Origin of the sequence: Streptomyces sp. HNM0574, assembly GCF_012726235.1 — a bacterium.
Classification (GTDB): Bacteria; Actinomycetota; Actinomycetes; order Streptomycetales; family Streptomycetaceae; genus Streptomyces.
Genome location: NZ_JAASAH010000017.1, coordinates 1 through 56,550, shown reverse-complemented (window position 1 = coordinate 56,550; position 56,550 = coordinate 1). Strand labels below are relative to the sequence as shown.

53 protein-coding genes and 1 rRNA gene (1 of these 54 only partly in view) are annotated in these 56,550 nt (G+C 71.8%); 18 read left to right on the top strand and 36 right to left on the bottom strand.

The window, feature by feature from the left end; translation table 11 throughout:
- Positions 1–1,075, bottom strand: partial view of an acetyl-CoA C-acetyltransferase gene (locus HCC30_RS23935; RefSeq protein WP_169444832.1) — the 5' portion only. The gene continues 329 nt to the left of window position 1, outside the view; 1,075 of the gene's 1,404 nt are visible here — the first part of the coding sequence; the start codon lies at positions 1,073–1,075; its stop codon lies beyond the left edge, outside the window.
- Between the two features lie 72 nt (positions 1,076–1,147).
- Here HCC30_RS23935 and HCC30_RS23930 point away from each other — a divergent pair, with 72 nt between their 5' ends.
- Positions 1,148–2,536: a 3-oxoacyl-ACP reductase gene (locus HCC30_RS23930; RefSeq protein WP_169444831.1), complete on the top strand. Its 1,389-nt coding sequence runs from the start codon at positions 1,148–1,150 to the stop codon at positions 2,534–2,536.
- Positions 2,537–2,553: 17 nt separating this feature from the next.
- Positions 2,554–3,441, top strand: coding sequence for a MaoC/PaaZ C-terminal domain-containing protein (locus HCC30_RS23925; protein WP_169444830.1), 888 nt, complete (start codon positions 2,554–2,556; stop codon positions 3,439–3,441).
- A gap of 31 nt (positions 3,442–3,472) precedes the next feature.
- Here the strand turns inward: HCC30_RS23925 and HCC30_RS23920 are convergent, their stop codons facing one another.
- The 8 genes from HCC30_RS23920 to HCC30_RS23885 form a co-directional block, all read right to left on the bottom strand.
- Complete coding sequence (locus HCC30_RS23920; protein WP_169444899.1) at positions 3,473–4,123, bottom strand: TetR/AcrR family transcriptional regulator; 651 nt, start codon at positions 4,121–4,123, stop codon at positions 3,473–3,475.
- A gap of 238 nt (positions 4,124–4,361) precedes the next feature.
- Positions 4,362–4,721, bottom strand: coding sequence for a hypothetical protein (locus HCC30_RS23915; RefSeq protein WP_169444829.1), 360 nt, complete (start codon positions 4,719–4,721; stop codon positions 4,362–4,364).
- 273 nt (positions 4,722–4,994) lie between these two features.
- Positions 4,995–6,278: an MFS transporter gene (locus HCC30_RS23910; RefSeq protein ID WP_169444828.1), complete on the bottom strand. Its 1,284-nt coding sequence runs from the start codon at positions 6,276–6,278 to the stop codon at positions 4,995–4,997.
- A gap of 206 nt (positions 6,279–6,484) precedes the next feature.
- On the bottom strand, positions 6,485–7,801 hold the full coding sequence (locus HCC30_RS23905; protein ID WP_346776783.1) for a dicarboxylate/amino acid:cation symporter: 1,317 nt from the start codon (positions 7,799–7,801) through the stop codon (positions 6,485–6,487).
- Between the two features lie 456 nt (positions 7,802–8,257).
- On the bottom strand, positions 8,258–8,512 hold the full coding sequence (locus tag HCC30_RS23900; protein WP_169444898.1) for a DUF4229 domain-containing protein: 255 nt from the start codon (positions 8,510–8,512) through the stop codon (positions 8,258–8,260).
- A 41-nt stretch (positions 8,513–8,553) separates the two neighbouring features.
- Entirely contained in the window at positions 8,554–9,141 is a 588-nt protein-coding gene (locus tag HCC30_RS23895; RefSeq protein WP_346776779.1) for a GNAT family N-acetyltransferase, read from the bottom strand.
- Between the two features lie 2 nt (positions 9,142–9,143).
- Complete coding sequence (gene mqnE, locus HCC30_RS23890; protein ID WP_169444826.1) at positions 9,144–10,310, bottom strand: aminofutalosine synthase MqnE; 1,167 nt, start codon at positions 10,308–10,310, stop codon at positions 9,144–9,146.
- A gap of 150 nt (positions 10,311–10,460) precedes the next feature.
- Positions 10,461–10,919, bottom strand: coding sequence for an Lrp/AsnC family transcriptional regulator (locus HCC30_RS23885; RefSeq protein ID WP_169444825.1), 459 nt, complete (start codon positions 10,917–10,919; stop codon positions 10,461–10,463).
- A gap of 182 nt (positions 10,920–11,101) precedes the next feature.
- On the opposite strand from HCC30_RS23885, the gene HCC30_RS23880 reads away from it, so the two are divergent.
- The 3 genes from HCC30_RS23880 (at position 11,102) to HCC30_RS23870 (ending at position 13,967) form a co-directional block, all read left to right on the top strand.
- The gene (locus HCC30_RS23880; protein ID WP_169444824.1) at positions 11,102–11,779 is read left to right on the top strand and encodes a flavoprotein; all 678 of its coding nucleotides are present in this window, start codon (positions 11,102–11,104) and stop codon (positions 11,777–11,779) included.
- 175 nt (positions 11,780–11,954) lie between these two features.
- The gene (locus tag HCC30_RS23875; protein WP_240979844.1) at positions 11,955–13,202 is read left to right on the top strand and encodes a hypothetical protein; all 1,248 of its coding nucleotides are present in this window, start codon (positions 11,955–11,957) and stop codon (positions 13,200–13,202) included.
- A gap of 147 nt (positions 13,203–13,349) precedes the next feature.
- Positions 13,350–13,967, top strand: coding sequence for a rhomboid family intramembrane serine protease (locus tag HCC30_RS23870; RefSeq protein ID WP_169444823.1), 618 nt, complete (start codon positions 13,350–13,352; stop codon positions 13,965–13,967).
- Between the two features lie 150 nt (positions 13,968–14,117).
- On the opposite strand, the gene mqnP is transcribed toward HCC30_RS23870, so the two are convergent.
- Both mqnP and HCC30_RS23860 read right to left on the bottom strand, forming a co-directional pair.
- A complete protein-coding gene (gene mqnP / locus HCC30_RS23865; RefSeq protein WP_346776778.1) occupies positions 14,118–15,035 on the bottom strand; it encodes a menaquinone biosynthesis prenyltransferase MqnP in 918 nt (305 codons plus the stop codon).
- Positions 15,032–16,483, bottom strand: coding sequence for a menaquinone biosynthesis decarboxylase (locus HCC30_RS23860; RefSeq protein ID WP_169444822.1), 1,452 nt, complete (start codon positions 16,481–16,483; stop codon positions 15,032–15,034). Before HCC30_RS23860 ends, mqnP begins: the two co-directional genes overlap by 4 nt.
- Before the next feature lie 146 nt (positions 16,484–16,629).
- Here HCC30_RS23860 and HCC30_RS23855 point away from each other — a divergent pair, with 146 nt between their 5' ends.
- On the top strand, positions 16,630–17,082 hold the full coding sequence (locus HCC30_RS23855; protein ID WP_169444821.1) for a PLD nuclease N-terminal domain-containing protein: 453 nt from the start codon (positions 16,630–16,632) through the stop codon (positions 17,080–17,082).
- A 104-nt stretch (positions 17,083–17,186) separates the two neighbouring features.
- On the opposite strand, the gene ccsB is transcribed toward HCC30_RS23855, so the two are convergent.
- The 6 genes from ccsB to hemL form a co-directional block, all read right to left on the bottom strand.
- Positions 17,187–18,290, bottom strand: a complete 1,104-nt coding sequence (ccsB, locus tag HCC30_RS23850; RefSeq protein WP_169444820.1) for a c-type cytochrome biogenesis protein CcsB — start codon at positions 18,288–18,290, stop codon at positions 17,187–17,189.
- Positions 18,287–20,152: a cytochrome c biogenesis protein ResB gene (locus tag HCC30_RS23845; protein WP_169444819.1), complete on the bottom strand. Its 1,866-nt coding sequence runs from the start codon at positions 20,150–20,152 to the stop codon at positions 18,287–18,289. Before HCC30_RS23845 ends, ccsB begins: the two co-directional genes overlap by 4 nt.
- A 5-nt stretch (positions 20,153–20,157) precedes the next feature.
- The gene (locus tag HCC30_RS23840) at positions 20,158–20,928 is read right to left on the bottom strand and encodes a cytochrome c biogenesis protein CcdA (protein ID WP_169444818.1); all 771 of its coding nucleotides are present in this window, start codon (positions 20,926–20,928) and stop codon (positions 20,158–20,160) included.
- Between the two features lie 7 nt (positions 20,929–20,935).
- Complete coding sequence (locus HCC30_RS23835) at positions 20,936–21,538, bottom strand: TlpA disulfide reductase family protein (protein WP_169444817.1); 603 nt, start codon at positions 21,536–21,538, stop codon at positions 20,936–20,938.
- Positions 21,539–21,619: 81 nt separating this feature from the next.
- A complete protein-coding gene (locus tag HCC30_RS23830) occupies positions 21,620–22,306 on the bottom strand; it encodes a histidine phosphatase family protein (RefSeq protein WP_169444894.1) in 687 nt (228 codons plus the stop codon).
- Between the two features lie 26 nt (positions 22,307–22,332).
- Positions 22,333–23,664 carry a glutamate-1-semialdehyde 2,1-aminomutase gene (gene hemL, locus HCC30_RS23825; protein WP_169444816.1) on the bottom strand — a complete coding sequence of 444 codons (1,332 nt, stop codon included), beginning with the start codon at positions 23,662–23,664 and terminating at the stop codon, positions 22,333–22,335.
- A gap of 120 nt (positions 23,665–23,784) precedes the next feature.
- Here hemL and HCC30_RS23820 point away from each other — a divergent pair, with 120 nt between their 5' ends.
- Entirely contained in the window at positions 23,785–24,342 is a 558-nt protein-coding gene (locus HCC30_RS23820; protein ID WP_169444815.1) for a hypothetical protein, read from the top strand.
- A 49-nt stretch (positions 24,343–24,391) separates the two neighbouring features.
- Here HCC30_RS23820 and HCC30_RS23815 read toward each other — a convergent pair whose 3' ends face one another.
- The gene (locus tag HCC30_RS23815; RefSeq protein WP_169444814.1) at positions 24,392–25,156 is read right to left on the bottom strand and encodes a TetR family transcriptional regulator; all 765 of its coding nucleotides are present in this window, start codon (positions 25,154–25,156) and stop codon (positions 24,392–24,394) included.
- Positions 25,157–25,343: 187 nt separating this feature from the next.
- On the opposite strand from HCC30_RS23815, the gene HCC30_RS23810 reads away from it, so the two are divergent.
- Positions 25,344–26,966, top strand: a complete 1,623-nt coding sequence (locus HCC30_RS23810; protein WP_169444813.1) for an FAD-dependent monooxygenase — start codon at positions 25,344–25,346, stop codon at positions 26,964–26,966.
- 329 nt (positions 26,967–27,295) lie between these two features.
- On the opposite strand, the gene HCC30_RS23805 is transcribed toward HCC30_RS23810, so the two are convergent.
- Positions 27,296–28,489: an RtcB family protein gene (locus tag HCC30_RS23805; protein WP_169444812.1), complete on the bottom strand. Its 1,194-nt coding sequence runs from the start codon at positions 28,487–28,489 to the stop codon at positions 27,296–27,298.
- 254 nt (positions 28,490–28,743) lie between these two features.
- On the opposite strand from HCC30_RS23805, the gene HCC30_RS23800 reads away from it, so the two are divergent.
- From HCC30_RS23800 to HCC30_RS23790, 3 genes are all read left to right on the top strand, one after another.
- The gene (locus tag HCC30_RS23800) at positions 28,744–29,799 is read left to right on the top strand and encodes a hypothetical protein (protein WP_169444811.1); all 1,056 of its coding nucleotides are present in this window, start codon (positions 28,744–28,746) and stop codon (positions 29,797–29,799) included.
- Positions 29,800–29,997: 198 nt separating this feature from the next.
- A complete protein-coding gene (locus HCC30_RS23795; RefSeq protein WP_240979843.1) occupies positions 29,998–30,648 on the top strand; it encodes a DUF3558 domain-containing protein in 651 nt (216 codons plus the stop codon).
- Between the two features lie 230 nt (positions 30,649–30,878).
- Positions 30,879–32,279: a DUF2637 domain-containing protein gene (locus HCC30_RS23790; protein WP_169444893.1), complete on the top strand. Its 1,401-nt coding sequence runs from the start codon at positions 30,879–30,881 to the stop codon at positions 32,277–32,279.
- A 68-nt stretch (positions 32,280–32,347) separates the two neighbouring features.
- Here the strand turns inward: HCC30_RS23790 and lysS are convergent, their stop codons facing one another.
- Complete coding sequence (gene lysS, locus HCC30_RS23785) at positions 32,348–34,087, bottom strand: lysine--tRNA ligase (protein WP_169444809.1); 1,740 nt, start codon at positions 34,085–34,087, stop codon at positions 32,348–32,350.
- A 284-nt stretch (positions 34,088–34,371) separates the two neighbouring features.
- Between lysS and argS the strand changes: the two genes are divergently transcribed.
- Positions 34,372–36,168: an arginine--tRNA ligase gene (argS, locus tag HCC30_RS23780; RefSeq protein ID WP_169444808.1), complete on the top strand. Its 1,797-nt coding sequence runs from the start codon at positions 34,372–34,374 to the stop codon at positions 36,166–36,168.
- Between the two features lie 54 nt (positions 36,169–36,222).
- On the opposite strand, the gene HCC30_RS23775 is transcribed toward argS, so the two are convergent.
- Positions 36,223–37,110 carry a MerR family transcriptional regulator gene (locus HCC30_RS23775; RefSeq protein WP_346776777.1) on the bottom strand — a complete coding sequence of 296 codons (888 nt, stop codon included), beginning with the start codon at positions 37,108–37,110 and terminating at the stop codon, positions 36,223–36,225.
- 195 nt (positions 37,111–37,305) lie between these two features.
- On the opposite strand from HCC30_RS23775, the gene HCC30_RS23770 reads away from it, so the two are divergent.
- Positions 37,306–38,127, top strand: a complete 822-nt coding sequence (locus tag HCC30_RS23770; RefSeq protein ID WP_169444806.1) for an alpha/beta fold hydrolase — start codon at positions 37,306–37,308, stop codon at positions 38,125–38,127.
- Positions 38,128–38,144: 17 nt separating this feature from the next.
- On the opposite strand, the gene HCC30_RS23765 is transcribed toward HCC30_RS23770, so the two are convergent.
- Positions 38,145–38,456 (bottom strand): hypothetical protein, encoded by a 312-nt coding sequence (locus tag HCC30_RS23765; protein ID WP_169444805.1) that lies wholly within the window; start codon positions 38,454–38,456, stop codon positions 38,145–38,147.
- A gap of 345 nt (positions 38,457–38,801) precedes the next feature.
- Between HCC30_RS23765 and HCC30_RS23760 the strand changes: the two genes are divergently transcribed.
- Both HCC30_RS23760 and HCC30_RS23755 read left to right on the top strand, forming a co-directional pair.
- Complete coding sequence (locus HCC30_RS23760; protein ID WP_169444804.1) at positions 38,802–39,263, top strand: pyridoxamine 5'-phosphate oxidase family protein; 462 nt, start codon at positions 38,802–38,804, stop codon at positions 39,261–39,263.
- 230 nt (positions 39,264–39,493) lie between these two features.
- Positions 39,494–39,655: a hypothetical protein gene (locus HCC30_RS23755; RefSeq protein ID WP_169444803.1), complete on the top strand. Its 162-nt coding sequence runs from the start codon at positions 39,494–39,496 to the stop codon at positions 39,653–39,655.
- A gap of 413 nt (positions 39,656–40,068) precedes the next feature.
- On the opposite strand, the gene hemB is transcribed toward HCC30_RS23755, so the two are convergent.
- From hemB to HCC30_RS23725, 6 genes are all read right to left on the bottom strand, one after another.
- Positions 40,069–41,058 carry a porphobilinogen synthase gene (hemB, locus tag HCC30_RS23750; protein WP_169444802.1) on the bottom strand — a complete coding sequence of 330 codons (990 nt, stop codon included), beginning with the start codon at positions 41,056–41,058 and terminating at the stop codon, positions 40,069–40,071.
- Positions 41,055–42,749, bottom strand: a complete 1,695-nt coding sequence (locus tag HCC30_RS23745; RefSeq protein WP_169444801.1) for a uroporphyrinogen-III synthase — start codon at positions 42,747–42,749, stop codon at positions 41,055–41,057. Before HCC30_RS23745 ends, hemB begins: the two co-directional genes overlap by 4 nt.
- 17 nt (positions 42,750–42,766) lie before the next feature.
- Positions 42,767–43,759: a hydroxymethylbilane synthase gene (gene hemC / locus HCC30_RS23740; RefSeq protein ID WP_169444800.1), complete on the bottom strand. Its 993-nt coding sequence runs from the start codon at positions 43,757–43,759 to the stop codon at positions 42,767–42,769.
- Positions 43,756–45,090, bottom strand: coding sequence for a glutamyl-tRNA reductase (locus HCC30_RS23735; RefSeq protein WP_169444799.1), 1,335 nt, complete (start codon positions 45,088–45,090; stop codon positions 43,756–43,758). Before HCC30_RS23735 ends, hemC begins: the two co-directional genes overlap by 4 nt.
- Positions 45,087–45,926 (bottom strand): redox-sensing transcriptional repressor Rex, encoded by an 840-nt coding sequence (locus HCC30_RS23730; protein WP_169444798.1) that lies wholly within the window; start codon positions 45,924–45,926, stop codon positions 45,087–45,089. Before HCC30_RS23730 ends, HCC30_RS23735 begins: the two co-directional genes overlap by 4 nt.
- Positions 45,927–46,305: 379 nt before the next feature.
- Positions 46,306–46,542 (bottom strand): glutaredoxin family protein, encoded by a 237-nt coding sequence (locus HCC30_RS23725; RefSeq protein WP_169444797.1) that lies wholly within the window; start codon positions 46,540–46,542, stop codon positions 46,306–46,308.
- 93 nt (positions 46,543–46,635) lie between these two features.
- Between HCC30_RS23725 and HCC30_RS23720 the strand changes: the two genes are divergently transcribed.
- The 3 genes from HCC30_RS23720 (at position 46,636) to HCC30_RS23710 (ending at position 50,523) form a co-directional block, all read left to right on the top strand.
- Positions 46,636–47,619: an HAD-IB family hydrolase gene (locus HCC30_RS23720; protein ID WP_169444796.1), complete on the top strand. Its 984-nt coding sequence runs from the start codon at positions 46,636–46,638 to the stop codon at positions 47,617–47,619.
- Between the two features lie 446 nt (positions 47,620–48,065).
- The gene (locus HCC30_RS23715) at positions 48,066–49,058 is read left to right on the top strand and encodes an ECF subfamily RNA polymerase sigma factor, BldN family (RefSeq protein ID WP_169444795.1); all 993 of its coding nucleotides are present in this window, start codon (positions 48,066–48,068) and stop codon (positions 49,056–49,058) included.
- Positions 49,059–49,233: 175 nt separating this feature from the next.
- Positions 49,234–50,523 (top strand): DUF5667 domain-containing protein, encoded by a 1,290-nt coding sequence (locus HCC30_RS23710; protein WP_169444794.1) that lies wholly within the window; start codon positions 49,234–49,236, stop codon positions 50,521–50,523.
- 81 nt (positions 50,524–50,604) lie between these two features.
- Here the strand turns inward: HCC30_RS23710 and HCC30_RS23705 are convergent, their stop codons facing one another.
- The 8 genes from HCC30_RS23705 to rrf form a co-directional block, all read right to left on the bottom strand.
- A complete protein-coding gene (locus tag HCC30_RS23705) occupies positions 50,605–51,654 on the bottom strand; it encodes a lysophospholipid acyltransferase family protein (RefSeq protein ID WP_169444793.1) in 1,050 nt (349 codons plus the stop codon).
- Entirely contained in the window at positions 51,647–52,723 is a 1,077-nt protein-coding gene (locus tag HCC30_RS23700) for an NAD-dependent epimerase/dehydratase family protein (protein ID WP_169444792.1), read from the bottom strand. The genes HCC30_RS23705 and HCC30_RS23700 overlap by 8 nt, the downstream gene beginning before the upstream one ends.
- A 140-nt stretch (positions 52,724–52,863) precedes the next feature.
- A complete protein-coding gene (locus HCC30_RS23695; protein ID WP_003948845.1) occupies positions 52,864–52,962 on the bottom strand; it encodes an AURKAIP1/COX24 domain-containing protein in 99 nt (32 codons plus the stop codon).
- A 254-nt stretch (positions 52,963–53,216) separates the two neighbouring features.
- A complete protein-coding gene (locus tag HCC30_RS23690) occupies positions 53,217–53,426 on the bottom strand; it encodes a helix-turn-helix domain-containing protein (protein WP_169444791.1) in 210 nt (69 codons plus the stop codon).
- Between the two features lie 127 nt (positions 53,427–53,553).
- Entirely contained in the window at positions 53,554–54,369 is an 816-nt protein-coding gene (locus HCC30_RS23685) for a phosphatase (protein WP_169444892.1), read from the bottom strand.
- Between the two features lie 128 nt (positions 54,370–54,497).
- Complete coding sequence (locus HCC30_RS23680; RefSeq protein WP_169444790.1) at positions 54,498–55,679, bottom strand: acetoin utilization protein AcuC; 1,182 nt, start codon at positions 55,677–55,679, stop codon at positions 54,498–54,500.
- 22 nt (positions 55,680–55,701) lie between these two features.
- Positions 55,702–56,352: an HAD family hydrolase gene (locus HCC30_RS23675; protein ID WP_169444789.1), complete on the bottom strand. Its 651-nt coding sequence runs from the start codon at positions 56,350–56,352 to the stop codon at positions 55,702–55,704.
- Between the two features lie 105 nt (positions 56,353–56,457).
- Positions 56,458–56,550: ribosomal RNA gene (gene rrf, locus HCC30_RS23670) — 5S ribosomal RNA — on the bottom strand; the annotation flags it as partial.

Sequence of the window (56,550 nt, the reverse complement as noted above, 5' to 3'; positions counted from 1 at the left end):
CCTGGGAGGCGAACGCCTCGTGGATCTCCACGAACGCGAAGTCCTCGATGCCGAGTCCGGCGCGCTCCAGCATCCGCGGCACCGCGTACGCGGGCGCCATCAGCAGGCCCTCGGGCTCGCTTCCGGACTCCCCGGCGAAGTCGACGGCCCCGGTCTCGAAGAAGGTCAGGTAGGCCAGCGGCTTCAGCCCGCGCTCCTCGGCCCACTCCTCGCTCGCGAGCAGGACGGTGGCGGCGCCGTCGGTGAGCGGTGTCGAGTTGCCCGCCGTCATCGTCGCCCCGCCCGTGTCCTCGCCCTGCGCGGGCAGCCCGAACACCGGCTTCAGCTGGGCGAGTTTGGCCACCGAGGTGCCGGGCCGCAGATTCTGGTCGCGGGCCAGGCCGTTGAACGGGACGACGAGGTCGTGCAGGAAGCCGCTGTCGTAGGCGGTGGCCAGCCTGCGGTGGCTGGTGGCGGCGAGCTCGTCCTGCTCCTGCCGCGTGATGCCCCACTCCAGCGCGGTGCGCGCGGCGTGCTCGCCCATGGAGAGGCCGGTGCGCGGCTCGGCGTTGCGCGGGATGTCGGGGACGAGGTGGCGCGGCCTGATCCGGGCGATCTCCCGGGCCCGTTGCGGGACGCTCTTCGCCCGGCGGGCGGCGAGGAGGATGCGCCGCAGCCGGTCGTTGACGCCGAGCGGGGCGTCGCTCGCGGTGTCGGCGCCGCCCGCGATCCCGGCGTCGATCTGCCCGAGGGCGATCTTGTTGGCGACGGCGATGACGGCCTGGAGGCCGGTGCCGCACGCCTGCTGGATGTCGTACGCGGGGGTGCGCGGGTCGAGCCGGGACGCCAGTACGGTCTCGCGCGCGAGGTTGAAGTCGCGGCTGTGCTTGAGCACGGCACCGGCGGCGAACTCGCCCACGGCGCGCTCGCCTTCGAGACGGAAACGCTCGACGAGCCCGTCGAGCGCCGCGGTGAGCATGTCCTGGTTCGAGCAGGTCGCGTACGGGCCGTCCGCACGCGCGAAGGGGATGCGGCTGCCGCCGACGACGGCGACGCGGCGCGTCGTGAGCGAACCTCTGCGGCCGTTGGAACTCATCCTCGACCAAACTCCTGACCTGAAAGTAACCTTACTCGGAAGTAAATTTACGCGAGCCCGAGGAGTTGGGGAATGGCCGACCACTACCTTCGTTGGACCCGTACAGGCCCCGGCCGCTTCCTCTCCCGCCGGCTCGGCCTCCCCCGGCCCACCCCGCTCCACCGGTGGTCGGCGGACCGGGAACGGCTGGAAGGCGGCCCACTGCTGCACCTCACCCCCGTACCGTCACGCATCGCCGCAGGCGGAACGGGCGCCGAGGAGCTGGCAGTTGCGCTCGGCGGCTGCGGACTCCCGGTCCGCACGGAGGCCGAACCGGGGGTGCGCCACGCCGCCGTGGTCGTCGACGCTACGGGGGTCACCACCGTCGCGGAGCTGCGGGGTGTGCACGCGGCGCTGCACCCGGTCATGCGCGCGCTCGCCGAGTGCGGCCGGATCGTCGTCCTCGGCTCGCGGCCCGACCCGCTGGACCACCATCAGGCCGCCGCGCAGCAGGCGTTGGAGGGCTTCGTCCGCTCGCTCGGCAAGGAGACCGGCGGCGGCCGCACCGTCCAGCTGCTGCGCTTCGCGCCGGGCGCCGGTCCGGCCGACGCGTCCTCCACGCTCGGCTTCCTGCTGTCCCCGAAGTCCGCCTACGTCAGCGGACAGGTGATCGAGATCGGCGCCGACCCCGCGGCGGCCCCCGCCGACGCACCGGCCGACCCGGCCCGCCCGCTCGCCGGACGCACCGCGCTGGTGACGGGCGCGGCCCGCGGCATCGGCGCCTCCGTCGCGGCGACGCTGGCCAGGGACGGGGCGCACGTCATCTGCCTGGACGTCCCGCAGGCCGGGGAGGAGCTCACCACTCTCGCCCGCGAACTCGGCGGCAGCGCGCTGACCTTGGACATCACGGCCGAGGACGCGGGCGAACGCCTGGTCGCCGCGCTGGCCGAGGACGGGCACGGGGGCCGGGCCGCGCTGGACGTCCTCGTGCACAACGCGGGCATCACCCGGGACCGCAGGCTCGCCAACATGGGCGCCGACCGCTGGGACGCGGTGCTGGAGGTCAACCTCGACAGCGTGCTGCGCACCACGGACCACCTGCTCAAGGCCGGAGCACTGCCGTCCGGTACGGGGCGGATCATCGCCACCGCCTCCATCGCCGGGATCGCGGGCAACACCGGGCAGACCAACTACGGCGCGAGCAAGGCAGGCGTCATCGGCCTCGTCCGCTCCCTCGCCCCGCGCGCCGCAGCGGAGCACGGGGTGACCGTCAACGCGGTCGCCCCCGGCTTCATCGAGACGAAGATGACGGCCGCCGTCCCGCTGTTCATCCGCGAGGCCGGACGCCGGATGAACTCCCACGCGCAGGGCGGGCTTCCGGTCGACGTCGCGGAGACCACCGCCTGGTTCGCGCGGCCCGGCTCGTACGCCGTCAACGGGCAGGTCGTCCGCGTCTGCGGGCAGAGCCTGCTCGGCGCCTGAGGGAAGGGGGAACCGGAATGACCGTGCAGCATCTGAGGACCCCGCCGCGGCTGTCCGTGGAACTCGCCCGCGGCGGCCTCGGCTCCCTGCGCAAGCGCGGCCCGTACACCGGCGCCCGCCTGCCCGAGACCCAACTCGTGCTGCGGGAGGCCCCCGTGGACGAGGCCAGGATGCGCGCCTACGCCCGCGTCTGCGGCTTCCCGGCGGCCGGCGCCGGCGGCGGGCCCCAGCTCCCGCCCACCTATCCGCACATCCTGGGATTCCCGCTGGCCATGCGGCTGATGGCGGGCCGCGGCTTCCCCTTCCCGGTGCTCGGCCTGGTCCACACCGACATCGCGCTCACCCAGCGGCGGCCCCTGCGCGCCGACGAGCGCCCGGAGATCGCGGTGTACGCGGACGGGGCCGCTCCGCACCGGCGCGGCACCCGGTTCGGGATGGTCACCGAGGCCAGGACCGACGGCGAACTCGTCTGGCACTCACGGAGCACCTACCTCTGCCGCCACCGCACCGGACCCGAAGCGGAACCCGAACAGCCGTCCCGGGAAAGGGACTCCGCCCCGCTTCCGGTACGGGAGACCTGGGACCTGCCACCCGGCCTGGGACGCCGCTACGCGGCCGCCTCCGGCGACCGCAACCCGATCCACCTGCACCCGCTCACCGCCCGCCTGTTCGGCTTCCCCCGCCACATCGCGCACGGCATGTGGACCTTCGCCCGCTGCCTCGCCGCCGCCGGCACGGCCGCCGACGGACGGCTCGACGTCACCGCCCGGTTCACGGCGCCCCTGCCGCTCCCCGCGGCCGTCACCTACGGCACCTCGGCCGACGGCACCGCCTTCGAGGTCCGCGGCGACGGCGAACGGGCCGCGCGCACGCACCTCACCGGGACACTGCACACCGGGAGTTGAGGGCCCGCCCGCCGGGCCCCCGGGTACGCGCTCAGGACGAGGAGCTGTGTGCCGACGGGGTCCAGCGGGCGCCCTTCATCAGGTTCTCCAGGCCCGCCCAGCAGAAGTTCATCAGCGTCGCGGCGGTCTCCTTGGCCGAAGGCCCGTCGCCCTCCTGCCTGCCCGCCCGGTCGTTGGACCACCCGGCGAGCGACTCGGCCGCGCCCACCAGCGCGTGCGCGAGCCCCTCGACCTCGCGCTCGGCGAGTTCGCCGTCGCAGCCCGCGTCCCGCGCGGCCTGGCCCAGCAGTCCGCGCACCAGCTCGGTGACCTCGACCCGCATCGCCGCCACCTCGGCGGCGAACGGGCCGCCCGTCGTCCGCGCCCGGTGCAGCACCGCCCAGCCGTCGGGGTGCGCCGAGGTGTGCGCGAAGAACGCCGTGAGCCCGTTCCACAGCTGCCGGTCGGCGGAGACGCTCTGCTCGGCCGTGCCGACCCGTACGGCCTCGACCATCGCCGCGCCCTCGCGGCGGATGCAGGCCAGGAAGAGGTCCTCCTTGGACTTCATGTACAGGTAGACCAGCGGCTTGGAGACGCCCGCCGACTCGGCGATGTCGTCCATGGAGGCCATCTGGTAGCCGTGCCGCGCGAATCCGGCGACGCCCGCGTCCAGCATCTGCCGCTCGCGGACCGCCCGCGGCATCCGCTTGTGGCCCCCGCGACCGCCGCCGCCCTCGCCGTTCGCGCCGTCACCGCTGCTGCCGCGCCTGGCCGTGGTCCCCACTGCTGCGCCCTCCCCTTGCTCCCGTTACCCGCTCCCCCTCGTCCAGCCCGGCCGTCCACCCTACCGAGCCCTGCCCACCGGCCCGGCACGGCGAAGGGCGGCGGCCCCGGCGGCCGGATTCCTCCGGTGCCGGGGCCGCCGCCCTGCCGAGCGCGCCTTACATGTTGTTGTCGGCGTCCTCGCACTGCTTCGCCTTGGTCCGGTAGGCGTCGGCGTAGTGCGCGTGCAGCTGGGCCTTCTTCGTGTAGTAGTCGACCTTCTTGGGGCTCGGCTTGGCCTTCGCCAGCTCCTTCTTGCGGAGCTGCTTGTAGTCGGCCGCCTTGGCGTCGTGCTTCTTGGCCTTGTACCGCAGCTCGGCCGGCTTGCAGGTGATCGGCCCCGAGACGGCGGAGGCCGAGACGGCGGTGGTGCCGGCGGGCGTCGCGGCGACGGCCGCGCCGGCGCCGAGCGCCACGGGCCCGGTCGCGGCCACGGCGGCGACGGCCACGGATGCGAGGGTACGGCTGAACTTACCCATGAGCTGGGTCCTCCCGTTTGTTCCCGTCCGGGTACCGGAGGGTGGTGGTCCGCCACCCCTGCTCCGCGACCGCCGACGGCCCGCACGCTCCGTGCTCTCCCCCGGCGGGCCCGGCCGGGACCCGATGATCATCCGTCATCCTAGGGCGCCCGCGATCCGCCCCACAACGGAATACGCCGACCGCAGCAGACCCGTGACACAGCACCGCACCGGGCGAGGAAGGCCGCCAACTCCCCTGCCCGGCGCAGCTCTTGGCGGCGACCGCGGGCATCCCTAGGCCGCCGGGGCACCGTCCGCGGCCCTGCTCCGGCGGCCCGGTCCGGCTTCGCCCCCGCCCGCGGGCACCGGCGCGGACGCGGTCAGCCGCCGGATGTGCGGAACGGCCAGGGCGCCCAGGGTGGCGACGGTGATCAGGGCGCCGCACACCAGCAGCGCGGGTCGTGGCCCCATCGCGGCGGCGAGGGGTGCCGCCGCCAGCAGACCGAGCGGGCCGATCATGAAGCTGCCGAGCGCGTCGTAGGACGCGACCCGCGACAGCGACTCACGGGGGATCTCCCGCTGCATCGTCGTCTCGAACAGCACCCCGAAGGTGTTGAACCCGATGCCGAGCACCACGGAGCCCGCGACGACGGCGAACAGCGGCGCACCCGCCCCGAGCAGCAGCACCGGCACGGCCATGGCGAAGACCATGGGAGTGGCCACCAGCAACGGGCGGCGCGGGCGCAGGCGCAGCGAGATCACCACGCCGACGAGCGTGCCCGCCGACTGCCCGAGCAGGACCATCGACCAGCCGGGCGCACCGCCCATCTCCTCCTTGGCCACGACGGGGCCGAGCACCCCGTAGGCCGCCTGCATCGCCGAGGTCACGAGCGCGAACTGGAGCACCGTCACCCACAGCCAGGTCCGGCTGGAGAACTCCTTCCAGCCCTGGCGCAGGTCCGCGGCCATCGACGTCCGGCCGGCCTCGCGCGGGACGTTCTTCAGGCCCAGGGTGCTCAGCAGCACCGCCGAGAAGGCGAAGGCGGCACCGTTCGTGGCGAGCGCCCAGCCGGGGCCGACGAGGGCGACCATGCCGCCGGCCAGCGAGAGTCCGAGCAGCCGGCCCGCGTTCATGCCGAAGCGCAGCAGCGCGTTGGCGGGCTGCAGACGTTCCGGTGGCACCACGTCCGGGACGACGCCGGTGAGCGCCGGATAGTACAGCGCGAGGGAGACGCCGATGGAGACGGAGCAGACGACGACGGCCGCCACCGGCGGATTCCCGGTGAGGAACATGACGGCCAGAGCCCCGAAGGCCAGCGCCGACACCAGTTCGGCGCCCGTCATCAGCAGATGCCGGGGCACCCGGTCCGCGATCACGCCGCCGAAGAGCATCAGCGCGACCTCGGGAACGGTCTGCGCCGCCAGGACGAGGGTCAGGGTGCCGGCGGTGGCACCGGGCAGGTCGAGGACCGCGAACGTGAGGGCCACGGGCCCGAACGCCGATCCGAGGACGGAGATGGTGCGGGCCGTGAACAGCACCGCGAACCGCTTGTCACGTAACAGACTCAAGTCGCGCATCGGGCACCTTTCCAGCGCAGGACGACGCACGGGCCGAGGCGTGCGCCCCAACCGCCACGGCGATCCCGGCGGTTGGGAAGAGTCTTCAACCTGAAGTCCGCTTCAGGTCAAGCCCGGGCAGCCGAGGCAAGCAAAAACCCCGGCAGAGGGCGTCACCGCCCCCTGCCGGGGTCACCGCTTCGTACGGACCGTCCTGCCCTGGAGTGCTACGCGCCCGCCGGAGCCGGCACCGACGGCTTCTGGTCGGCGTGCGGGGCGGCGTCCTGGGAGCCGTCCTCGAAGGCGTCGTCGACGCTGAAGCTCTTCGCGCCGCGGAAGGCGTCCCGGTCCAGGACCTTCTCCCGGGCCGAGACGATCACGGGCACGACCACCTGGCCGGCCACGTTCGTCGCCGTCCGCATCATGTCGAGGATCGGATCGACGGCGAGGAGCAGGCCGACGCCCTCCAGCGGCAGGCCCAGCGTGGAGAGGGTCAGCGTCAGCATGACGGTGGCGCCCGTCAGACCGGCCGTCGCGGCGGAGCCGATGACCGAGACGAAGACGATGAGCAGGTACTCCTTGAGGCCCATGTCGACGCCGAAGAACTCACCGACGAAGATCGCGGCGATCGCCGGGTAGATGGAGGCGCAGCCGTCCATCTTCGTCGTCGAGCCGAAGGGCACGGCGAAGGAGGCGTACTCCTTCGGGACGCCGAGGCGCTCGGTGACCTTCTGGGTCAGCGGCATGGTGCCCACCGAGGAGCGGGAGACGAAGGCCAGCTGGATCGCGGGCCAGGCGCCCTTGAAGAACTGCAGCGGGCTGACCCGCGCGACGGTGCTCAGCAGCAGCGGGTACACGCCGAACAGGACGATCGCGCAGCCGATGTAGATGTCCGCGGTGAAGGTCGCGTACTGGCCGATGAGGTTCCAGCCGTAGTCCTTGATCGCGGTGCCGATCAGGCCGATGGTGCCGATCGGGGCGAGGCGGATGATCCACCACAGCGCCTTCTGCAGCAGCGCGAGGATCGCCTCACCGCCGCGCAGCAGCGGGGCCGCGGTGTCACCGAGCTTCAGCGCGGCGACGCCGACGACGACCGCCATGAACACGATCTGCAGCACCTGCAGCTCGGTGAAGGGCGTGATCACGTCCTTCGGGATGATCCCGGTGAGGAAGTCGAGCCAGGAGCCCGCCTCCTCCGGCTTGGCGGCGTCCTTGGCGGAGATGCCGGTGCCGGAGCCGGGGTTGGTGAGCAGGCCGATGACGAGGCCGATGGCCACGGCGATCAGCGAGGTCACCATGAACCACAGCAGCGTGCGGGTGGCCAGCCGTGCGGCGTTGTGCACGTTCCGCAGGTTGGTGATCGAGATGGTGATCGCGAAGAAGACCAGCGGCGCGACGGCCAGCTTCAGCAGCTGGACGAAGATCTCGCCGACCTTGTCGAGGGAGGTGCCGAGCCAGTCGACGCCCCAGGTGCGGGCCACCCAGCCGAGGGCGACACCGAGCACCAGACCGGCCAGGATCTGCGCCCAGAACGGGAAACGTATCCGGGATCTCGGCGTATCGGGCGTGGACTGGTCTTCGGACTCGGCGGTGGCCGCGCTCTCGGGCGCGGACGAGGACGAGGAGGATGACGACACGGACGGACTCCGGTGAGCTTCAGGGGTGTGGACGAAAGGCGGTGCAGCGCGCCGGAGAACGGTCCGGCCGCATAGTCGTGTGATACCTGCTCAGGCGCGCAGGCGACAGACCGCGGACAGACAGCGGCACAGATCGACGTGCAGCCGCGCCACGAGCCGCGCACTGCGCGGCTCGGAAGTGGGGGCTGCGGCAATCGTCATGGCGCTCACGCTAACACTCGGTCTTTTGTCTGCCCAAAGCTTCGCTTTGGTTCGCGGTCACGGAAACGCACAACACCCCGCCGGGGAAAGGCATTTCCCGACGGGGTGCGAAGCGGGTGTGACGAGCGTTACGTCAGGCCCGGGGCGAGCGGAGCGGGAGCGTCAGGCGACGCCGTCCTCCTGGCTCCGGTTGGCGGCCAGCCGCCCCTTGGCGCCCTCGACGCCGTTCACGATCTGCTCGGACATGGCGGCCCGCTGCTTCCGCAGCAGGACGAAGCTGAGCGGGGCCGAGATCACCAGCGCCAGCAGCACGACCCACAGCGGGTTGGAGTCGCCGATCCCGGCCGGGATCAGCCCGAAGTGCGCCAGGGCCCCGACGACGACGAGGCAGCCGACGAAGACCCCGACCCGCATCATCGTGTAGCGGAGCGTCGCGTGCGCGGTGCTCAAGCTGCTGCTCACTGCATTTCCTCTTCTGTCTGCTCGCCCGCCGCTCCGCCGAGCGGCAGCCACATGGTGATGTCGTCCCGGAAGTCGCCCGCACCGGCCCTGATGGCTCCGGGTACGCGGCCGACCTCGCGGTATCCGCAGGACGCGTAGAAGGCGTCGACGCCCGTACCGCCGCGGCACGTGAGCCGTATCGCCTCGATGCCCTCGTCCGCCCGGGCCGCTTCCGCGGCGGCGGCCATCAGGCCCCGACCCGCTCCCCGGCCCTGCAACGAGGGGTGCACCATCACGGTGTAGAGCCACACCCAGTGTCGCATCAGGCGATGTGCGTTGTACGTGAGGAATGCGGTGCCGACGACGTGACCTTCTTCATCCAGCGCCGCCACCAGCCGCACCCGCTCCTCCGCCATCGCGACGAGGTGCTTCAGCAGCTCGGGCCGGACGTCCTCGGGCGCCACGGGCGGCACGAAGCCGACCGCGCCGCCCGCGTTGGTGACGTCCGCCCACAGCCGCAGGATGTCGTCCTTCAGCTCCGGGGTGACCGGCGGATCGACGACGTACCGCACGGCCTCCCTGGTGGCGGTGGTGACCGTGGTCACGCTCACACCCGCATCGGCTGCGGCGACTCGCGCCGGGACGCGTCCGGGCCCTCGTACTCGTTGATGATCTCGTAGCGCGTGTTGCGCTCGACGGGACGGAAGCCCGCGTCGCGGATCAGGTCGAGCAGGTCCTCGCGGGTGAGCTTGTCGGGGGTGCCGAAGTTGTCCGCGTCGTGCGTGATCTTGTACTCGACGACCGAGCCGTCCATGTCGTCCGCGCCGTGCTGGAGCGCGAGCTGGGCGGTCTGCACGCCGTGCATGACCCAGAACACCTTCACGTGCGGCACGTTGTCGAACAGCAGCCGGGAGACGGCGAAGGTCTTCAGCGCCTCGGCGCCGGAGGCCATCGAGGTGCGCGCCTGGAGCTTGTTGCGGACCTTGCCGTCCTGCATGTCGACGAAGTCGTGCTGGTACCGCAGCGGGATGAAGACCTGGAACCCGCCGGTCTCGTCCTGGAGTTCACGCAGCCGCAGCACGTGGTCGACCCGGTGCCTGGGCTCCTCGATGTGCCCGTAGAGCATCGTCGAGGGCGTCTTCAGGCCCTTCTGGTGGGCGAGCCGGTGAATCCGCGACCAGTCCTCCCAGTGGGTGTCGTGGTCGACGATGTGCTGCCGGACCTCCCAGTCGAAGATCTCCGCGCCGCCGCCGGTGAGCGATTCGAGACCCGACTCGATGAGGATGTCGAGGATCTCGCTCGCGTCCATCCCCGAGATCTTCTCGAAGTGCTGGATCTCGGTCGCGGTGAACGCCTTCAGCGACACCGTGTCCGGCAGCACCTCCTTGAGGGCGCTGAGCGAGCGCGGGTAGTAACGCCAAGGCAGCGTCGGGTGCAGGCCGTTGACGATGTGCAGCTCGGTGAGCTTGTCGCCCTCCATGGCCTTCGCCAGGCGGACGGCCTCCTCGATGCGCATCGTGTACGCGTCCTTCTCACCGGGCTTCCGCTGGAAGGAGCAGTACGCGCACGAGGCCGTGCACACGTTGGTCATGTTGAGGTGGCGGTTGATGTTGAAGTGCACGACGTCGCCGTTCTTGCGCGTCCGCACCTCGTGGGCGAGCCCGCCCAGCCACGCCAGGTCGTCGGAGTCGTAGAGGGCGATGCCGTCCTCGCGGCTCAGCCGCTCACCCGCACGGACCTTCTCCTCAAGCTCGCGCTTGAGCCCAGCGTCCATCCCTCGCGCCTCCTCGCTTATCCGCTTCGCGCCCTTGCCTGCTTCGAGCCTTTGTCTGCTTCGAGCGCCTTGTCGAGACTACTCCCGGCCCTTCGCCGCTCCCGGGGCGGGGCGGCGGGCACCGGCGGCCTCCCGGCCCGCCCGGGTGCTTCAGTCCTGGTGCTGGGGCAGTTCGCCGACCCGGTTCTCCCACTTCGTGGACAGCACCATCGTCGTCCGCGTACGCGAGACGCCCTTGGTGCCGGACAGCTTGCGGATGATCCCCTCCAGGCCGTCCACGTCCGGGACCCGGACCTTGAGCATGTACGAGTCGTCCCCCGCGATGAACCAGCAGTCCTCGATCTCGCCGATGTCCCGCAGCCGCCCCGCGACGTCCTCGTGGTCGGTGGCGTCGGTCAGCTGGATGCCGATGAGCGCGGTGACGCCCAGGCCCAGGGACGGCGAGTCGACCGTCGCGCGGTAGCCGGTGATGACCCCGGCGGACTCCAGCCGGTTGATGCGGTCGGTGACGCTGGGGCCGGAGAGGCCGACCAGGCGGCCGAGTTCGGCGTAGGACGCGCGTCCGTTCTCGCGCAGTGCCTGAATGAGCTGCCTGTCCACTGCGTCCATGGTTCCGCGCGCCTTCCGTCCGTGGGGCTCCCTGAAACGTCCGGCTACGAATCTAAGGCATGGGGGTCCGCCGCCCGGCGCCAGCTCCCACCGAAGGGCGCTCAACGCACCGCAACGGTGACGCACTGTGACCCTCCGGGGTGTCCGCCCCGCACGCGCGGGCCGCGCGTACGCTCGGTGGCGTGAGCGAAACGACCCCCCGGAACCGGCGCACCCCCTGGGTCGTCGGCGTCTCCGGCGCCTCCGGGACCCCGTACGCCGCCGCCGTGCTGCGCGCGCTGCTGCACGCGGGAGAGGCGGTGGACCTCGTCGTCAGCCGGGCCGCGCGGCTGACGATTCTGGACGAGACCGGACACCCCTTCCGCGACGCGCACGCCCACGAGGACCTGCGCCGCTGGCTCGCCCGCGGCGCCGACGGCACCCCCGACGCCTTCGACCCGGACGTCTCCGGCGTACGCCACTGGGCCGCCGGCGACCTCGCCGCCGGACCGTCCTCCGGCAGCTACCCCGTCAAGGGCATGCTGATCGTCCCGGCCAGCACGGCCTGCGTGGCCGGGGTCGCGCTCGGACTGAGCAAGGACCTGCTCCAGCGCGCGGCCTCCGTCACGCTCAAGGAGCGCCGCCCGCTCGTCGTCGCCGTCCGCGAGACCCCGCTGAACGGGCAGACGCTGCGGCACCTGGTCACCCTCGACGACGCGGGCGCCGCCGTCGTCCCCACCTCCCCCGCCTTCTACGCGGGCGCGACGACGCTCCAGGACATGGTCGACTTCGTCGCCGGCCGCGTCCTCGACTCCGCCGACGTCCCGCACAAGCTCTACCGCCGCTGGGAAGGCGAACTCGGCGCGGGCAACGCCTCCTAGGGGGCGCGGGGAACTACGCGAGCAAGCACGACGCGCCCGCACCCCGCGACGCACGGACAGGCGCACCCCGTACTCGGCGTCAAGTCACCGCACCCGCGTCACGGACGCGGAACGCTCCGTGACCCCGCCCGCCCCGAATTGGCGCGACGGCGCGCAGATGTTGTTGTCTCGTCCCATGCGCTTCCCACGCTCCGGCTCCCCCGCAGCCCGCGCCCCGCGTCCCGCCCCCGGCACCGGCCCCCGCACCGGCCGGAGAGCACGGGCCGGCACCGCCGCCGTCGGCGCCGCGCTGCTCGGCGCCGTCACCGTCTCGGGCTGCGGCGCGGCCGAGCACGTGACGGCCGGGATGAAGGCGAAGGGCGCGCTGGAGACGCTCGGGAAGCAGTCCTCGGCCTCCTTCGTCGCCTCCGTCGACGGCTCCGAGGAGGACGCGCGCACCTTCCTGCGCGGCGTGCGCGGCGGCGAACCCTCCGACCGCGCCGTGCGGCTGCTGGCCAACACCGAGGTGACGATGGCGGTCGGCTCGGGCCAGGAGGACATCCCGCTGGCCGAGATGAAGCGCTCCGACGCGATGGACGTCGCGGCCGCGCTGAACTTCGGCCGCACCGACGTCTTCGCCGTGAAGTCCGTGCGCGACAAGCTCTACCTGCGGGCCGAACCCGCCAACCTCGCCGAGCAGTTGGAGACCTCCGACAAGCGGCGGCACCAGGCCGACGAGATCGTCGCGCTCGCGGAGGACCTCCCGGACTCGCTGGGTTCCGCCAAGGACGCGCTCCGCGGCTCCTGGGTCCGGGTCGACCCGGAGACCTTCGACGACTTCGCGCAGGCCGCCGACCGCCTCACCGAACGCGCCGGCAAGGAGGGCGCCCAGCACGGCCCCGCCGGAGCCGCCCTCGACGCGGCCGACGCGCCGCGCGGCACCGCGCAGGCGCTGCGCCGGGCCGTCTCGGTCGCTTCCGCGCTGAACGGCCAGACCCAGCGCGAGTTCGTGGAACGGCTGGAGACCCTGCTGCGCGAGCACGCCCGCTTCTCGGACGGCGGCGAGCGGGGCGGCGCCGAACACGTGAAGGTCACCCTGCCGGGACGCGAGGCGGCCGCCGACCTCTCGGCCGCGCTGGAACCCCTCGGCGCCGACGTCCCCCCGTCCCGGGTGCCGGACCACGACGTGACGGCCGACCTCGCCGTCCGCCGCGGCCAGCTGACCTCGCTGACCGTCGACCTCGGCCAGTTCACCGGCGCCTGGGGCAAGGAGGCCGCCGGGAAGCCGGGCTCCGGCGAAGAGGTCCCGCACCTGCCGCTGAAGCTGGAGCTCGGCGGCGGAGCGGCCCTCTCCGTCGACCCGCCGGACGGCGCCCGCGAGCTGCGGCCCGAGGACCTGATGGCCTCCCTGATGTACGGCGCCCTGGGCAGCACCCGTTCCTGACGTCATCCTGGACGGCGCGGCGCGGGGAACTCGGCGCGCCGCCCGTGACGTTGTCACCGTCACAAGGCCCTGAAGCTGCCGGCTCGCCGGAGCAGGCAGTCAGCGCAAGGCCCGGTCCCGGCCGGGCCCCGGCACCGGGGAGGCACCATGGCAGGCGGTAACGGGACGGGCACCGGCGCCGGTACCGGCGTGGGCACGAACGCCAAGTCCGCGGCCAAGGTCACCCTGCTCCTGGTCGGTGTGCTGTGGCTGCTGGAGGTCGTCGACCAGCTCTCGGGCAACGCGCTGGACACCTTCGGCATCCAGCCGCGCCGCCAGGACGAACTCGTCGACATCGTCCCCGCGGCCTTCATGCACTTCGGCTTCGGGCACCTGATGGCGAACACGCTCCCGCTGCTCGTGCTCGGCTTCCTCGCCGCGCTCCGCGGCACCGGCCGCTTCCTCGCCGTCGCGCTGATCATCGTGCTCACCAGCGGGCTGGGCGTCTGGCTCGTCGCGCCCGCGGGCAGCAACACGGCGGGCGCCTCCGGCCTGGTCTTCGGCCTCTTCGGCTACCTGCTGGTGCGCGGCTTCGTGGACCGGCGGATCACGGACGTCGCACTCGGCGGGGTCGTCGCCGTGCTGTACGGCTCGATCCTCTGGGGCGTCCTGCCGCAGGACGGCGGCATCTCCTGGCAGGGCCACCTCTTCGGCCTCCTCGGCGGCATCCTCGCCGCCTACGCCACCTCCCGAGCCCCGGGTACGCCGAAGCCGGGGTGGCACTAGACACTCGGGCCGGCCCCCGCTTGGGAGAACTGCGCCGAGGCGCAGGGCTGGCAAGCGCAGCGCCTAGCCACGGCGCGGGGTGCGCAATGCCGTCACCGGCCCGCCCCGTACGCCGGCGTGAGCGCACCTCCCCGCGCCCCCAAGAGGGCGCTACGGCACCAGGCCGCGGACTGCCAGGTCGCCCAGGGCGAAGACGAAGAGGACGATGCCGATCACGCCGTTGACGGTGAAGAAGGCGCGGTTGAGGCGCGAGAGGTCGCCGGGACGGACGATCGCGTGCTCGTACAGGAACGCGCAGACGACGATCAGCATGCCGAGCCAGAACAGCAGCCCGGCCCCGGTCAGCAGACCGAACCAGACCAGCAGCCCGACGGTCACCACATGGCTGGCCCGCGCCCCGTACAGCGCCCCGGCGATGCCGAAGCGCGCGGGCACGGACCGTACGCCGTGCGCACGGTCGGCCGCGACGTCCTGGCAGGCGAAGATCAGGTCGAAGCCGCCGATCCAGACGCCGACGGCGACGCCCAGCACGACCGCCTCCCAGGACCAGCTCCCGGTCACCGCCAGCCAGGCGCCGACGGGGCCGACGCACTGGGCGAGCCCGAGAATCGCGTGCGGGAAGTTCGTGAACCGCTTGCCGTACGGATAGACCACCATCGGCACCACGGCGAGCGGTGCCAGCGCCAGGCACAGCGGGTTGAGCAGCGCGGCGGCGCCGAGGAAGAACACCAGCGCGACGATCGCGCCCGTCCAGGCGCTGCGTACGGACACGGCGCCGGTGACCAGTTCCCGGGTCGCGGTGCGCGGGTTCCGCGCGTCGATCTCGCGGTCGATGATCCGGTTCGCGGCCATGGCGAAGGTGCGCATGCCGACCATGGCGACGGTGACGAGGAAGAGCTGCCACCAGTGCACGGTGCCGTCGTCGAGGAACATCGCCGTGAGGGAGGCGATGTAGGCGAACGGCAGCGCGAACACGGAGTGCTCGATCATCACGAGGCGGAGGAAGGCCGAGACCCCGTTCCGTTCGCGGGGCAGCCCCGCCGCCCCTTCGGCCGTCGTGCCGCTCACAGTCCGTATTCCTTCCAGCGCCGGGTGACGCGATCGGCGATCGCCGGGTCGGATTCGATCATGTGCGGCCAGCCGCCGTCCCGGGTGTACCCCTCCTCGGGCAGCTTGGCGGTGGCGTCGATGCCCGCCTTGCCGCCCCAGAACTGCTGGTAGGAGGAGTGGTCGAGGTGGTCGACGGGGCCTTCGACGACGGTGAGGTCGCGCGCGTAGTCGACGTTGCCGAGCGCGCGCCAGGCCACCTCGTCGAGGTCGTGGACGTCGCAGTCCCGGTCGACGACGACGATCAGCTTGGTCAGCGACATCATGTGCGCGCCCCAGATCGCGTGCATGACCTTCTGCGCGTGCTTCGGGTAGCGCTTGTCGATGGAGACGATCGCGCAGTTGTGGAAGCCGCCCGCCTCGGGCAGGTGGTAGTCCACGATGTCCGGCACGATGATCTTGAGCAGCGGGAGGAAGAACCGCTGCGTGGCCCGGCCCAGCGGGCCGTCCTCCTGCGGCGGGCGGGAGGTGACGATGGAGTGCAGGAACGGCCGCTTCCGCGTCGTCACGCAGTCGATGCGCAGCGCGGGGAAGTCCTCCTGCGGCGTGTAGAAGCCGGTGTGGTCGCCGAACGGGCCCTCCGGCAGCATCTCGCCCGGCTCCAGCCAGCCCTCCAGCACGACCTCGGCGGAGGCGGGGACCTGGAGCGGGACGGTCTTGCAGTCGACCATCTCGACGCGCTTGCCCTGGAGGAACCCGGCGAAGAGGTACTCGTCGATGTCGCCGGGCAGCGGGGCCGTCGAGGCGTAGGTCACGGCGGGCGAGCAGCCGAAGGCGATGGCGACGGGCAGCTTCTCGCCGCGCCGCGCGGCGACCTGGTAGTGGTTCCGGCTGTCCTTGTGGATCTGCCAGTGCATCCCGATGGTGCGCTTGTCGTGGCGCTGGAGCCGGTAGAGGCCGAGGTTCCGGATGCCGGTCTCGGGGTGCTTGGTGTGCGTGAGGCCGAAGTTGAAGAAGGAGCCGCCGTCCTCGGGCCAGGTGAACAGCGCGGGCAGCCGCTCCAGGTCGACCTCGTCGCCCTGGTACACGACCTCCTGGACGGGCGCGTCCTTGATCTTCCTCGGCGGCACGTGCGCCACCGACCCGAGCTTGCCGAACGCCTCCCGCATCCCGACGAAGCCCTGCGGCAGCTCGGGCTTCAGCAGCCCGCCGATCTTCTCGCTGATCTCGTCGTAGCTCTCCAGGCCGAGCGCCTTCAGCATCCGGCGGTCGGTGCCGAAGACGTTCATCGCCAGGGGCATGTCCGAGCCCTTGACGTTCTCGAAGAGCAGCGCGGGGCCGCCCTCCTTCTGCACCCGGTCGACGATCTCCCCGATCTCCAGATACGGGTCCACCTCTGCCTTGATGCGCTTCAGGTCGCGGTCGCGCTCCAGGGCCCGCAGCAGCGAGCGGAGATCGTCGTAAGCCATACGCCCCAGTATCGGGCATGGCCTCTCGCGGCCCGCGTCCGGGCACAGGGGCGGCCGGTGTTTCCCCGCTCACCGTTACCCTTGCTGTGTACGGCGGCCCACGTGGCCGCCGCGACGCGATCAGCCGCAATCAGGGGGCGTCCCGCATGCTCAGGTATCTGCCGTTCGTTCTCGTCCTCGCAGTGTGGATCTACGCGTTCATCGACTGCCTGAACACGCCTGAGAAGGAAGTCCGCAAGCTGCCGAAGGTGGCGTGGGTGATCATCATCCTGCTCTTCGGCCAGGTGCTGCTCGGGCCCATCGTCTGGTTCGCGGTCGGCCGCCCCCGCAAGAACGCCCCGTACGGCGCGACGAAGCCGCAGGAGCGGCGCTGGGTCGCCCCCGACGACAACCCGGACTTCCTCAAGTCCCTGGGCGAGCAGCGCAAGGACCGGCCCGAGCCCGAACAGCCGCCCGCGCAGGGCGAGTCCACGGCCGACGGTCAGCGCCAGGACGAGGCCCCCGAGGGCGGCCCGGCCCCCGGCCCGGAGGCCACCGAGGAGGAGGCCCGCCGCCGCGACAAGGGCGGCAGCGGCCCGGAGGACACCCCTCCGGCCTGATCCCCGCGTACTCCACGTACGACGACGCCCCGTCCGCCGCTGAACGCGGCAGGCGGGGCGTCGTCGTAGGCGCGGGGCCCGGGGGCATGCCCCCGGGCTGCGGCTCACAGTCCGGAGTAGGAGTGCTTGCCGTTGAAGAAGATGTTCACGCCGTAGTAGTTGAACAGGAAGCACGCGAAGGCGATCAGCGCGAGCGTGGCCGCCTTCCGGCCCTTCCAGCCGACGGTCGCGCGGGCGTGCAGGTAGCAGGCGTAGGCGACCCAGGTGATGAAGGACCAGACCTCCTTGGGGTCCCAGCCCCAGTAGCGGCCCCAGGCGTCGCCCGCCCAGATCGCGCCCGCGACGATGGTGAAGGTCCAGAACGGGAAGACCGCCGCGTTGATCCGGTACGCGAACTTGTCCAGCGAGGCCGCCGAGGGCAGCCGCTCCATCACGGAGGTCGCGAACTTGCCCGGCTTGTCGCCGCGTTCGAGCTTCGCCTCGTACGGGTCGCGGAAGAGGTACAGCAGCGTGGCCACGAAGCCGAGGTAGAACAGCGCACCGCAGACGATGGCCAGCGAGACGTGGATCCACAGCCAGTACGAGTGCAGCGCGGGCACCAGCTGGTCGCTCTCGGTGTAGAGCACCGTGGTGGCGAGACCGAGGTCCAGCAGCACGGTCGTGATCAACGGGAGCCCGATCCAGCGGACCTTCTTCTTCAGCACGAGCAGCAGCAGGTACGCACCCACGATGCACATGGAGAACGCCGTGGAGAACTCGTACATGTTGGCCCACGGGGCGCGCTGCACCGAGAAGGAGCGGGTGAGCACACCGGCGACGTGGAAGAGGAAGCCGAGCGTCGTCAGCGAGATCGCGATCCGGCCGTACATGTCGCCCTGTTCGTCACCGGCGGCGGCACCGGGACCGTCCGGGACGTCGGCGCGGGCGCCCGGCGCGGAGCGGGTGACGACCTTCGGCCGCTCCATGGTGGTGGTGCCGCCCTCGCGCACCTGCACCGCGGGCTGCTCCGGCACGGAGGCGGACGCCTCGGCGCCGGCGCCCCGGCCTCTGCCGAGCGCGGCGGCCGTACGGGCCACCTTGCTCCGGCTGCCGAACACCCACTCGGCGATGTGGCCGATGAAGGCCAGGGCGTAGACGGCCATCGCCGAATAGATCAGGTAGTTGCTGATCTGGGCGAGATTCTCATTCGTTGCGGCAGCGATGTTCACTGGCGTTCTCCTCGCGACGACCGGGTGTCCGCGGTGTCTCCGCGGGACTCGCCCGTCTCCGGCTGGGATGCGGTCCCGTCCCCGTCCTGGTCCCCGTTCTCGTCCCCGTCCTGGGACGCGGACGCGGTCTCGGGCTCCTCAGGAGCGGACTCGGCCTCGGTGCCGGCCTCGGGCTCCGGCGCGGGAGCCGGGGCCGTCGGGGCACTGCTCTGCAGGGTGTAGGCCAAGTCGCCCAGCTCCTCGGGGAGTTTCGCGGACTCGCTGCGCGCGAGCCCGGCCATCTCCACGACGGTACGCCCGTCCGCACCCCGCACCGCGCGCACCCATACGCGGCGGCGCTGGATGAAGAGGGAGCCGGCGAGGCCCGCGATGGCGGTCATCGCACCGCCCAGCGCCCAGCCGTTGCCCACCTCGTGGGAGATCTGGAAGTTGGCCCATTCCTTGACGCCCTCGAACTTGAGCGAGCCGGCGCCGTCCGGGAGCTTCATCGTGTCGCCCGGCACCAGCTTCTGGGCCAGCGGGCTCCCGTCCTTCTTCTTGAACTGCTTCAGGTTCTCGGTGTCGAGCTGGTAGACGTTCTGCGCCGCGCCGTAGTCCAGGCCGAGGTCGCCGTGGTACGCGGTGAGGAACATCACCGGGTTCTTCAGCTCCGGCCACTGCGAGAACATCGAGCCGGAGCCCGGCGCGTAGGTCGGCACGAAGAAGCCCTGGAAGCCGAGCTGGTCCTTGCGGCCCTTGGCGTCCCGGTAGTCGGTCACCTTCACCACGCCGGAGGCGGTGAGGTTGGTGTCCTGCTGGAGGAACGCGACGGGGCCGCGGAAGGCGACGTCGCCCTTGCCGTCCTTCACCGTCACCACGGGCGCGAAACCGTGCGCCATGAGGTACACCTTGGCGTCCCCGGAGCGCAGCGGCTCGTTGACCTTGACCGTGGTGTCCTTCTCCTTGCCATCGCCCTCCCAGTAGGAGATGTCGGCGCGGTAGTCGCGGGCGCTGCCCTTCTGCGGGCCGGTCTTCTCGAACCTGGCGTGGAAGTCCTTGAGCGTGAAGCCGAAGTTGTCCAGGTCGTCGGCGGTGAAGAGGGAGCCGGACCGGAAGTCGTCGTACTGCGTGAGGGTGTTGGCGAAGCCGTCACCCTGGATGATCAGCTTGTTGCCCTCGGCCTTCCACAACTGGCCCGCGGCGAAGGCCAGCAGCAGCACGATCAGCGCGATGTGGAAGAGCAGATTGCCCGCTTCGCGCAGATAGCCCTTCTCGGACGTGACCGCGTTGCCCTCGGCGTTGACGCGGAAACGCTTCCGCTTCAGCATCGTCCGGGCCGCGCCGAGCACCTGCTCCGGGTCGGCGTCCGTGTGCCAGGTCGTGTACGCGGGCATCCGGTCGAGCCGGCGGGGGGCGCGCGGCGGGCGGCTGCGCAGCTGGCCGACGAACTGCCAGGTGCGGGGCACGATGCAGCCGACGAGCGAGATGAACAGCAGGATGTAGATCGCGGAGAACCAGACCGACGTGTAGACGTCGAACAGCTGGAGCTTCTCGTAGACCGGCGTCAGCAGCTCGTGCTTCTCCTTGAACTGCTCGACCTTGACGCTGTCGACCGAGGTCTGCGGAATGACCGAGCCCGGGATCGCGCCGAGGGAGAGCAGGAACAGCAGGATCAGCGCGACCCGCATCGAGGTCAGCTGGCGCCAGAACCAGCGGGCCCAGCCGATCACCCCGAGCGCGGGGACGTTCAGCTTCTCCTCGCCGGGGGCGGTCGACAGCGCGGACGACGCCTCGGCGGTCTCGGCCCGCTCGGTGGCCTCCGCCGCCTCGTCGGCGCCGGGGCTCCGGGCCCCGGTGTCGCTGCCGGTCTCGGTCGTACTCATGTGTGTCAGATCCCCACGGTGAAGTCGTTCGACCAGATCTGGAGTTGGTAGACGATCCGGTCCCAGGCCCCCGTCACCAGCAGCACACCCACGACGACGAGCATGCCGCCGCCGATGCGCATCACCCACGCGTAATGCCGCTTGACCCAGCCGAACGCGCCCAGCGCACGCCGGAAGGCGACCGCGGCGACGACGAACGGAATGCCCAGGCCGAGGCAGTACGCGACGGTGAGCAGCGCCCCGCGTCCCGCGCTGGCCTCGGAGAGGGCCAGCCCCTGCACGGCCGCGAGGGTCGGGCCGATGCACGGCGTCCAGCCGATCCCGAAGAGCACCCCGAGCATCGGGGCGCCCGCGAACCCTACGGCGGGCCTGCGGTGAATGCGGAATTCACGGGACGTGAAGCGCGACAGCGGCCCGGTGATCCCCATGAAGACGATGCCGAGCAGGATCGTCAGCACACCGAGGACCTGCGATATCCCCCGCTTGTGCTCCTGGAGTACCGCGCCGAAGCCGCCGAAGAGGGCCCCGCCCGAGACGAAGACGGCGGTGAAGCCGAGGACGAAGAGCGTGGCCCCGATGAACATCCGGCCGCGCTTGGCCTGTTCCAGGTCCGTGCCGCTGACTCCGGTGACGTAGCTGAGGTAGCCGGGCACCAGCGGCAGGACGCAGGGCGAGAAGAAGGAGACGAGCCCGCCGAGCACGGCGACGGGCAGGGCGAGCAGAAGGGCGCCGCTGTAGACGGTCTCGTTCACCCCGGAAGCGGCCAGCAGGCTCATTCCGACGTCACTTCTCCGCGATCACGGGGTCGAGCGCGTCACGCAGATCCTTCTCGCTGAGCTCCTTGAGCGCGCGGACGGCGATCTTCCCGTCCCGGTCGAGGATCAGCGTGGACGGAATGGCCTGCGGGGAGAGGCTGTTGTCGGGGAACTTCAGGATCAGCTTGCCGCTGGGATCGTAGAAGCTCGGGTAGTCGACCCCGTAGTTCCGCTCGAACGCCCGGGCGTTGGCCTTGTCCAGATCCCGGGTGTTGATGCCGATGAACTGGACGTCCTTGTCCTCGGTCTCCTTCGCCACCTTCGCGAGGTTCGGGGCCTCGGCGCGGCACGGTGCGCACCAGGAACCCCAGACGTTGAGAACGACGACCTTGCCCTTGTAGTCGGAGAGCTTGAGGTTCTTGCCCTCGACGCTCTTGCCCGAAATGTCCGGGGCGGCCTGCCGTTCCCCGGCCTTGGCCTTCGTGATCTGGCCGGTGCCCTGCACGAACTTGGTCTGGCCCGAGGAGGATCCGGTGTCCCCCTTGCCGCATCCGGAGATCGCGAGCGCACTTGCCGCGACGGCGGCGAGCAGCACGGTGGTACGCCGACGGGAGGCGCGGGTCTGGCTCATGTGAAAAGTTTCGCATGCACGTCCGGGGGATTTTCCGCGCCCCCCATGTTGCTTAGGTGTGCCCTGCTCACAGCGGGAGCCTCAGGCCCCGAACCCCTTGGCACCCTTGATCGGCTTCGCGCCCGCCAGCAGGTGCTTGGGGACGAGGTCACGCGCGGGCTCGTCGTACCCCACGGAGACGATCCGGTCGCCGAGGAAGGTGAAGCTCGTCAGCGAGGCCAGGGTGCACTGCCGCTTGCGCGGGTCGTGCCACAGCCGCCGCCCCTCGACGAAGCTCCGCAGAATCCACACCGGCAACTGGTGGCTCACGCAGACCGCTTCGTGCCCCCGCGCCGCGTCCTTCGCCGACTCGACCGCGCCCATCATCCGCACGACCTGGCTGACGTAACTCTCACCCCAGGACGGGCGGAACGGGTTGACCAGGTGCTTCCAGTTCCCCGGGCGGCGCAGCGCCCCGTCCCCGACGCCGAAGGTCTTGCCCTGGAAGACGTTGCCCGCCTCGATCAGCCGCCCGTCCGTCGCCAGTTCCAGGCCGTGCGTCTTGGCGATCGGCGCGGCCGTCTCCTGGGCCCGCTCCAGCGGAGAGGCCGAGACGTGGGTGATGTCCCGCTCGGCGAGGTGCTCCGCCACCCGGTCGGCCATCTGCCGTCCCAGCTCGGAGAGGTGGTAACCGGAGAGCCTGCCGTAGAGGATGCCGTCCGGGTTCTCGACCTCGCCGTGCCGCATCACGTGCACGACCGTCACGGTCTTGTCCTCGCCCGCCGTCATCCGCTGCTCCCGCCCGTCCTGACGCGTCATGCCGTCGCCTCGTCCTCGGTGGCCTCCGCCGCGGCGCGCGCCGCCGCCGGCAGCGCGTCCGCGATCCGCTGGATCGCCGCGTCGTCGTGCGCCGTGGAGAGGAACCACGACTCGAACGCCGACGGCGGCAGGTAGACGCCCTGCTCCAGCATCGACTGGAAGAACGCCGTGAAGCGGAAGGTCTCCTGCGCCTTGGCGCTGTCGTAGTCGGTGACCGGCTTGTCGGTGAAGAAGACCGAGAACATGTTGCCCGCCACGTTCACCCGGTGCGCCACGCCCTCCTTCGTCAGCGCCTCCGAGACCAGGCCGCGCAGCCGCTCGGAGGCCGCGTCGACGTGCGCGTACGCCGCGTCGTCCAGCAGCCGCAGCTGCGCGACACCGGCGGCGGTCGCGATCGGATTACCGGAGAGGGTGCCCGCCTGGTAGACGGGGCCGACCGGGGCCAGGTGGTCCATCACGTCCTTGCGGCCGCCGAAGGCCGCGGCCGGGAAGCCGCCGCCCATGACCTTGCCGAAGGTCATCAGATCGGGGGTGACGCCGTCGATGCCGTACCAGCCGGTGCGGCTGACCCGGAAGCCGGTCATGACCTCGTCGGAGATGTAGAGGGCGCCGTTGCTCTCGCACAGGTCCTTCAGGCCCAGGTTGAAGCCGGGGAGCGGCGGGACGACGCCCATGTTCCCGGCCGAGGCCTCGGTGATCACACAGGCGATCTCGCCCTCGTTCGCGGCGAACGCGGCCCGCACGGCGTCGAGATCGTTGTACGGCAGCACGATGGTGTCGCCCGCCTGCGCGCCCGTGACGCCGGGGGTGTCCGGCAGGCCGAAGGTCGCCACACCGGAGCCGGCGGAGGCCAGCAGCGCGTCGACGTGACCGTGGTAACAGCCCGCGAACTTGATGACCTTGGCCCGCCGCGTGAAGCCGCGCGCCAGGCGGATCGCGGACATCGTGGCCTCGGTGCCGGAGGAGACCAGCCGCACCCGCTCGACCGGGGCGATCCGGTCCACGATCTCCTCGGCGAGGGCCACCTCGTCGGCACCCGGGGTACCGAAGGAGGTGCCGCGGCCGACGGCCTCCTGGACGGCGGCGATCACATCGGGGTGGGAGTGGCCGAGGATCATCGGCCCCCACGAGCAGACGAGGTCGACGTATTCACGGCCGTCCGCGTCCGTGAGGTACGGACCGGTGCCGGACACCATGAACCGGGGCGTTCCGCCCACGGCGCGGAAGGCGCGGACCGGAGAGTTCACGCCTCCCGGGGTCACGGCGGCGGCGCGGTCGAAGAGCGACTGCGATACTGGGGCGTCGTACGAGTAAGTCACGTGAGCCATGGTGTCAAAAGCTTCGTGCGCGTGTGCGGCCGCGGGCGTTTCACGGCCCGCGAGGCGGGGAGGTCTCTGACACGATGATCGGGTTGCGCGGCCATGGCCGCGAGTGGTCGGGTGGTGACAATGCATCGCGGTGGACTGGGCGAGGGGACCGGGGACCTCGGACCGGAGCGCGCACGTGGGCGGCACCGGGGCGATGCGGCGGAGAACGAGAGCAGTGACGGCGGTAACAGGGGTGGCGGCCGAGTGGGGGTGACCTACAAGTACTTCGGTGCGCCCGACGGAGCGACCGCCGCGCGGGTCCCGATTTCCATGCGTCCCGAAGAGCTCGGTGGTGACGAGCTCGGCCAGGGGATGTTCACCAAGATCAAGCCCGAGACGATGGCGGCGATGGTGCTCACGGGCATCGAGGGCATGCCGCTCTACCGCGTCCCGCCGCTCGAACTCGTCGTGCTGCACCCGGACTACGCCGTGGTGAAGCTGCCGATGACGGTCGTCGACCCGCTGCGCGGGATCGGCGAGGAGACCGTCGGCGCCGCCGCCTTCATCTGGTCCACCGTGCCCGACCGCGCGGGCCCGCAGGACGCGTACAACGTCTACCAACTGCTGCACGAGTGGCAGGACTTCTCCGATCGTCTGCACATGGCGGGCCACCAGCCCTACTGCCTCGTCTGGCCCTGAGCGGACCAACAGCCCTTCCGCGGCGTACGGTTCCAGTTCCCGTTCCCCCTCATTCCGGTACGGGCGCGGCCGGTGCGTCGCGCCCCGTCACTGACTCCGGCTCCAACTCCCGTGTCGTATCCGGCAGCTGGGCCGGCTCGACGGGTGTCTCCGGGCCCGGTGCGGTGAGGTAGCGCTGGAGCGTCGGGCCCAGCCAGGCGACGACCTCGGCCCGCGTGAGCTCGGTGGCGTACGGCATCTTGAGCACGTACCTGCTGATCGCCAGGCCCAGGATCTGCGAGACCGCGAGCGCGGCGCGCCGGCCCGCCTCGGCCGGATCGGGGCAGACCGACTCGACGACGGGGCGGACCTGTTCACGGAAGACCGCGTGCATCCGCTCGGCGCCGGCGGGGTTCGTCACCCCCACCCGGACCAGGGCGTTGAGCGTCTCGTCCTCCTCCCAGCGGTCGAGCAGGTGGTGCGCGAGCCGGACGCCCACCTCGCCGCGCGGGAAGACGTCCAACTCCGGCAGGTGCAGGTCGAATTCGGAGGCGGCCGCGAACAGGCCCTCCTTGTTGCCGTAGTACCGCATCACCATCGACGGATCGATGCCCGCCTGGCTCGCTATGGCGCGGATCGTCGCCCGCTCGTACCCGTCCGCGGCGAAGCGGTCACGCGCGGCGTTCAGGATCGCGGCCCGCGTGGCGTCCGACCGGCGCGGGCGCTCACCCCGCGCCGCGGCGGCACCCTCGAGGGCGCGCTCGGCGGCCTTCTCGACGGAGGTCTCGGCTCCGGCCTGCTTCCCCGTGCCTTCACGCACGCCTTCATCGCTCATGCCAACAACTGTAGGCCAACAGGCGTTGACGCGCCAGTGGTAGCGGGCTTACTGTTGCCAACAGGCGTTGACCCACAGGTGTTGACGGAGTGCGCAAGGCTCGATCACCGGGGTTCGCGGTCCGGGCACCGGTCGACCGGCCGGGCAGCGTTCGGCGCTGCTCACCACCCACTCCGAGGAGGCGGCGATGACACGCGACACGGAGAACACGCAGCAGAGGAACGGCGCGTTGGGAACACACAGCACGGAGACGGAGACGGACGTCGTCGTGGTCGGCGCCGGGCCCACGGGCCTGCTGCTCGCCGGCGATCTCGCCGAGGCCGGCCATTCCGTCGTCCTCGTGGAGCGGCGCGGGGAGGAGGTGAGCAACCTGTCGAGGTCCCTCGTCGTGCACGCGCGCACCCTGGAGCAGCTCGACAGCCGCCCGTCCCCCGGCGGCGGACCGAGCCTGGCCGACGAGCTGGTCGCGGACGGCCATGTCATCGACAGGCTGCGGCTGTTCGGCCTCGCCGCGCTGGAGGCGGGGCAGCTCCCCTCGCGCTATCCGTTCGTCCTGTTCACCCCGCAGTACGAGGTCGAGCGGGTACTGAAGCGCCGGGCGAGCGCGCTCGGCGTCACCTTCCGGCACCACACCCGGCTGACCGGCCTCACCCAGGACGCGGACGGCGTGGTGGCCCTCCTGGACGACGAGAAGTCCGGCCCGGCGAGGGTGCGTTCGGCCTACCTCGTCGGCACGGACGGCGTGCGCAGCACGGTCCGCGAGGCGCTCGGGCTGCCCTTCCCGGGCAAGTCCGTGGTGCGCTCCCTCGTCCTGGCGGACGTGCGGCTCTCCTCTCCGCCGCCCGAGCCCTTCACGGTGTCCGCCGTGAACGACGGCTTCGCCCTCCTCGCGGCGTTCGGCGGCGGCCGGTACCGCGTCACGGGCTGGAACAGGCACCGACAGGCCGACAGCGGCACCCCCGTCCCCCTGGAGGAGGTGCGGGAGCTGCTGCGGCTGTGCTTGGGCTCCGACTACGGCCTGTACGAGGCGAGTTGGACCTCCCGCTTCCACAGCGACGAGCGGCAGGCCCCGTCGTACCGGCACGGCCGGGTCTTCCTCGCTGGAGACGCGGCGCACGTCCACTCCCCCGCGGGCGCGATGGGCATGAACACCGGCCTGCAGGACGCGGCGAACCTGAGCTGGAAGCTGTCGGCGGCCCTCCAGGGCCGGGCGGACGAGCGCCTGCTGGACAGCTACGAGACGGAGCGGCACCGCGTCGGCAGGCTCGTGCTGCGGGTCAGCGGCGCGATCATCCGGGTCGCGCTGCTGCACGGCCGGGCCGGCCGCACCGCGCGGTCGGTGGGCGCGCGGCTGCTGAACGGCCTCGGCCCGCTGAAGCGGAGGGCCGCGCTCACCATCACCGGCGTGGGCCTCTCGTACGGCCGCGAGCGCGGTTCGCATCCGCTGACGGGCAGGCGCGCCCCGGATCTGGCCCTGGACTCCGGCCGCCTCCAAGAGGCCCTGCGCGGCGGCCGGTTCGTCCTCGTCACCCCACAGGACGCCGCCCTGCCGCCCGCGGTGCGCGCGGCCCGGGAGCAGCACCTCTGCCGCGTCGCCCACTGGACGTCCGGCAGCCCCCGGCGCACGACGCTGCTCGTACGGCCGGACGGCTACATCGCCTGGGCCGCCGACGCCCCGCACCCGGCGTCGGCACAGGGGGCCGTCGCCCGCTGGACGGGCGTCGCGCCCGATGCCGCCCCCTCGCCCCTGCCCGAGGAGATATCCGGCGGCAAGCGTCGCCTCATCGGCCGGCGGACAGGGAGCGGGTGAGGCCGAACCTCGTTCACTGCGCCGGGGAGGGCGCCTCGTCGACCTTGATGCCGAAGTTGATCTCGCCGCCCTCGACCTCGGTCACCTTCACGGTCACGCCCAGCTGCCACGTGAAACGAGCCCGAGCAGCCGGAGAGCAGTAGACCGGCGGCAAGCGTCGAGGTCGCGACGGACAGCCGGGTTATGGACATGGGGGGCTCCGCTCTAAATGATCAAGAAATAAGAACGCCCGGACGGACAGCTCGCCGGGGGGGTGAACTCCCGTCCCACGCCGGCCTGGTAGCGGCAGCCCGGACCGAACCCACCGGCCCGGACTGCCGCAGACCTCCTCATCCCTTGACGCAGACAACCTGCTTGAGCTTGGCGACGACCTCCACCAGGTCCTGCTGCCGTTCGATGACCTGCTCGATCGGCTTGTAGGCCCCGGGGATCTCGTCGACGACACCGGAGTCCTTACGGCACTCCACGCCCTTCGTCTGCTCCGCCAGGTCCTGCGCGGAGAAGCGCCGCTTCGCCGCGTTGCGGCTCATCCGGCGACCCGCGCCGTGCGAGGCCGAGTTGAAGGACGACGGGTTCCCCAGTCCCCGCACGATGTAGGAGCCGGTGCCCATGGAGCCGGGAATGATGCCCAGATCACCGCTGCCCGCGCGGATCGCGCCCTTGCGGGTCACCAGCAGGTCCATCCCGTCGTACCGCTCCTCGGCCACGTAGTTGTGGTGGCAGGAGATGACGGGCTCGAAGACCGGCCTGGCCTTCTTGAACTCCTTGCGGACGGCGTCCTGCAACAGCCCCATCATCACCGCGCGGTTGTGCTTCGCGTACTCCTGCGCCCAGAACAGGTCGTGCCGGTACGCCGCCATCTGCGGGGTGCCGGCGACGAAGACGGCGAGGTCACTGTCGACAAGACCCTGGTTGTGCGGCAGCTTCCGCGCGATCCCGATGTGGTGCTCGGCGAGTTCCTTGCCGATGTTCCGCGAACCGGAGTGCAGCATCAGCCACACGGCGCCCTCGGTGTCGGTGCACACCTCGATGAAGTGGTTGCCCGAACCGAGCGTCCCCATCTGCTGGTTGGCCCGTCCGCGGCGGAACTTGACCGCCTCGGCGACGCCGTCGAAGCGCTGCCAGAAGCCGGCCCAGCCCGCGGTCGGGTAGCCGTGCAGCCGGCGCGGGTCCACCGGGTCGTCGTGCATGCCGCGCCCGACGGGGATGGCCTGCTCGATGCGCGACCGCAGCCGGGAGAGGTCTCCGGGCAGGTCGTTGACGGTCAGCGAGGTCCGGACGGCGGACATTCCGCAGCCGATGTCGACCCCGACGGCGGCCGGGCAGACCGCGTCGCGCATGGCGATCACGGAGCCGACCGTCGCGCCCTTGCCGTAGTGCACGTCGGGCATGACGGCGAGGCCCTTGATCCACGGCAGGGTCGCCACGTTCTGCAGCTGCCGCAGCGCGCCGTCCTCGACCGTGGACGGGTCCGCCCACATGCGGATCGGGACCCGCGCGCCGGGCAGCTCGCTGTAGGACATTTCACTCAACTCCCCCGAGTGAGAAACGGTTCACACCACGCACGGGGCAAGGAAATTCGCTTACCGGACAAGACGGACTTCAGTCCACATAGTCGCCATCGGACCGGACGGCCGCACAGTGCGTGGGGTAGACATTGTGTTCTGCCGTCCCCTCATGGCGGCAACACGTTTTCGACCGGCCCGAGCCGCCGCCGACGCAAGAGTCCGTGCGGCCCGCGTGGCCCGGCCACGCCACCGACCCGAGAGGATGGGCAGTGCAGCGGAGGGTAAGGACGTACGCCACCAGCGCCGCGCTGGTCGTCGCACTGACGGGCGGGCTCACCGCGTGCACCAGCGCGCCCGACGGCGGAACCGGCGAGGACGCCAAGCCCGGCGGCCCCTCCGCCACGTCCACGGCGGCGCCGGGCAAGTACCGCACGCTTCCCGAGCCCTGCGGCACGGTCAGCACCGGCCTGCTCAAGCAGCTGCTCCCCGGCGCCGCTTCGAGCGCCGGCGGCGGAACAGCGACCGCGGGCGCGGACGAGAAGACCTCGCCGTACGAGGGCGAGCCGTCGGTGACGTACGACACGGACCGCCAGGTCGGCTGCAAGTGGAAGAGCTCCACGACGCTCGGCAGCCACCACCTCTCCATCGATCTCGAACGCGTCGTCTCGTACGACCCGTCCGTGAGCGACGACGAGCAGACGGAGCTGCTGTACGACGAGCGGGCCGGAAAGGCCGGCATCCCCACGGACGAGGAGTCCGGCGCGACGGATGCCGAGAGCGCGAGCCCCGGCAGCAGCGAGAGCCCCGGCAAGGGCGCCGAGGACGGCGCGAGCACGGAGAGCCCGGAGGGCGGCGCAGGCAAGAGCGCGGAGGACGAGGAGGGCGAGAAGGCCAACGGCGGCCGGAACGGCCACGACGACCCGTCGTCCGACGCGAGCGCCGAGCCGGGGTCGTCCGCGAAGAGCGAGGACGCTGAGAACTCCGGAAGCCAGGACGGAGATTCGGACAAGAAGGGCGATAACGGGACGGAAGAGCCCGGTAGTTCCGAGGAGAGCGACAGCGCCTCCCCCAGCCCCACCGAGGACCTCTCTCCCCGCACCCTCGACGGCATCGGCGAGGCGGCCTACATCAACGACGAACCCTCGACCGATGACTCCGGAGTACACCGGGACATCACTGTTGTGTTCCGCACAGCCAACGTGATCGCGACCATCAAGTACGACGAGTGGCCGACCGACAAGCAGAGCACTCCGGACAGCCATGAGCTGCAGGAACAGGCCCAGAAGGTGGCCGGAGAGCTCGCGGCGGTCATCGAGGACGAGTGACCCCGCGCGTGTGGCCGGAACCACGAACGGCACACATCGCTCCACGAGCCGCGTACCGTTCCCCCGGCTGGGCCTTTGCCCACCCTGAGAACACAGAGCACACACACCGCTCTCACAATCACCGGAAGCGAAGGAACCATGCACCGTAAATCCCCGCGAAGCGCCCCGCGTCTCGCTCGGACCCTCGCCTGTGCGGGAATGGCGCTCCCCGTGCTGCTCATGACCGCCTGCTCGTCGGACTCCGACAGCAAGGAGAGCAGTGCCTCCTCGCCCCCGGCCTCCGAGACCCAGAACACCCCGAGCGCGGCGCCGGTGAAGCACAAGGACCTCCCGGACGCCTGCAAGACCCTCTCGGAGAAGACGGTCAAGGACCTGACGCCCGGCACCGACAACGCCGGCGGCAAGCGCATCGGCACCGGAGACACCAGCGACTCCGGCAGCTGCCTGTGGACCGGGCTCGACAAGTACGACTACCGCCAGCTGACGGTGTCCCTGAAGCGTTTCGAGTCCGACCCGTCCCGCGGCTCCGGCGCCAACCTCGCCAAGAAGTACGCCGCGCAGCAGGTCGAGGACCTGAAGAGCGACAAGGACAACGAGGGCGTCAAGACCACCGACGCCAAGGGCATCGGCGACGAGGCCACGTCCACGGGCTTCAAGCTCGACAAGAAGGACGACAAGGGCAAGTCCGAGACCTTCCAGGAACAGCGCACCATCGCCCTCAGTGACAATGTCGTCGTGGTCGTCGACTACGAGGGCGCGGGCTTCGAGGACGGCGACACCCCGAGCGCCGACACCCTCCAGGAGAAGGCCCAGAAGGCCGCCAAGGAGGCTGTCGCAGCCCTCAAGTGACCTGCGGCGGGCGCCACTTCGCGCCCCCGGACGGCACTTCACCGGAGCCCGGCCCCCGCACCACGGGGCCGGGCTCCGGCGCGTTCGCGTCCCGCCGCTCGTCAGGCTCCGGTCATCGAACGGGTTGACGGGTGTGCGAGTCTGGTGCGCCGCCGGCGGACGCCGGGGCGCACCAGAGGCACGACGCCGGATTCCGAGGGTGGGGGAGCACTCCAGTGCAGGCCGTACAACTGACACGCACGCACCGCATACTCATCGGCGTGGTCGTCGCGGGCGCCGTGGTGATCGCCGCCATCGGCTTCGCCGGTTCGTACGCCGCCGTACGCGAACTCGCCGAGAAGAAGGGCTTCGGCGCCTTCGCCCCCTTCTTCCCCATCGGCATCGACGCGGGCATCGTCGTCCTGCTCGCCCTGGATCTGCTGCTGACCTGGATCCGCATCCCGTTCCCGCTGCTGCGCCAGACGGCCTGGCTGCTCACCGCGGCCACCATCGCCTTCAACGGCGCCGCCGCCTGGCCCGATCCGCTCGGCGTCGGCATGCACGCGGTGATCCCGGTGCTGTTCGTCGTCGCGGTCGAGGCCGCGCGGCACGCGGTCGGCCGGATCGCCGACATCACCGCCGACCGGCACATGGAGGGCGTCCGCGTCTCCCGCTGGCTGCTGGCCTTCCCCTCGACGTTCCGGCTCTGGCGGCGCATGAAGCTGTGGGAGCTGCGCTCCTACGACGAGGTGATCCGCATGGAACAGGACCGCCTCGTCTACGAGACCCGGCTGCGCGCCCGCTACGGCCGGAACTGGCGCCGCCGGGCCCCCGTCGAGGCCCTGATGCCCCTGAAGCTCGCGCGCTACGGCATCCCCCTCACCGAAACCGCCCCCGAGACGACCCGCCGCACCCCCGCCCCCGTCCCGGGCTCCCCCGCCCCGACTCCCGCCCTGGACGGGCCCGTTGACGCCGTACACGGCGAACCCGCGACGCACCCGTCACCCGCCGCCGCACCGTCACCCGCTCCGGCGGCCCCCGAGCCCGCGCCCGTCCACGAGCCCGCGCAGCAGACCGGGCCCGCGGCCCACAACGGCACCGCACCGCCCGCCGAACCGCAGCCGTACCCCGAGGCCCAGGCCGAGCCCGCGCCGCAGCCCGGCCCCCAGCCGCAGACCGCCGACCGACCGCACCCCGAACCCGAGCCCACCCAGCTCCAGCCCGAACTGGCCACCCCCGCCCCCGTGTACGCCGCCGGAAGCCCCGCGTCCGGTCCGCAGGTGACCGTGCCGGTCTCCCCGGGGCGCAGGCGCACGCTCGGCTCCCCCGACGCGGAAGGCGCCGCACCCGAGGCGCAGTTCGCGGAGAACGCCGCCGCGGAGGTCCGGCCGGCCGCGCCCGACGACCCCGCGCCCGTCGACCCCGTCGGGATACCGGACGAGGTGCCGCGCGAGGAGTTCTACTTCCTGGCGTACCGCGAATACGTCGCCGCGCAGGGCGGTTTCCCCTCGGCGCGGCAGCTGTCCCGCACGCTGCACGACGGGTACGGGGTCACGGAGGCGGACGGCAGTCTGCTCCGGGAGACCTATCTCGGCCCGTACATGCGGGAGTTCAAGGAGCGCTACAACACGGAAATGGGCCTGGCGGGCTAGTCGCTCCCACCAGGCCCATCGGGCCGTTCCGTCCGCGCCGGCCCCGGAGGGCCGACGCGCCGGCGTCCTTACGCGCCCAGCAGCTTGCGGACGCGGTCCGCGCCGACCGCGAGCAGCAGCGTGGGCAGCCGCGGGCCGGTGTCACCGCCGACGAGCAGCTTGTACAGCAGGGCGAAGAACGCCCGCTGCGCGACCTTCAGTTCGGCCGAGGGCTTCGCGTCCGGGTCGAGCCCGGCCTGCACCTTCGGCACGCCGTAGACGAGCTGCGTCAGGCCGTCCAGCGACCAGTGCTCGTCCAGACCCTCCAGCAGCAGGCGGAGCGACTCGCGCTGTTCGGCGTCGAGCGACTCCAGCAGCTCGGTGTCCGGCTCGTCCCGCACCCGGGTGCGCTGCTCGGCGGGCACCTGGGTGGAGATCCACCGCTGGGCGCGGTCGAGCCGCGGGCGGGCCTCGTCCAGCTCGCGCACCGGCTGCTCGGGGTCGAGCTCGCCGAGGATGCGCAGCGTCTGCTCGTCGTTGCCGGCCGTGATGTCCACGACGGAGGCGAGCGTGCGGTACGGCAGCGGGCGGGGCGTCGTGGGCAGCGGGCCGGCGGCGGTGGTGGAGGCACGCAGGTGCGCGGCGATGTCGGCGGGCTGGGCGCTGCCCGCCGCGATCTTCCGCTCCAGCGCGTCCCACTCGTCGTAGGTGCGCTGGATCTCCTGGTCGAAGGCGACCTTGAAGGACTGGTTGGGCTTGCGGCGCGCGTACATCCAGCGCAGCAGCGGGGCCTCCATGATCTGGAGCGCGTCCGCGGGGGTGGGCACGCCGCCCTTCGAGGAGGACATCTTCGCCATGCCGCTGATGCCGACGAAGGCGTACATCGGGCCGATCGGCTGCTGCCCGTCGAAGATCTCCCGCACCAGCTGGCCGCCGACGACGAAGGAGGAGCCGGGCGACTGGTGGTCCACGCCGCTGGGCTCGAAGTCGACGCCCTCGAAGGCCCAGCGCATCGGCCAGTCGACCTTCCACACCAGCTTGCCGTGGTCGAACTCGCGCAGCGTCACCGTCTCGGTGTGGCCGCACTGGCAGGTGTAGCTGAGCTCGGTGGTCTCGTCGTCGTACGCCGTGACCGTCGTGAGGTCCCGCTCGCAGACGGTGCAGTACGGCTTGTACGGGTAGTACTCGCCGGAGCCGCCGGAGCCGTCGTCCTCGGCCGCGGCGCCGGAGCCCTCCGCCGCCTCGACCTCGGCCTCGTCGGCGGGCTTCTGCTGCTTCTGCTTGCCGCCCTTGCCGGCGGCGGCCTTGTCCAGCGTGCGGTAGCGCTCCAGGACCGCGTCGATGCGGGCGCGCTCACGCATCGCGAAGAGGATCTGCTCGCGGTAGACGCCGGAGGTGTACTGCTCGGTCTGGCTGATGCCCCGGTACTCGACGCCCAGCTCGGCGAGCGACGCCTCCATCGCGGACCTGAAGTGCGCGGCCCAGCTGTCGTACGGGCTGCCCTCGGGCGCGGGGACGGCGGTCAGCGGCTTGCCGATGTGCGCGTTCCACGACTCGTCGACGCCCTCGACCCCGGCCGGGACCTTGCGGAAGCGGTCGTAGTCGTCCCAGGAGAGGAGGTGCTCGCACGGCACGCCGCGGCGCTTGATCTCGTCCGCGACCAGGTGCGGCACCATCACCTCGCGCAGGTTGCCCAGGTGGATCGGCCCCGACGGACTCAGCCCGGAGGCGCACACAACCTTTTTACCGGGGGCACGACGCTCCGCCTCGGCGATGACCTCATCGGCGATACGGGAGACCCAGTCGGCCTCGGGGGTGGTCTGAGCCACTTCCGGCACTTCCTTCTCTCGATGCTCCTAGCCTTGCTGCGCCCATTCTCCCACCCGGTCCTGAGCCGTTTCCCCCACCCGTCCACAGGGTGTTGCCACCGGTCGTACCGGTCCCCGTTACCTGTGGAAAAGCGGTGGCAGGCCGTCGAGCGCACCGTGGGATACTTGCGGAACGTCTGCTGCGGCACGGCTCCTGAACGGCTCGGATGCGAGACACAGGACGGCGGCCGCACCGAGACGGCTCGTGACACCCAGACCACCCCGACGGAACGGTTAGCTCACCCATGGCCTCGGTCCCCTCCCTTTCCGCAACGGTCCACCAGCGCCTCTCCGACGCCCTCGCCGCAGCCCGGCCGGAAGCGTCCGGCGCGGACCCCTTGCTGCGAGGAAGCGACAGGGCGGATTTCCAGGCCAACGGCATGCTGGCGCTCGCCAAGAAGCTCAAGGGCAATCCGCGTGAGCTGGCCGACGCCGTCGTCGCCGCCCTCCCGGAGAACGACGAGATCGCCAAGGTCGAGGTCTCGGGCCCCGGCTTCCTCAACATCGACGTCGCCGACGCCGCCATCCTGCGCACCCTCGCGGCGCGCGCGTCCGACGAGTCGGGCCGCCTCGGCGTCCCGTTCGCGGAGAACCCGGGCACCAGCGTCCTGGACTACTCGCAGCCCAACGTGGCCAAGGAGATGCACGTCGGCCACCTGCGGTCCACGGTCATCGGTGACGCGATCATGCGCATCCTGGAGCACCGCGGCGAGACGGTCGTGCGCCGGCACCACATCGGCGACTGGGGCACCCAGTTCGGCATGCTCATCCAGTACCTGATCGAGCACCCGCACGAGCTGGACCACGAGTCGGACGCGGCCCGGAGCGGGTCCGGGGATTCCGGCGAGGCCGCCATGGCCCGGCTCAACCGGCTGTACAAGGCGTCCCGCGCCGTCTTCGACTCCGACGAGGAGTTCAAGGCGCGCGCCCGGGACCGCGTCGTCGCCCTGCAGAGCGGCGACGAGGAGACGCTGAACCTCTGGCACAAGATCGTCGACGAGTCGAAGACGTACTTCCAGGCCGTCTACGAGCAGCTCGACGTCGAGGTCCTGGACAAGGACATCGTCGGCGAGAGCGCCTACAACGACGCCCTCCAGGACGTCGTGAAGGACCTGGAGGAGTCGGGCGTCGCCGTCCGTTCCGAGGGCGCGCTCTGCGTCTTCTTCGAGGACGTCAAGGGCCAGGACGGCAAGCCCACCCCGCTGATCGTGCAGAAGTCCAACGGCGGCTTCGGGTACGCCGCCACCGACCTCGCCGCCATCCGCGACCGGATCGGCAATCTCCACGCCGACAAGCTGCTGTACGTCGTCGACGCCCGGCAGGCACTGCACTTCCGGATGGTCTTCGAGACGGCGCAGCGCGCCGGCTGGCTGCCCGAGGGCGCGGCCAAGCAGCTTGCCTTCGGCACGGTCCTCGGCGCCGACGGCAAGCCGTTCAAGACCCGTGAGGGCGAGACGGTGCGCCTGGTCGACCTGCTGAACGAGGCCGTCGAGCGTGCCGCGGTCGTGGTGCGGGAGAAGGCCGAGGCCGGCGGCCTGGGCCTGTCCGAGGAGGAGATCCAGGAGCGGGCCCAGCAGGTCGGCATCGGCGCGGTCAAGTACGCGGACCTGTCCAACTCCATGTCCCGCGACTACGTGTTCGACCTGGACCGCATGGTCTCCCTCCAGGGCGACACCAGCGTCTATCTCCAGTACGCGTACGCCCGTATCCAGTCCATCTTCCGCAAGGCCGGCCCGGACGCGCCGCCCGCCGTGGCGCACCCCGAGGTCGAACTCACCCCGCAGGAGCGGGCGCTGGCCCTGCACCTCGACGGCTTCGGCGACGTCCTCGCCACGGCCGCCGAGCTGTACGAGCCGCACCGCCTCGCCGCGTACCTCTACGAACTGGCCTCCCTCTTCAGCCCGTTCTACGAGCACTGCCCGGTGCTGACGGCGCCCTCGCGCGAGCTGGTGGAGAACCGCCTGTTCCTCTGCGAGCTCACCGCCCGCACCCTCCGCGAGGGCATGACCCTCCTCGGCATCCGCACCCCGGACCGCCTCTGATCACGGCAGCCCCCGCGCCCCGCACGGGGCGCGGGCGCCCCGGGGGCAGCGCCCCTAGCCGGTGACCCCGTCCGCGCAGGCCGCGTCCAGCGCGCCCCGCAGCCACTCCTGCGCGGCGCCGTACGTCGGCTCCAACTCCCCGCTCCCCGGAGCCAGTTCGCCGAAGAGCTCCCAGTAGCGCTCCATCGCCGGGACGGTGGCCCACCGCAGCAGTTCACCGAGCCGGTGGCGGAACTCGGGGGTGTCCTGGGTGCCGCGCGCCCGCGCGTACGCGGCGACGAAGCAGTCCAGCGCCTCGCCCGCGCGCGGGGCCCGTCCGGCGCGGAGGTCCGGCTCGGCCAGCGCGTACGCCTGGAGCAGCCCCTCGAACAGCGGCTCGGGGCGGGTACCCGTCCCCGCGGGCTGCCGCGAGACGGACCGGGTGTGCTCGGTGCACACGGCGCGGTCGGTGACGACGGCGTGCAGCCGAGCGAAGGTCAGCACCTGCTCGGGCCCGGGATCGGCGGGCAGTTGCGGAACGGCGGCTTCCAGGATGGGCGTGACGATCCGCCGGGGCAGCCGGACGGGGAGCGCGCAGCGCCAGAAGTAGGCCATCGCGTCCGTCGTCGGCGGGGTGCCCATGGCGCCGATCAGCGCCAGCCGTTCCGCGCGTTCCTCCACCGTCCCGTCCCGCAGCAGGTGGAGCGCCGCCTCCCGCCAGCGCAGCGCGGCCAGTTGGCCGTTCAGCTCGCGCAGCCGGCCCTCGATGGCCTCGTCCAGCGCCGCTTCCTCATCGAGGGCCCGTGCCACCTGCGGAACCGGTAGGTCCAGGGTCCGCAGGGAGCGGATGCGGCGCAGCCGTTCCAGCGCCTCGGGCCCGTACCGGCGGTGCCCGCCGGTGCTCCGCCCGGCCTCGGGCAGCAGTCCGCGGTCCGAGTAGAAGCGCACGGTCTTGACTGTCACGCCGGCCCGCCGGGCCACCTCACCGATGCTCCACGTGCCGTCGTCCGGCGCTCCGGGCCCGGCGGCTGGTGTCGCCTCACACACGTCTTGAACCTCCCTCAGGGGGAGTTCCTACGGTACCGGCGGGCGCGGGCGGCCTCGCAGGGGAAAGCCGCCCGCGCCCGACCACGGTTCGCACGAGGGACGGAGACGACGATGACCGCATTCGTACTGGCAGCAGGCGGCCACACCGGCGACTGGGTGTGGCGGGACGTCGCCCGCCTGCTGCGGGAGTCCGGCGCCGAGGCGTACCCGGCGACGCTCACCGGAATGGGCGACCGGCGCCATCTCGCGGGCCCGGAAACCGACTTGGCGACGCACATCGAGGACCTGGTGCAGATCATCGACCACATCGAGGCACCGGCAGGCCCCGGTTCGCCGCGGGACGTCGTACTCGTCGGCCACTGCTACGGCAGCCACCCCGTACTCGGCGCGGCCGACCGGCGCCCCGAGCGGGTCTCCCGCATCGTCTACGCCGACGCGCCCCTCCCCGGGAACGGCCTCTCCGTGCACGACCTCGTCCGCGCCGAAATGGCCGAGGAGGCCGTGCGCGAGCGCATCCTCGGCCAGGCCGACCGGGCCGAGGACGGCTGGCGCGTCCCGGCGCCCACCCGCGAGGAGTGGGAACGCCTGAGCAACGTGCACGGCGTCTCCCCGGCGGACGTGACCCGGCTGGCCCGCCTCGCCGCGCCCCAGCCCCTCCGCACCCTCACCCAGCCGCTCCGCCTCACCGGCGCCGCCGACGGAATCCCCGCCTCCGGCATCTTCTGCACCGTCAACGGGACGACGGACATCGCCCTCGTCGAAAAGCTGGTGGCCTCCGGCGCCCCACGCTTCCGCCAACTCGCCGACCCCCGCTGGACCTTCTTCGAACTCCCCACCGGCCACTGGCCGATGCTCTCCACCCCCGAGGCCCTGACCCGCACCCTCCTCCGGGCCGCCGCCGGCGAGGGCCACCGCCTCGCCGCCCAGGGCTGAGCCAGGACGCGCGTGCCTCACCGCTTCCGCTGCCACAGCATCTCCAGCCCCAGCACGATGGCGCACAGCACCGCGACCGTCCCGGGAGCGGCCACGAACGCCACGTGGATCGGGCTGTCCTCGTCCGGCAGGAAGAGGTCCACCCAGCCCAGCGCCAGGGCCAGGGCGGTGGTGACGCCGCCGATCCGGGAGGCCCATTCGAAGAGGTACGTGTGCCACCGTCCGGAGTCCGGCGACTCCCGCGAGCGCACATCGATGCTGAAGAAGATCAACAGGACGGCGAGGAACGCGATCATGTCGACCATCTCGGACGAGGGCATCTGACGCATGTCACGTTCCCTTCGGCGGACGAGGGCCCCGGCACCAGGCGCGCCGGGGCTGGACACCGGGCAACCTAGGAGGTCCCCGCGGCCGATGCCGGAGAGCGAAGAGCCGCCGTCCCGCACTTCATACGAATGGCTCCGCCGAGCCGCCGCCACGACGACCCTGCGCGAACGGCCGCGAGCCGGGCCGACTCGCCAAACCCCCTCGGACCACCGCCCGTTGACGACCGACGCACGCCTCCGACCCGGGACGGAGCACCGCTCCCCCTCCCGGACCAGGACCCGGGTCCGCCCTCAAGGGGGACGCGGGCCCGATCCGCCGGGCGCCCCCGCGCGGATAGCTTGCTGCCCATGACCGCCCCCTCCCCCGAACCCCGCAGCCGCCCGCAGCGCATCCGCGACACCCTCCGCAGGCTCACCGACGAGACCGACGCCTGGGTCGCCACCGCCTCCCGCGACGGCCACCCCTGCCTCGTCCCCCTCTGGTTCCTCTGGGACAACGGCACGTTCCTGCTGTGCACCCGCCGCACCACCCCCACCGCACGGAACCTCGCCGACGGCGAAGCCCCCGTCACCCTCAGCCTCGGCCACACCCGCGACGTGGTCCTCGTCCAGGGCACCGGCCGCACGGTCGACGCCACCGAGCTCCCCACCGCCTCGGCCGACGCCTTCGCCGCCCGCTTCGACTGGGACCCGCGCGACGACCCCGACTGGACCTACCTCCGCATCACCCCCCGAACCGTCAGGGCCTGGCACGAGGAACCCGAACTCCCCGGCCGCCTGATCATGCGCGCGGGCGAGTGGCGGTCCTGAGCCCACCGGTTCCGCCCGACACCCCTGCCTCACCCCCTGAGCCAGGACGATCGCTTCCCGAACGTCGGACGCTCCCGCGTACACCGTCGGCACGCGCCACGGCGTGAGCGGACGGGCCAACCCGGCTTCCAAACAAGCGCGTTCGGCCGTCGAGCCGAGGGCACAACGCCGGGCTCACGGCACACCGCCGTTCACCGCAAGCCGGACCTCTACGCCCGCGCCGGCATCCCGTGTACGCGATCCGCGAGCGCCGTCACCGCGAGGTCGTCGTCCTGACGGACCCGCAGGACAGCGAGTACCGGACGCGCCCCGTGCACAAGCCCGGCGAAACCCTCCCCGAATCCATCGGCGCCCACGTCGAGTGGGACACGGACGCCCTGCTGCGCACCTGACCACAGGCGGCCCCTGCCCTCGCCGTTCGGCCCCGCCACCCCTCCGCCGGCGCCGCCGTCCACGTCCCGGATCACCACCGCGTACGCGCCAACTCACGGCGCTGCGCCAGGAGTTCCGTCCACACCATTGTCCACGGCCCCGTCCCCGGGTGACGCGAGTGTCCACAGCGGGCCGGTTGTCCACAGGTCTGGTGGGCGGTCGTCGCGCGGCGGCGGGACGCTGTTAACGTACCGGCACTCAGCTCGCCCTGAGGTCTCCGGTGCCAGCGCCGGAGGCACCCGCACTCCGCGCCGAAGCCCTGCCACACCCCGGGAGAGGAGGACAGACCGTGATCACACCGAACGCGAAACGGCCCGGCAGCCATACAGGCCACCGGACCGCTTCCTCAGTCCTCGTCGTGCGCGTCCACGCCTCAGAGCTTGCGCGCCGCCTCGACCGCCCAGTAGGTGAGGATCATGCCGGCGCCGGCGCGCTTGAAGCCGGTGAGGGCCTCCAGCACGGCCGCGTCCCGGTCGATCCAGCCCTTCTCGGCAGCGGCCTCGATCATCGCGTACTCGCCGCTGACCTGGTACGCGCCGACCGGCACGTCCGAGGCCTCGGAGACGGCGCGCAGCACGTCGAGGTACGGCATGCCCGGCTTGACCATGACCATGTCCGCGCCCTCTTCGAGGTCGAGGGCGAGCTCGCGGAGGGACTCGCGGAGGTTGGCCGGGTCCTGCTGGTACGTCTTGCGGTCGCCCTGGAGGGACGAGCCGACGGCCTCACGGAACGGCCCGAAGAACGCCGAGGAGTACTTCGCGGTGTAGGCGAAGACGGCGGTGTCCTCGTGGCCGTTCTCCTCCAACTCCCGCCGGACGCGGGCGATCTGGCCGTCCATCATGCCGCTCGGGCCGAGCACGTGCGCCCCGGCGTCGGCCTGCGCCAGCGCCATCTCGGCGTAGCGCTCCAGCGTCCGGTCGTTGTCCACCCGGCCGGTGGAGTCCAGCACGCCGCAGTGCCCGTGGTCGGTGAACTCGTCCAGGCACAGGTCGGACATGACGACGAGATCGTCACCGACCTCGGAGCGCACGTCGCGCAGCGCCCGCTGGAGGATGCCGTCGGGCGCGGTGCCCTGCGTGCCCTCGGCGTCCTTGTCCTCGTCCCTGGGCACGCCGAACAGCATGATCCCGCCGACGCCGGCCTCGACGGCCTCCGCCGCGGCCTTCTTCAGCGAGTCACGGGTGTGCTGGTAGACGCCCGGCATGGACGAGATCGCGACGGGCTCGTCCACGCCGTCCCGCACGAAGGCGGGCAGGATCAGGTCGGACGGGTGCACCCGGTGCTCGGCGACCATCCGGCGCATGGCCGGGGTGGTCCGCAGCCGCCGGGGGCGTGCCGCGGGATAGGAGCCGTAGGTGCTCACGAACGTGCCCTCCTCCTGGCCGGACGCTTCTCGCTCGGCCGCTTGACGACTTCACCGGCCTCGACGGCCGCGGCGCGCCGCTCGGCGCCGAAGTCGGCCAGCGCGGCGGCCAGTTTGTGCACGGACGGTTCGGGCGACATGACGTCGACCCGCAGGCCGTGCTCCTCGGCGGTCTTCGCGGTGGCCGGGCCGATACACGCGATCACGGTCACGTTGTGCGGCTTGCCCGCGATGCCGACGAGGTTCCGGACGGTGGACGAGGAGGTGAAGAGCACGGCGTCGAAGCCGCCGCCCTTGATCGCCTCGCGGGTCTCGGCCGGCGGCGGCGAGGCGCGCACGGTGCGGTACGCGGTGACGTCGTCGACCTCCCAGCCCAGCTCGATGAGCCCGGCGACGAGGGTCTCCGTGGCGATGTCGGCGCGGGGCAGGAACACCCGGTCGATCGGGTCGAAGACCGGGTCGTACGGCGGCCAGTCCTCCAGCAGCCCGGCGGCGGACTGCTCACCGCTGGGCACGAGGTCGGGCTTGACGCCGAACTCCACGAGGGAGGCGGCGGTCTGCTCGCCCACGGCCGCGACCTTGATCCCGGCGAAGGCACGCGCGTCGAGCCCGTACTCCTCGAACTTCTCGCGTACGGCCTTGACCGCGTTGACGGAGGTGAAGGCGATCCACTCGTACCGCCCGGTGACCAGGCCCTTGACCGCGCGCTCCATCTGCTGCGGGGTGCGGGGCGGTTCGACGGCGATGGTGGGCACCTCGTCGGGCACCGCGCCGTATGACCGGAGTTGGTCGGAGAGCGAGGCCGCCTGTTCCTTGGTGCGCGGCACCAGGACCTGCCAGCCGAAGAGGGGCTTGGACTCGAACCACGACAGCTCGTCGCGCCGGTCGGCCGCGCTGCGCTCGCCGACCACGGCTATGACCGGCTGGCCGCCGCCCGCTGCGGGCAGCACCTTGGCGGACTTCAGGACCTGGGTGATGGTGCCGAGGGTCGCCGTCCAGGTGCGCTGCCGGGTGGTGGTCCCGGCGACGGTGACGGTGAGCGCGGTGTCGGGCTTCCGTCCACCGGCAACGAGTTCTCCTGCAACCGAACCGACCGCGTCGAGCGTCGTAGAGATGACGACGGTGGCGTCGCTCGCGCCGACTTCGGTCCAGCATCTGTCGTCGGCGTGCGCGGCGTCGATGAAACGGACGTCGGTGCCGTGCTCGTCGCGCAGCGGTACACCGGCGTACGCGGGGACGCCGACGGCGGCGGCGACCCCGGGCACGACCTCGAAGGGAATGCCCTCGGCCGCGCAGGCGAGCATCTCGGCGGAGGCGTCGGCGTCGAGCCCCGGATCGCCCGCGACGGCTCGCACGACCCGCTTGCCGGAGCGCGCGGCAGCCATGGCAAGATCTGCTGCACCACCGCTGGAAACAGGGGCAGTTGACGGGGTGTCAGCGCTGCCCGCTTCCGCGGCCTCCCGCTGGAGTGGTGTGTCCACACCGGCCCGCGCATGGGTACGGACGACGTCGTGCACGTGCGGATCGGCGACGAGGACGTCGGCACGCGCGAGTGCTTCGACGGCACGCAGCGTCAGCAGCCCCGGGTCTCCGGGGCCCGCACCGAGGAAGGTGACGTGTCCCTGAGCGCCGTAGAGGTGCACGGCGCTCGTAGTGGCCGACGACGTGGACGGCGTGGTCGACGTAGGCATGTTGGCGGCGGTGGGGCTCAAAGTGCTCGCTCCCCCATCAGACCGGCCGCACCCTTGGCGAGCATCTCGTCGGCGAGTTCACGGCCCATGTCCCTGGAGGTCGTGAGGTCGCCGTCGGACGCCGGTACGGGACCGGTGGTGGACAGCTGCACCAGCGTCGTGCCGTCGGTCGTGCCGACGACGCCGCGCAGGCGCATCTCGGTGACAACCTGCCCGTCGACAAGCAGGTCGGCAAGCGCACCCACGGGTGCGCTGCAGCCGGCCTCCAAAGCGGCGAGCAGGGTTCGCTCGGCGGTGACGGCGGCCCGCGTGTACGGGTCGTCGAGCTCCGCGAGCTGGGCGGCCAGGTGCGTGTTGGTCGCTACGCACTCGACAGCCAGTGCCCCCTGGCCGGGGGCGGGCAGGATCACGTCGGGGTCGAGCAGTTCGGTGGCCTCGTCGAGGCGGCCGACGCGCGACAGCCCGGCAGCCGCGAGCACGACGGCGTCGAGCTCGCCGGAGCGCACGTACCCGATACGCGTGTCGATATTCCCCCGGATCGGGACAGTCTCGATCTCCACACCCTGCGAACGGGCCCAGGAGTTGAGCTGCGCCATGCGGCGCGGGGAGCCCGTGCCGATACGCGCCGTCCCCGCCTGGGCGGCGAGCTGCGCGAAGTCGAGGCCGTCGCGGGCGATGAGCGCGTCCCGCGGGTCGACCCGCTGCGGCACGGCGGCGAGGGCCAGCTCCTCCGGCTGCGAGGTGGGCAGGTCCTTGAGCGAGTGCACGGCGAAGTCGATCTCCCCGTCGAGCAGCGCGTCCCGCAGCGCGGAGACGAACACACCGGTGCCGCCGATCTGCGCGAGGTGCTCACGGCTGGTGTCGCCGTACGTCGTGATCTCGACCAGCTCCACCTCGCGGCCCGTCACCTGACGGACCTGCTCGGCGACGATGCCGGACTGCGCCATCGCGAGTTTGCTGCGGCGGGTTCCCAGCCTGAGTGCCGGTGCTGTGGCTGAGGTCTGGCTCATGGCCGCTCCTGTTCGGGGTTGCTGACAGCGGCGACCGCCTGCGGGTCGAGGTCGAAAAGCTCGCGCAGCGCGTCGGCGTATCCGGCGCCTCCGGGCTCACCGGCGAGCTGTTTGACGCGCACGGTCGGCGCGTGGAGGAGCTTGTCGACGACGCGGCGCACGGTCTGCGTGATCTCGGCGCGCTGCTTCTCGTCGAGTCCGTGCAGCCGGCCCTCAAGACGGGCCATCTCGCCGGCCACGACGTCGGCGGCCATGGTGCGCAGGGCGACCACGGTCGGGGTGATCGTCGCGGCGCGCTGCGCGGCGCCGAAGGCGGCGACCTCCTCGGTGACGATCGCGCGTACGGCGTCGACGTCGGCGGCCATCGGGGCGTCGGCGGACGCCTCGGCGAGGGACTCGATGTCGACGAGGCGCGCGTGCTCCAGGCGGTGCACCGCGGCGTCGATGTCCCGCGGCATGGCGAGGTCGAGCAGCGCCGTCCCGCGCGGGGCGCCGTCGGCGGCACGGGCCTCCAGCGCGCCCTGGACCGCCTCGGCGGTGAGGACGAGCCCGGTGGCGCCGGTGCAGGAGACGACGACGTCGGCCTTGGGCAGCTCGGCGGCGACCCCGTCCATCGGCAGCGCGCTGGCGCTGGCGCTCGCGGACAGCCCGGCGGCGAGCCGCTGCGCGCGGTCCACGGTCCGGTTGGCGATCACCAGTTCGGCGACGCCGGCCCGGGCCAGCGTGGTCGCGGCGAGGGAGGACATGGAGCCGGCGCCGATGACGAGCGCGCGCTTCCCGCGCACCCACTCCTCGACGGGCTCGCCCTGGGCGAGCTGCTCCAGCCCGAAGGTGACGAGCGACTGCCCGGCACGGTCGATACCGGTCTCGGTGTGCGCCCGCTTGCCGACCCGCAGCGCCTGCTGGAAAAGGTCGTTCAGCAGCCGCCCCGCGGTGTGCTGTTCCTGCGCGACGGCGAGCGCGTCCTTGATCTGGCCGAGGATCTGGCCCTCGCCGACGACCATCGAGTCCAGCCCGCAGGCCACCGACAGCAGGTGGTGGACGGCCCGGTCCTCGTAGTGGACGTACAGGTAGGGAGTCAGTTCTTCCAGGCCGACGCCGCTGTGCTGGGCGAGCAGCGTGGACAGCTCGGCCACACCGGCGTGGAACTTGTCCACGTCGGCGTACAGCTCGATGCGGTTGCAGGTGGAGAGCACCGCGGCCTCGGCGGCGGGCTCCGCGCTGAGGGTGTCCTGGAGCAGCTTGCCGCGCGACTGCGGGGCGAGCGCCGCCCGCTCCAGCACGCTGACGGGGGCGCTGCGGTGGCTCAGTCCGACGACGAGGAGACTCATGCCGGCATCACGGCGGGGATGTCCCCGTCAGGTCCCTCGGTCCGGTGCTCGTCGTGCGCCTCGGCCCCGGCACGCACCGCGCTCTCGGCGGGGGCCTCGGGGCGGCGCGTGGTGACGGAGTCGGCGGGCGGCGCCGCGGGCGGAGCGGTGTCCTCCTCGGGGGCCTCCTCACCGGACTTGCGCTGCTCGTGGAAGGCGAGGATCTGGAGCTCTATCGAGAGGTCCACCTTGCGCACGTCGACGCCCTCCGGCACGGAGAGCACGGTCGGCGCGAAGTTGAGGATGGAGGTGATGCCCGCGGCGACGAGCCGGTCGCACACCTGCTGCGCGGCACCGGCGGGCGTGGAGATGACGCCGATGGAGACGCCGTTCTCGTCGATGATCTGCTCGAGCTCATCGGTGTGCTGGACGCCCATGCCCGCGACGGACTTGCCGGTCATCGCCGGGTCGGCGTCTATCAGCGCCGCGACGCGGAAGCCGCGGGAGGCGAAACCGCCGTAATTGGCCAGCGCCGCACCGAGGTTACCGATACCGACGATCACGACGGGCCAGTCCTGCGTGAGGCCGAGCTCACGGGAGATCTGGTAGACGAGGTACTCGACGTCGTAGCCGACACCGCGGGTGCCGTAGGAGCCGAGGTAGGAGAAATCCTTGCGGAGCTTGGCCGAGTTGACGCCCGATGCGTTCGCCAGCTCTTCCGAGGAAACCGTGGGGACGGACCTCTCGGAGAGCGCCGTGAGCGCCCGCAGGTACAGCGGAAGACGGGCGACGGTAGCCTCGGGAATCCCTCGGCTGCGACTCGTCGTCGCCGGTCGGTGATTTCGGCCAGTTGCCACGGTGCTCCTGCCGGTTGCGCGAAGCGGTGAGCGGCCGTGCGCCAGGTGCGCGTCCGCACCGCTCCATCGCGCCCAGGCTATGCCTTTGTGAACGCGTGCACAAAGATGATGTCCACTTTGTCCAGCCAACGTGACCGGTGCCACACGCTGCAACGGGGACACGTGGTCACACTCCTCACACAACGGCCCCCGGATGGCAAAACGACCTCGATGGTAATCGAATCCTGGCCATTTCCCGACCGCGTTGGCCGACGTCAGGCGGGTGGCAACGGTCACGTCCGGCCACCGCGGCCGGCTCCGGGACCGGAGCCGGTGCGGGCGCCCCCGCGGTCCGGCCCGGCGCCCGTCCGTGCGGAACGCGCCCCGCACGGGCGGTGGTTCAGGCGCGGAGCGCCTTGCGCAGCCGCTCGGGGTCCACCCGCCAGAAGTCGTGCTGGGCCCCGTCCACGAGCACGACCGGGATCTGCTCCCAGTAGGCCCGGTACAGCTCCTGGTCGTTGTTGATGTCCTTCTCCTCCCACGTCGCACCCTCCTCGGCGCAGACGCGGACGATCACGTCCCGCGCGACATCGCAGAGATGGCACCCGGGCTTCCCGATCAACGTGACTGTCTTCATGGGGCCATTGTCCCGCCGTCGTCCCGCGCTCCGTCCCCGGTCCGACATCCGCCTGTAACGGGTCCGGGAAAAGCACTGACTATGCTCGATCACATGGCATCCCGCCCCTCACCTCTCCGTGCCTGGTCGTGGCTCACCCACCGCAGGCGCCCCGCGACCGCGCGCAGCGTGCTCGCGGGCGAGGCCGCGGCCGAGGCGGCCCGCAAACAGGAGCAGGAACGCGCCCTGGAGGAGGAGCGCGCGCAGGCCGAAGCGGGTTCCGGGGAGGCGGAGGCGCCCGAGGAGCCGGAGTTCCCGGTCGTCGGGGACACCAGGGCCGCCGCGTTCTTCGACCTCGACAACACCGTCATGCAGGGCGCCGCGCTGTTCCACTTCGGACGCGGGCTGTACAAGCGGGAGTTCTTCGACAAGCGCGAACTGGCCAGGTTCGCCTGGCAGCAGGCGTACTTCCGGCTGGCCGGCACCGAGAACGCCGGGCACATGGCCGACGTCCGCTCCAGCGCCCTGTCCATCGTCAAGGGCCACCGGGTCTCCGAACTGATGAGCATCGGCGAGGAGATCTACGACGAGTACATGGCCGGACGCATCTGGCCCGGCACCCGCGCCCTCGCCCAGGCGCACCTGGACGCCGGGCAGAAGGTCTGGCTCGTCACCGCGGCGCCCGTCGAGACGGCGACGATCATCGCCAGGCGGCTGGGCCTCACCGGCGCGCTGGGCACCGTCGCCGAGTCCGTCGGCGGCGTCTACACCGGCCGCCTCGTCGGCGAACCGCTGCACGGCCCCGCCAAGGCGGAGGCGGTACGGGCGCTCGCCGCGGGCGAGGGGCTGGAGCTGGAACGCTGCGCCGCGTACAGCGACTCGGCGAACGACATTCCGATGCTCTCGCTCGTCGGACATCCGTATGCGATCAATCCTGACAGCAGACTTCGCGAGCACGCCCGGGAAATGGACTGGCGGTTGCGTGACTACCGCACCGGCAGGAAGGCGGCCAAGGTGGGCATCCCGGCGGCCGCCGGGGTCGGCGCCGTAGCGGGCGGCGCGGCCGCCGCCGTCGCCCTCCAGCGCCGCCGCCGCTGAACCCCGCGCCCGACGGGCACGCACCCCAACTCCCCCCGCTGCGCGGGCATTCGGCCACGCGCGGCGCCCCGCCGCACTCCGCCGGCACCTCTCGCGCGCACCGGTGAACACGCCCGGTGACGGCGCACCCTCCCCTCGCCGCGCGGCAATTCGGGCTATATACCCCCGTGTCCGCGTCTCCAGTCGCGCCGCACCCCGCCGAGCACAACACGTCACGCACGCGTCACGTTCAGGCTCAAAAACGATCAGAAGAACGTCCACACTTCGACCCCGATCGGACGTCAACCCCTACAAGAGCAAAGCGAATCGACGATTTCGACCACTAGGCGTAGTGCGGCCTGTACGAAGCGTTATTCTCCTCAGACGCATTCCGGAACCCGCACGCCCCCACTCCGGGCAAAAGGTCCCGCACTGCACGTGATGGAAGCTCTGCCTCTGGGAGTCCCGTGTACCCACACGTCGGGGTTGACGCCTCGGGCCTGGCTACGCTGCGCAGCACAGTCGTCACGGCTGTCGACCAGTTGCGCGCATTCGTCCCCACCGCGTACGCCGTCCCTGTCCTCGCCACAGCCGCACCTGTCCCCACCGCCCCCCGGTACGCCCTGGCCGCCCGCGCCACGGACGACACCAAGGGCGCCGCCCGCGCCGGCAGCCGTTCCGCCTCCGGCACCGCCGTCAGACCCGCCACCACCCCCGCCACCCGCTCCACGGCGTCCACCACGCCCGCCGTGCCCACCCCGGCCGGAACGGCCGCCACCAGATCCCGCACCGCACCCGCCACGTCCCCCGGCGGAACCTCCGGCGGCACCGGCGGTTCCGGCAACGCCCCCTCCGGCGGCCGGCGGACGCGGAACGGCCAGACGGCCCGCCGCCCCGCCGCCTCGGACACCGACAGCCGCCGGATGATGGACCTGGTCGAACGCGCCCAGGACGGCGAGTCCGAGGCGTTCGGCCGGCTCTACGACCAGTACAGCGACACCGTCTACCGGTACATCTACTACCGCGTGGGCGGCCGGGCCACGGCCGAGGACCTCACCAGCGAGACCTTCCTCCGCGCCCTCCGCCGGATCGGCACCTTCACCTGGCAGGGCCGGGACTTCGGCGCCTGGCTGGTCACGATCGCGCGCAACCTGGTCGCCGACCACTTCAAGTCCAGCCGCTTCCGCCTGGAGGTCACCACGGGCGAGATGCTGGACGCGAACGAGGTCGAGCGCAGCCCCGAGGACTCCGTCCTGGAGTCCCTGTCCAACGCCGCCCTCCTGGAGGCCGTCCGCAGACTCAACCCGCAGCAGCAGGAGTGCGTGACGCTCCGCTTCCTGCAGGGGCTCTCCGTCGCCGAGACCGCGCGGATCATGCAGAAGAACGAGGGCGCCATCAAGACCCTCCAGTACCGCGCGGTCCGCACCCTCGCCCGCCTCCTCCCCGACGACGCACGCTGACGCCACCTGCGGGATAACCGCAGGTGAGCGTGCATGCGCGGGCGGTCACATCATCGTGAGTGGCGTAACCCGACTGGCTTGCCGCTCGTTGGGGGGATTGCAGACTCCCCGCAACCGCGGCATGTCCACCGTTCCTCGCGGGAGTTGACCGTGCTGACGAGAGGAGGTGCCGCCCATGATCGGATCCGTAGCCACGAACCGCCGGGCACACGCCTTCGCCCAAGCCCTGGACGAGCGCTCACCCGCGACCGATCCGGAGGCCGGCCAGGCGGCAGGTGAGGCTCCCGAAGGGCCCGAGGGCCCGACAGGAGCGCCCGAGACAGACCACCCCGAGGTGGCGGACGACGGAATCGGAACCGAAGGCGGCACCGAGCACACGCTGCTCCTCGCCCTCGCCGACGGTCTCGGCGCCCTGCCACGCCCCGAACTGGACCCCGAGGTCAAGACCGTCCAGCGGGCCCAGCTGATCGCCGCCATGGAATCCGCGTTCGCCGAGGGCACGGCGGCCGGTGAGAGCGGCCGCATCCCCGAGCAACGGGGCCAGAAGGGCGCCCACCGGGCCCCGGGCCTCGGCGCGCTCGGCAAGCTGCGCCCCAAGTCCCGCCTGAGCAAGGGCATCGCGGCGGGCGGCCTCGGCGTCGGCGTCGCGGCCTCCGCCTTCGGCGGCGTCGCGGCGGCCAGCACCAACGCCCTCCCGGGCGACTCGCTGTACGGCGTCAAGCGCGGCATGGAGGACATCCGCCTCGACCTCACCGGCGGGGACACCGACCGCGGTCAGCTCTACCTCGACCGGGCCTCCACCCGGCTCCAGGAGGCGCGCAGACTGCTGGAGCACGACCGCGCGGGCGCCCTCGACCACGAGGTCCTCGGCTCCGTCCGCAAGGCGCTCTCCGGCATGAGCAACGACGCCTCCGAGGGCCACCGGCTGCTGAGCGGCGCGTACGAGCGGGACGGCGACATCGCCCCGATGCGCTCCCTCAACTCCTTCTCGGAGAGCCACCGTTCGACGTGGTCCCAGCTGAAGCACCGGCTGCCCGTCCAGCTCACCGACGTCGGGGACGAGGTCAGCTCGGTCTTCGACGCCATAGAGAGTGACGTCGGCCCGCTGGAACAGCTCCTGGAGGAGGACTCGGGCGTCCCCGAGCCCGGTACGGGCCCGCTGCCCGGCGGCGACGGGGCGACGGAGAGCTCCCCGTCGCAGGAGCCCTCGCCCTCGGTCTCCAGCAGCGACGAGGAGCGCCCCGAGGGCGAGGACAGCCGGTCCCCGTCCCCCTCCGGTTCGGAGGAGCCGGGCGGACTGCTCGGCGAGGGCGGCCTGCTCAACCCGGAGAAGGGCGCGGACGAGAAGCCGTCCGGGTCCGCCGTCGAGGACGGGCTCAAGGCACCGGACGCGGACATCACGCTGCCGCCGATCGTCCCCGAGGTCCTCCCCGGCCTCAACGACCAGCTGGGAGGCGGCAAGTAGCCGTCCCGACCGCGGCGGCCACGGAGCGGGGCCCGTCGGACGCACACCGTCCGGCGGGCCCCGCTCCGTGTGCGTCCCGCGTCAGAAGAAGACCGAGCGCCGCTGGACCAGCAGCTTGTACAGCGTGTGCTGGATCGTCTCGCGCACCTGGTCGGTGAGGTTGAACATCAGCATCGGATCGTCGGCCGAGCCCTCCGGGTACCCGTCCGTGGGGATCGGCTCGCCGAACTGGATCGTCCACTTCGTCGGCAGCGGCACCGCGCCCAGCGGCCCGAGCAGCGGAAACGCGGGTGTGACGGGGAAGTACGGCAGCCCGAGCAGCCGGGCGAGGGTCTTGGCGTTCCCCACCATCGGGTAGATCTCCTCGGCGCCGACGATCGAGCACGGCACGATCGGCGCCCCCGCGCGCAGCGCCGTCGAGACGAAGCCGCCCCGCCCGAACCGCTGAAGCTTGTAACGCTCGGCGAAAGGCTTGCCCAGCCCCTTGAAGCCCTCCGGCATCACGCCGACGACCTCGCCCTGCCCCAGCAGCCGTTCGGCGTCCTCGGTGCAGGCGAGGGTGTGCCCGGCCTTCCGCGCCAGCTCGTTCACCACCGGCAGCAGGAACACCAGGTCGGCCGCGAGCAGCCGCAGATGGCGCTGCGCCGGGTGGTGGTCGTGCACGGCGACTTGGAGCATCAGCCCGTCGAGCGGCAGCGTGCCGGAATGGTTGGCCACGACGAGCGCGCCGCCCTCGTCCGGGATGTTCTCCAGCCCGCGCACCTCCACCCGGAAGTACTTCTCGTACAGCGGGCGGAGCGCCGACATCAGCACCTGGTCGGTCAGTTCACGGTCGTAGCCGAAGTCGTCGACCTCGTACTCACCCGTGATCCGCCGCCGGAGGAAGGCCAGGCCCTTCGCGGCCCGCCGGTCCCAGCCCCGGCCCAGCGCCCGGTCCAGCAGCCCCTCGCCCTGCTCGGGCTCCTCCTCGGGCTCCGGTTCCCGCCCCTGCCGCGGTACGGAGGCCAGCGGCGGCGCGGGTTCGGCGCCGCGCCGCGGGGGCGCCTTCCGCGGCCGCGCGGTCCCCTCGCCACGCGAGCGCCCCTGCCGCTCGCGGTCGTCGTCGAAGGGGATGACCTTCGCGTCAGCCATGCCGGACCTCCTCCTCGTACGCCCCGCGGTGCGCCCGCGACAGCGTCTGTGCGAGCCGGTCGACGGTACGGGCCAGCGTCCGGGGCGGAAGCAGCCCTTCCGCCGCGCCCTCGGCGAACGAGGCGAGCGTCTGAGCCGTCGTGTACCGGGGTTCGAAGCCCAGCGTCTCGCGCATCTGCGCGGTGCGGACGGTCCGTCCGTGCGTGAGCTGACGTATCTGCGCCGCCGAGAAGTCCGTGGCCCCGACCGAGCGCAGCAGCTGCCGGCCCCAGCGCACGGCGGGCAGCGGCAGCGGCACCGTCGGCCGCCCCAGCCGCCGGGCGCACTGCGACAGCAGCAGCACCCCGTCCCCCGCGATGTTGAACGTGCCCGCGCTGACCGGCCCTTGGGCCGGATCGGCCGCGGCCAGCCGCAGCGCCGCGAGCACGTCGTCCTCGTGGACGAACTGGAGCCGCGGGTCGTGCCCGAGCACCGTCGGCAGCACCGGCAGCGAGAAGTACTCGGCGAACGGCGAGTCCAGGGACGGGCCCAGCACGTGCGCGAGGCGCAGCACCGTCACCGCGACGTCGGGACGCCTGCGCGCGAATCCCCGCACGTAGCCCTCGACTTCGACGGCGTCCTTCGGGAACCCGCCGCCGGGCAGCGCCTTGGGCCCGGTCGTCTCGTCGAAGACCGCCGGGTCACGGGGCGCTCCCCCGTACACGCCCGTGGTCGACTTCACCACGAGCCGCCGCACCGAGGGCGCCTTCTGGCAGGCGCCCAGCAGCTGCAGGGTGCCGATGACGTTGGTCTCCTTCACCGCGGCGCGGTTCCCGGAGCCGGGCACACCGAGCGGGGTGCCGTGCACGTTCAGATGGACGACGGTGTCCACGCCGTACTCGGCCAGGACGCCGGCGATCTCCGGCTGCCGTATGTCGGCCCGGACGAACTCGGCCTCCCCGAGGCTGTGCGCGGGCCGCACCACGTCCACCCCGACGACTCGCTCCACGCCCGGATCGGAGAGGACATTCCGCACGAAACGGCCGGCCAGCTCCCTGGCGACGCCGGTGACGAGTACGACCTGGCCCACGATGCCTCCCCTGGCAGTGCTGTCGCACACGATGCCGGACGGGGCGCACAAACGAAACCGCCGCCCTCCCGGCCGGTACGCCCGCGCATGCGGAACGTACGGCCGGAAGAACGGCGGTCAGCGGCGTACGAGACGCTCGCTCACTTCTTGTTGCGACGCTGAACGCGCGTGCGCTTCAGCAGCTTGCGGTGCTTCTTCTTCGCCATCCGCTTACGCCGCTTCTTGATAACAGAGCCCACGACTACCCTCGCTCACGGATCATCCCCGCGGAATGCGGGGCGACTCATTTGAATCACTCGGTGCGGGGCGTCCGAGCCCACACGACCTACATGGGCTCAGCCTACCGGTCACATCGAGCAGGTCGTAATCCGAGGGTCGACGAGGGGGCCGGGAAACTCCGGATCAGTCGGACGACGAGCGGACGGGACGGGCACTCCGGGAGCTCCGGCCGGACCGGCGGACCGGTCACGGTTCAGCCCTCCCCTTCGACCTCTCAGGCGGTCTCCACCCCCACGTAGGACTCTTGGAGGTATTCATGGACGGCCTGCTCTGGGACCCGGAAGGACCTCCCCACCCGGATCGCCGGCAGATGACCGCTGTGCACCAGCCGGTACACGGTCATCTTGGACACTCGCATCACCGAGGCGACCTCCGCCACGGTCAGAAAGTTGACCTCGCTCAGAGGTCCCTTGCCAGCAGCCATGTCACACCTGAACCTTCCGCACATGTCGGGCACCGGCTTCCCCTCCGGTGACTCCTGCTCGCATGCGCGCTCCTCCCCAGATTAGGGGCGGGTGATGCAAGTGGGGAAGAGGAGTAGCGATGGCGGCCTACTGTGACAGACACGCCCGATTGAGTACATAGCGAGTCAACGGACTGTAGTACGTGGGCCGCACGGCGTCGTCGATCGGCACCACCACAGCCACCCTGCCCTCGGCCTGCCCGACGAACAGCGCAGGATCGTCCGTATCCGCCGGCCCAATGGCCTCGATACCGAGCTGACCTGCTCCGCACACCCAGCCGTGGTCCCCGATCACTAATTCCGGCAACGGCTCCCCCTCGGCAACTGCCGCGCTCAGCGCGGCCCTCAGCGGCAGCGGGGAATGCGTGTGCACGCCCGGCGCACCGGGGGTGTGCTGTGCGCCGGTCTCGTGGATCAGTGCGACTCCCCGTACATAGACCAGGCTGTGCGAACGTACGCCGAACCGGGTCGTTATGTCGACACGCTGCCCCTGCGCCGGTGTGAGCACCGCACACCCCGCCGCCGAGAGCGCTGAGGCCAATGAGGCGTAGAAACCCAGGAGTCGGTCAGGGTGGCCGGTGCCCAGCAGCACCGGACTCCGCCGCTCCGCCGCCGTACGCAGCCGCACGGCGAACGCGTTCAGCGCCTGAATCGTCCGCTCCGGATCGATGGTGTCCTGACCCGAGACCGTCTCCGGATCCCGCGAGACCCCGCACCGGTCCGCCATCAGACCGATCAACTCCGGTACGTCCCACTCCCCTTCGGGCTCCAGCCCGAGCAGGACCCGCGGGTCCCGCGCGGCGAAGAGTCTGTACCGCTGGAGGCTCTTCTCCCGCGACGTGGCGATGGGCCCGGCCAGCCGCGCGGCCAGCAGATGCGCGCGTAGTGCTCCGACACTCAACACACGGGCCATGCTTGCCGGTCCCCCGGCCCCACCGCAGCAGTTCCACGCAGAGGAGCACCCCGTAGACGCCAGTACGAACCGGCGCCCGGACAGCGCGAGTTACCCGAGCCGGCCCGGACGAGGGGACGTCACGGCAGCAGCCCGTGCGCCGGGAACACCGCCCGGCGGGCCGCCCGTACGGCCTGGTCCAGCCGGTCCGCCGGGTCGTAGCCGGACTCCTCCCAGTCCTGCCAGCTCGGCCGCCGCCCGTCCGTCATCCGCATCGGCGCCACCGGCGCACCCGTACGCGCGTACGCCATCTGCAGCCACTCGCGCGGCACTTCGGTCTCCGGCGGCACCGGCACCCCGGCCGCGATCCCCACCAGATGCGCCCACGTGCGCGGCACCACGTCGACCACCGCGTACCCGCCGCCGCCCAGCGCGACCCAGCGCCCCTGCGCGTACTCGTGCGCCCACCGGTGCGCCGACTCCGCGGCCACCCGCTGCGCGTCGACGCTCACCGCCAGATGCGCCAGCGGGTCCTCGAAGTGCGTGTCCGCACCGTGCTGCGTCACCAGCACCTGCGGCCCGAACGCGTACAACAGCTCGGGGACGACGGCGTGCAGCGCCCGCAGCCAGCCCGCGTCACCGGTACCGGGCGGCAACGGCACGTTCACCGCCGTCCCTTCGGCCCCCGGACCACCGCTCTCCTCGGCCCACCCCGTACCGGGGAACAGCGTCCGCGGATGCTCGTGCAGCGAGATCGTCAGCACCCGGGGGTCGTCCCAGAACGCCGCCTGCACCCCGTCCCCGTGATGCACGTCCACATCCAGGTACGCCACCCGCTCGACGCCCGACTCCAGCAGCCGCGCGATGGCCAGCGAGGCGTCGTTGTACACGCAGAAGCCGGAGGCCCCGCCCGGCATCGCGTGATGCAGCCCGCCCGCGAAGTTCACCGCGTGCAGCGCCTCGCCCCGCCACACCGCGTCGGCCGCGCCGACCGACTGGCCCGCGATCAGCGCCGACGCCTCGTGCATCCCGGCGAACGCGGGATCGTCCTCCGTGCCCAGCCCGTACTCGCCCGTCGCCGACTCCGGATCGGCCGAGACGCGGCGCACGGCCTCGATGTAGTCCTGCCGGTGGACGAGGCCCAGCGTCGAGTCCCCGGCCGGTTTCGCGGCGACGACCTTCAGCTCCTTCGCGCCGTCCAGCCCCAGCGTCTCCACCAGGCGCATGGTCAGCGCCAGCCGCACCGGATCCATCGGATGCCCGGGGCCGAAGTTGTAGCCCGTGACCGCTTCGTCCCACATCAACTGCGCGCCGCCGCTCATGCGGCCACGGTACCGGCCCCGCTCAGGCCGACAGCAGATCCGTGAGCGAACTCATGACCCCGAAGACCGCCGTCGCGTCCCGCAGTTCCTCGGCCGGCGTCATCGCCGCGTACGCGTACACGTCCATCCCCGCGGCGACCGCGGCCGCCACCCCGAGCGGACTGTCCTCCACCACCGCACACCGCTCCGGCCGCACCCCCAACCGCGCGGCCGCGTGCAGGAACAGATCGGGTGCGGGCTTGCCCCGACCCACGTCCTGCGCGCTGAAGATCCGCTCCTCGCCGAAGTACCGCACGAGCCCCGTCGTCCGCAGCGCGACCCGGATCCGCTCATGACTCCCGGACGAGGCCAGACAGAACGCCGTACGCTCCGCCTCCAGCTTCGCCAGAACGTCACCGACGCCCTCGACCGGTGCGAGATCCCGCCGGAACGCCTCGAAGACCCGCCCGTGGAAGACCTCGTCGAAATCCTCGGGCAGCCGGCGCCCGGAACGCTCCAGAACGGTGTCGTGAATCCGGTGCACCGCCGCACCCATGTAGTCCCGGACGGAGTCCTCGTACGTGGTCGGATGCCCGAGCTCGGACAGATAGTCGGCGAGGATCCGGTTGGACAGCGGCTCACTGTCGACGAGGACGCCGTCGTTGTCGAAGATGACCAGGTCGTAACGGTGCATCCGGAAACCCTACAGCCGCCGCGGAAAGTACCTCTGGAACGCAAAAAAGAGGACTGTGGTCCAGGGATTAAATCCCTGGACCACAGTCCTCTTTCTCTAAAAGGAGTTCGGCGGCGTCCTACTCTCCCACACGCTCCCGCATGCAGTACCATCGGCGCTGAAAGGCTTAGCTTCCGGGTTCGGAATGTAACCGGGCGT

Bases quoted from the DNA above. Each gene is read 5' to 3' on its own strand.
- HCC30_RS23855 (WP_169444821.1), top strand. From the start codon at position 16,630: ATGCTCAGGTATCTGCCGTTCGTTCTCGTCCTCGCAGTGTGGATCTAC.
- HCC30_RS23920 (WP_169444899.1), bottom strand. From the start codon at position 4,123: ATGCCGCGGGCGGTCCGCGAGCGGCAGATGCTGGACGCGGGCGTCGCC.
- HCC30_RS23805 (WP_169444812.1), bottom strand. From the start codon at position 28,489: ATGTCCTACAGCGAGCTGCCCGGCGCGCGGGTCCCGATCCGCATGTGG.
- HCC30_RS23725 (WP_169444797.1), bottom strand. From the start codon at position 46,542: ATGAAGACAGTCACGTTGATCGGGAAGCCCGGGTGCCATCTCTGCGAT.
- HCC30_RS23760 (WP_169444804.1), top strand. From the start codon at position 38,802: ATGACCGCCCCCTCCCCCGAACCCCGCAGCCGCCCGCAGCGCATCCGC.
- HCC30_RS23835 (WP_169444817.1), bottom strand. From the start codon at position 21,538: ATGAGCCAGACCCGCGCCTCCCGTCGGCGTACCACCGTGCTGCTCGCC.
- hemC (WP_169444800.1), bottom strand. From the start codon at position 43,759: ATGAGCCAGACCTCAGCCACAGCACCGGCACTCAGGCTGGGAACCCGC.
- HCC30_RS23745 (WP_169444801.1), bottom strand. From the start codon at position 42,749: ATGCCTACGTCGACCACGCCGTCCACGTCGTCGGCCACTACGAGCGCC.
- HCC30_RS23930 (WP_169444831.1), top strand. From the start codon at position 1,148: ATGGCCGACCACTACCTTCGTTGGACCCGTACAGGCCCCGGCCGCTTC.
- HCC30_RS23795 (WP_240979843.1), top strand. From the start codon at position 29,998: ATGGCGCTCCCCGTGCTGCTCATGACCGCCTGCTCGTCGGACTCCGAC.
- HCC30_RS23815 (WP_169444814.1), bottom strand. From the start codon at position 25,156: ATGAGCGATGAAGGCGTGCGTGAAGGCACGGGGAAGCAGGCCGGAGCC.
- HCC30_RS23875 (WP_240979844.1), top strand. From the start codon at position 11,955: ATGCGCTTCCCACGCTCCGGCTCCCCCGCAGCCCGCGCCCCGCGTCCC.
- HCC30_RS23720 (WP_169444796.1), top strand. From the start codon at position 46,636: ATGGCATCCCGCCCCTCACCTCTCCGTGCCTGGTCGTGGCTCACCCAC.
- HCC30_RS23770 (WP_169444806.1), top strand. From the start codon at position 37,306: ATGACCGCATTCGTACTGGCAGCAGGCGGCCACACCGGCGACTGGGTG.
- HCC30_RS23710 (WP_169444794.1), top strand. From the start codon at position 49,234: ATGATCGGATCCGTAGCCACGAACCGCCGGGCACACGCCTTCGCCCAA.
- HCC30_RS23840 (WP_169444818.1), bottom strand. From the start codon at position 20,928: ATGAGCCTGCTGGCCGCTTCCGGGGTGAACGAGACCGTCTACAGCGGC.
- HCC30_RS23810 (WP_169444813.1), top strand. From the start codon at position 25,344: ATGACACGCGACACGGAGAACACGCAGCAGAGGAACGGCGCGTTGGGA.
- HCC30_RS23845 (WP_169444819.1), bottom strand. From the start codon at position 20,152: ATGAGTACGACCGAGACCGGCAGCGACACCGGGGCCCGGAGCCCCGGC.
- HCC30_RS23765 (WP_169444805.1), bottom strand. From the start codon at position 38,456: ATGCGTCAGATGCCCTCGTCCGAGATGGTCGACATGATCGCGTTCCTC.
- hemL (WP_169444816.1), bottom strand. From the start codon at position 23,664: ATGGCTCACGTGACTTACTCGTACGACGCCCCAGTATCGCAGTCGCTC.
- argS (WP_169444808.1), top strand. From the start codon at position 34,372: ATGGCCTCGGTCCCCTCCCTTTCCGCAACGGTCCACCAGCGCCTCTCC.
- HCC30_RS23680 (WP_169444790.1), bottom strand. From the start codon at position 55,679: ATGAGCGGCGGCGCGCAGTTGATGTGGGACGAAGCGGTCACGGGCTAC.
- HCC30_RS23675 (WP_169444789.1), bottom strand. From the start codon at position 56,352: ATGCACCGTTACGACCTGGTCATCTTCGACAACGACGGCGTCCTCGTC.
- HCC30_RS23915 (WP_169444829.1), bottom strand. From the start codon at position 4,721: ATGGGTAAGTTCAGCCGTACCCTCGCATCCGTGGCCGTCGCCGCCGTG.
- mqnE (WP_169444826.1), bottom strand. From the start codon at position 10,310: ATGGACGCTGGGCTCAAGCGCGAGCTTGAGGAGAAGGTCCGTGCGGGT.
- HCC30_RS23690 (WP_169444791.1), bottom strand. From the start codon at position 53,426: ATGGCTGCTGGCAAGGGACCTCTGAGCGAGGTCAACTTTCTGACCGTG.
- HCC30_RS23900 (WP_169444898.1), bottom strand. From the start codon at position 8,512: ATGATGCGGGTCGGGGTCTTCGTCGGCTGCCTCGTCGTCGTCGGGGCC.
- HCC30_RS23885 (WP_169444825.1), bottom strand. From the start codon at position 10,919: ATGGACGCAGTGGACAGGCAGCTCATTCAGGCACTGCGCGAGAACGGA.
- HCC30_RS23860 (WP_169444822.1), bottom strand. From the start codon at position 16,483: ATGGCTTACGACGATCTCCGCTCGCTGCTGCGGGCCCTGGAGCGCGAC.
- HCC30_RS23705 (WP_169444793.1), bottom strand. From the start codon at position 51,654: ATGGCTGACGCGAAGGTCATCCCCTTCGACGACGACCGCGAGCGGCAG.
- HCC30_RS23925 (WP_169444830.1), top strand. From the start codon at position 2,554: ATGACCGTGCAGCATCTGAGGACCCCGCCGCGGCTGTCCGTGGAACTC.
- HCC30_RS23910 (WP_169444828.1), bottom strand. From the start codon at position 6,278: ATGCGCGACTTGAGTCTGTTACGTGACAAGCGGTTCGCGGTGCTGTTC.
- HCC30_RS23735 (WP_169444799.1), bottom strand. From the start codon at position 45,090: ATGAGTCTCCTCGTCGTCGGACTGAGCCACCGCAGCGCCCCCGTCAGC.
- HCC30_RS23870 (WP_169444823.1), top strand. From the start codon at position 13,350: ATGGCAGGCGGTAACGGGACGGGCACCGGCGCCGGTACCGGCGTGGGC.
- HCC30_RS23830 (WP_169444894.1), bottom strand. From the start codon at position 22,306: ATGACGGCGGGCGAGGACAAGACCGTGACGGTCGTGCACGTGATGCGG.
- HCC30_RS23820 (WP_169444815.1), top strand. From the start codon at position 23,785: ATGCATCGCGGTGGACTGGGCGAGGGGACCGGGGACCTCGGACCGGAG.